This is a genomic window from Stenomitos rutilans (assembly GCF_059505485.1).
Window position 1 is genome coordinate 1 of sequence record NZ_JCACKR010000053.1, and the last position, 56,181, is coordinate 56,181.

At 50.7% G+C, this 56,181-nt stretch carries 55 protein-coding genes, 1 other RNA gene and 1 pseudogene (1 of these 57 only partly in view); 25 read left to right on the forward strand and 32 right to left on the reverse strand.

Annotation, left to right across the window (positions count from 1 at the left end):
• Nucleotides 1-347 precede the first annotated feature (347 nt).
• Nucleotides 348-965, reverse strand: a complete 618-nt coding sequence (locus AC5JLP_RS08990) for a molybdenum cofactor guanylyltransferase (RefSeq protein ID WP_496067596.1) — start codon at nt 963-965, stop codon at nt 348-350.
• An 87-nt stretch (nt 966-1,052) separates the two neighbouring features.
• Between AC5JLP_RS08990 and AC5JLP_RS08995 the strand changes: the two genes are divergently transcribed.
• Nucleotides 1,053-1,523, forward strand: a complete 471-nt coding sequence (locus AC5JLP_RS08995; protein ID WP_496067597.1) for a hypothetical protein — start codon at nt 1,053-1,055, stop codon at nt 1,521-1,523.
• 471 nt (nt 1,524-1,994) lie between these two features.
• On the opposite strand, the gene AC5JLP_RS09000 is transcribed toward AC5JLP_RS08995, so the two are convergent.
• Together AC5JLP_RS09000 and AC5JLP_RS09005 are read right to left on the reverse strand one after the other, a co-directional pair.
• Entirely contained in the window at nt 1,995-3,188 is a 1,194-nt protein-coding gene (locus AC5JLP_RS09000) for a GNAT family N-acetyltransferase (RefSeq protein ID WP_496067598.1), read from the reverse strand.
• Between the two features lie 278 nt (nt 3,189-3,466).
• A complete protein-coding gene (locus AC5JLP_RS09005) occupies nt 3,467-4,189 on the reverse strand; it encodes a RibD family protein (protein ID WP_496067599.1) in 723 nt (240 codons plus the stop codon).
• 180 nt (nt 4,190-4,369) lie between these two features.
• Here AC5JLP_RS09005 and AC5JLP_RS09010 point away from each other — a divergent pair, with 180 nt between their 5' ends.
• The gene (locus AC5JLP_RS09010; protein WP_496067600.1) at nt 4,370-6,424 is read left to right on the forward strand and encodes an ATP-binding protein; all 2,055 of its coding nucleotides are present in this window, start codon (nt 4,370-4,372) and stop codon (nt 6,422-6,424) included.
• A 78-nt stretch (nt 6,425-6,502) separates the two neighbouring features.
• Here the strand turns inward: AC5JLP_RS09010 and rnc are convergent, their stop codons facing one another.
• The 7 genes from rnc to AC5JLP_RS09045 all read right to left on the reverse strand — a co-directional run bounded on the left by rnc (nt 6,503) and on the right by AC5JLP_RS09045 (nt 12,218).
• Nucleotides 6,503-7,219, reverse strand: a complete 717-nt coding sequence (gene rnc / locus AC5JLP_RS09015; protein ID WP_496067601.1) for a ribonuclease III — start codon at nt 7,217-7,219, stop codon at nt 6,503-6,505.
• 138 nt (nt 7,220-7,357) lie between these two features.
• Nucleotides 7,358-7,969: a hypothetical protein gene (locus tag AC5JLP_RS09020; RefSeq protein ID WP_496067602.1), complete on the reverse strand. Its 612-nt coding sequence runs from the start codon at nt 7,967-7,969 to the stop codon at nt 7,358-7,360.
• A 275-nt stretch (nt 7,970-8,244) separates the two neighbouring features.
• Nucleotides 8,245-8,736, reverse strand: an RNA gene (gene rnpB / locus AC5JLP_RS09025) — RNase P RNA component class A.
• 124 nt (nt 8,737-8,860) lie between these two features.
• Nucleotides 8,861-9,577, reverse strand: a complete 717-nt coding sequence (locus tag AC5JLP_RS09030; RefSeq protein ID WP_496067603.1) for a hypothetical protein — start codon at nt 9,575-9,577, stop codon at nt 8,861-8,863.
• Complete coding sequence (gene corA / locus AC5JLP_RS09035; RefSeq protein WP_496067604.1) at nt 9,574-10,860, reverse strand: magnesium/cobalt transporter CorA; 1,287 nt, start codon at nt 10,858-10,860, stop codon at nt 9,574-9,576. The genes AC5JLP_RS09030 and corA overlap by 4 nt, the downstream gene beginning before the upstream one ends.
• Complete coding sequence (locus AC5JLP_RS09040; protein ID WP_496067605.1) at nt 10,820-10,963, reverse strand: hypothetical protein; 144 nt, start codon at nt 10,961-10,963, stop codon at nt 10,820-10,822. Before AC5JLP_RS09040 ends, corA begins: the two co-directional genes overlap by 41 nt.
• A gap of 10 nt (nt 10,964-10,973) precedes the next feature.
• Nucleotides 10,974-12,218: a DUF4912 domain-containing protein gene (locus tag AC5JLP_RS09045; protein ID WP_496067606.1), complete on the reverse strand. Its 1,245-nt coding sequence runs from the start codon at nt 12,216-12,218 to the stop codon at nt 10,974-10,976.
• A gap of 544 nt (nt 12,219-12,762) precedes the next feature.
• Between AC5JLP_RS09045 and AC5JLP_RS09050 the strand changes: the two genes are divergently transcribed.
• On the forward strand, nt 12,763-13,500 hold the full coding sequence (locus tag AC5JLP_RS09050; RefSeq protein WP_496067607.1) for an LmeA family phospholipid-binding protein: 738 nt from the start codon (nt 12,763-12,765) through the stop codon (nt 13,498-13,500).
• A 114-nt stretch (nt 13,501-13,614) separates the two neighbouring features.
• Here the strand turns inward: AC5JLP_RS09050 and AC5JLP_RS09055 are convergent, their stop codons facing one another.
• The gene (locus tag AC5JLP_RS09055; protein ID WP_496067608.1) at nt 13,615-14,250 is read right to left on the reverse strand and encodes a TetR/AcrR family transcriptional regulator; all 636 of its coding nucleotides are present in this window, start codon (nt 14,248-14,250) and stop codon (nt 13,615-13,617) included.
• Between the two features lie 325 nt (nt 14,251-14,575).
• Between AC5JLP_RS09055 and AC5JLP_RS09060 the strand changes: the two genes are divergently transcribed.
• Nucleotides 14,576-15,073: a hypothetical protein gene (locus tag AC5JLP_RS09060; protein ID WP_496067609.1), complete on the forward strand. Its 498-nt coding sequence runs from the start codon at nt 14,576-14,578 to the stop codon at nt 15,071-15,073.
• Between the two features lie 205 nt (nt 15,074-15,278).
• On the opposite strand, the gene AC5JLP_RS09065 is transcribed toward AC5JLP_RS09060, so the two are convergent.
• Together AC5JLP_RS09065 and cbiT are read right to left on the reverse strand one after the other, a co-directional pair.
• Complete coding sequence (locus tag AC5JLP_RS09065; protein WP_496067610.1) at nt 15,279-16,148, reverse strand: phosphatidate cytidylyltransferase; 870 nt, start codon at nt 16,146-16,148, stop codon at nt 15,279-15,281.
• A 451-nt stretch (nt 16,149-16,599) separates the two neighbouring features.
• Nucleotides 16,600-17,202 (reverse strand): precorrin-6Y C5,15-methyltransferase subunit CbiT, encoded by a 603-nt coding sequence (cbiT, locus tag AC5JLP_RS09070; RefSeq protein WP_496067611.1) that lies wholly within the window; start codon nt 17,200-17,202, stop codon nt 16,600-16,602.
• 174 nt (nt 17,203-17,376) lie between these two features.
• On the opposite strand from cbiT, the gene AC5JLP_RS09075 reads away from it, so the two are divergent.
• Complete coding sequence (locus AC5JLP_RS09075) at nt 17,377-17,541, forward strand: hypothetical protein (protein ID WP_496067612.1); 165 nt, start codon at nt 17,377-17,379, stop codon at nt 17,539-17,541.
• A gap of 1 nt (nt 17,542) precedes the next feature.
• On the opposite strand, the gene AC5JLP_RS09080 is transcribed toward AC5JLP_RS09075, so the two are convergent.
• On the reverse strand, nt 17,543-19,039 hold the full coding sequence (locus AC5JLP_RS09080) for an aminotransferase class I/II-fold pyridoxal phosphate-dependent enzyme (RefSeq protein WP_496067613.1): 1,497 nt from the start codon (nt 19,037-19,039) through the stop codon (nt 17,543-17,545).
• Nucleotides 18,985-19,158, reverse strand: a complete 174-nt coding sequence (locus AC5JLP_RS09085; protein ID WP_496067614.1) for a hypothetical protein — start codon at nt 19,156-19,158, stop codon at nt 18,985-18,987. Before AC5JLP_RS09085 ends, AC5JLP_RS09080 begins: the two co-directional genes overlap by 55 nt.
• 97 nt (nt 19,159-19,255) lie before the next feature.
• Between AC5JLP_RS09085 and AC5JLP_RS09090 the strand changes: the two genes are divergently transcribed.
• From AC5JLP_RS09090 to AC5JLP_RS09100, 3 genes are all read left to right on the forward strand, one after another.
• Nucleotides 19,256-19,468, forward strand: a complete 213-nt coding sequence (locus AC5JLP_RS09090) for a hypothetical protein (RefSeq protein WP_496067615.1) — start codon at nt 19,256-19,258, stop codon at nt 19,466-19,468.
• A gap of 140 nt (nt 19,469-19,608) precedes the next feature.
• Nucleotides 19,609-20,700 carry a redox-regulated ATPase YchF gene (gene ychF / locus AC5JLP_RS09095; protein WP_496067616.1) on the forward strand — a complete coding sequence of 364 codons (1,092 nt, stop codon included), beginning with the start codon at nt 19,609-19,611 and terminating at the stop codon, nt 20,698-20,700.
• Between the two features lie 381 nt (nt 20,701-21,081).
• Complete coding sequence (locus tag AC5JLP_RS09100) at nt 21,082-22,890, forward strand: two-component system response regulator (protein WP_496067617.1); 1,809 nt, start codon at nt 21,082-21,084, stop codon at nt 22,888-22,890.
• 155 nt (nt 22,891-23,045) lie between these two features.
• Here AC5JLP_RS09100 and AC5JLP_RS09105 read toward each other — a convergent pair whose 3' ends face one another.
• Complete coding sequence (locus tag AC5JLP_RS09105; RefSeq protein WP_496067618.1) at nt 23,046-23,192, reverse strand: hypothetical protein; 147 nt, start codon at nt 23,190-23,192, stop codon at nt 23,046-23,048.
• 555 nt (nt 23,193-23,747) lie between these two features.
• On the opposite strand from AC5JLP_RS09105, the gene AC5JLP_RS09110 reads away from it, so the two are divergent.
• The 3 genes from AC5JLP_RS09110 to AC5JLP_RS09120 all read left to right on the forward strand — a co-directional run bounded on the left by AC5JLP_RS09110 (nt 23,748) and on the right by AC5JLP_RS09120 (nt 28,639).
• Nucleotides 23,748-25,037: an inorganic phosphate transporter gene (locus tag AC5JLP_RS09110; RefSeq protein ID WP_496067619.1), complete on the forward strand. Its 1,290-nt coding sequence runs from the start codon at nt 23,748-23,750 to the stop codon at nt 25,035-25,037.
• A gap of 388 nt (nt 25,038-25,425) precedes the next feature.
• Entirely contained in the window at nt 25,426-27,351 is a 1,926-nt protein-coding gene (locus tag AC5JLP_RS09115) for a DMT family transporter (RefSeq protein WP_496067620.1), read from the forward strand.
• A gap of 616 nt (nt 27,352-27,967) precedes the next feature.
• Nucleotides 27,968-28,639 (forward strand): PadR family transcriptional regulator, encoded by a 672-nt coding sequence (locus AC5JLP_RS09120; RefSeq protein ID WP_496067621.1) that lies wholly within the window; start codon nt 27,968-27,970, stop codon nt 28,637-28,639.
• A gap of 27 nt (nt 28,640-28,666) precedes the next feature.
• Here AC5JLP_RS09120 and AC5JLP_RS09125 read toward each other — a convergent pair whose 3' ends face one another.
• Nucleotides 28,667-29,071, reverse strand: coding sequence for a hypothetical protein (locus AC5JLP_RS09125; protein ID WP_496067622.1), 405 nt, complete (start codon nt 29,069-29,071; stop codon nt 28,667-28,669).
• 36 nt (nt 29,072-29,107) lie between these two features.
• On the opposite strand from AC5JLP_RS09125, the gene AC5JLP_RS09130 reads away from it, so the two are divergent.
• From AC5JLP_RS09130 to AC5JLP_RS09155, 6 genes are all read left to right on the forward strand, one after another.
• Entirely contained in the window at nt 29,108-30,940 is a 1,833-nt protein-coding gene (locus AC5JLP_RS09130) for an NAD(P)H-quinone oxidoreductase subunit F (protein ID WP_496067623.1), read from the forward strand.
• A gap of 71 nt (nt 30,941-31,011) precedes the next feature.
• Nucleotides 31,012-32,544 (forward strand): NADH-quinone oxidoreductase subunit M, encoded by a 1,533-nt coding sequence (locus AC5JLP_RS09135; RefSeq protein ID WP_496067624.1) that lies wholly within the window; start codon nt 31,012-31,014, stop codon nt 32,542-32,544.
• 393 nt (nt 32,545-32,937) lie between these two features.
• Entirely contained in the window at nt 32,938-34,230 is a 1,293-nt protein-coding gene (locus AC5JLP_RS09140; RefSeq protein WP_496067625.1) for a CO2 hydration protein, read from the forward strand.
• Between the two features lie 111 nt (nt 34,231-34,341).
• A complete protein-coding gene (locus tag AC5JLP_RS09145; RefSeq protein WP_496067626.1) occupies nt 34,342-34,743 on the forward strand; it encodes a fasciclin domain-containing protein in 402 nt (133 codons plus the stop codon).
• A 91-nt stretch (nt 34,744-34,834) separates the two neighbouring features.
• Nucleotides 34,835-35,014: a hypothetical protein gene (locus AC5JLP_RS09150; RefSeq protein WP_496067627.1), complete on the forward strand. Its 180-nt coding sequence runs from the start codon at nt 34,835-34,837 to the stop codon at nt 35,012-35,014.
• A gap of 48 nt (nt 35,015-35,062) precedes the next feature.
• A complete protein-coding gene (locus tag AC5JLP_RS09155) occupies nt 35,063-36,472 on the forward strand; it encodes an LCP family protein (RefSeq protein ID WP_496067628.1) in 1,410 nt (469 codons plus the stop codon).
• A 165-nt stretch (nt 36,473-36,637) separates the two neighbouring features.
• Here the strand turns inward: AC5JLP_RS09155 and AC5JLP_RS09160 are convergent, their stop codons facing one another.
• From AC5JLP_RS09160 to ndhC, 3 genes are all read right to left on the reverse strand, one after another.
• Nucleotides 36,638-37,126 carry an NAD(P)H-quinone oxidoreductase subunit J gene (locus tag AC5JLP_RS09160; RefSeq protein WP_496067681.1) on the reverse strand — a complete coding sequence of 163 codons (489 nt, stop codon included), beginning with the start codon at nt 37,124-37,126 and terminating at the stop codon, nt 36,638-36,640.
• A gap of 64 nt (nt 37,127-37,190) precedes the next feature.
• On the reverse strand, nt 37,191-37,934 hold the full coding sequence (locus AC5JLP_RS09165) for an NADH dehydrogenase subunit K (protein WP_496067629.1): 744 nt from the start codon (nt 37,932-37,934) through the stop codon (nt 37,191-37,193).
• Complete coding sequence (gene ndhC, locus AC5JLP_RS09170; RefSeq protein WP_496067630.1) at nt 37,925-38,287, reverse strand: photosynthetic/respiratory NAD(P)H-quinone oxidoreductase subunit C; 363 nt, start codon at nt 38,285-38,287, stop codon at nt 37,925-37,927. Before ndhC ends, AC5JLP_RS09165 begins: the two co-directional genes overlap by 10 nt.
• Before the next feature lie 336 nt (nt 38,288-38,623).
• Between ndhC and AC5JLP_RS09175 the strand changes: the two genes are divergently transcribed.
• The 6 genes from AC5JLP_RS09175 to AC5JLP_RS09200 all read left to right on the forward strand — a co-directional run bounded on the left by AC5JLP_RS09175 (nt 38,624) and on the right by AC5JLP_RS09200 (nt 41,012).
• Entirely contained in the window at nt 38,624-38,959 is a 336-nt protein-coding gene (locus AC5JLP_RS09175; RefSeq protein ID WP_496067631.1) for a rubredoxin, read from the forward strand.
• Between the two features lie 117 nt (nt 38,960-39,076).
• A complete protein-coding gene (locus AC5JLP_RS09180; RefSeq protein WP_496067632.1) occupies nt 39,077-40,108 on the forward strand; it encodes a photosynthesis system II assembly factor Ycf48 in 1,032 nt (343 codons plus the stop codon).
• Between the two features lie 181 nt (nt 40,109-40,289).
• Nucleotides 40,290-40,538 (forward strand): cytochrome b559 subunit alpha, encoded by a 249-nt coding sequence (gene psbE, locus AC5JLP_RS09185; protein WP_496067633.1) that lies wholly within the window; start codon nt 40,290-40,292, stop codon nt 40,536-40,538.
• A gap of 20 nt (nt 40,539-40,558) precedes the next feature.
• Nucleotides 40,559-40,693, forward strand: a complete 135-nt coding sequence (gene psbF / locus AC5JLP_RS09190) for a cytochrome b559 subunit beta (protein WP_106258966.1) — start codon at nt 40,559-40,561, stop codon at nt 40,691-40,693.
• A 9-nt stretch (nt 40,694-40,702) separates the two neighbouring features.
• Nucleotides 40,703-40,825: a photosystem II reaction center protein PsbL gene (gene psbL / locus AC5JLP_RS09195; RefSeq protein ID WP_496067634.1), complete on the forward strand. Its 123-nt coding sequence runs from the start codon at nt 40,703-40,705 to the stop codon at nt 40,823-40,825.
• Between the two features lie 67 nt (nt 40,826-40,892).
• Entirely contained in the window at nt 40,893-41,012 is a 120-nt protein-coding gene (locus AC5JLP_RS09200) for a photosystem II reaction center protein J (protein ID WP_496067635.1), read from the forward strand.
• A 187-nt stretch (nt 41,013-41,199) separates the two neighbouring features.
• On the opposite strand, the gene AC5JLP_RS09205 is transcribed toward AC5JLP_RS09200, so the two are convergent.
• From AC5JLP_RS09205 to AC5JLP_RS09220, 4 genes are all read right to left on the reverse strand, one after another.
• Nucleotides 41,200-41,328: a photosystem I reaction center subunit VIII gene (locus AC5JLP_RS09205; RefSeq protein ID WP_445927140.1), complete on the reverse strand. Its 129-nt coding sequence runs from the start codon at nt 41,326-41,328 to the stop codon at nt 41,200-41,202.
• A gap of 131 nt (nt 41,329-41,459) precedes the next feature.
• On the reverse strand, nt 41,460-43,946 hold the full coding sequence (locus AC5JLP_RS09210) for a hypothetical protein (RefSeq protein ID WP_496067636.1): 2,487 nt from the start codon (nt 43,944-43,946) through the stop codon (nt 41,460-41,462).
• A gap of 259 nt (nt 43,947-44,205) precedes the next feature.
• A complete protein-coding gene (locus tag AC5JLP_RS09215) occupies nt 44,206-44,502 on the reverse strand; it encodes a hypothetical protein (RefSeq protein ID WP_496067637.1) in 297 nt (98 codons plus the stop codon).
• A gap of 89 nt (nt 44,503-44,591) precedes the next feature.
• Nucleotides 44,592-45,584, reverse strand: coding sequence for a hypothetical protein (locus tag AC5JLP_RS09220; protein WP_496067638.1), 993 nt, complete (start codon nt 45,582-45,584; stop codon nt 44,592-44,594).
• A gap of 735 nt (nt 45,585-46,319) precedes the next feature.
• Between AC5JLP_RS09220 and AC5JLP_RS09225 the strand changes: the two genes are divergently transcribed.
• Nucleotides 46,320-46,703 carry a hypothetical protein gene (locus tag AC5JLP_RS09225; protein WP_496067639.1) on the forward strand — a complete coding sequence of 128 codons (384 nt, stop codon included), beginning with the start codon at nt 46,320-46,322 and terminating at the stop codon, nt 46,701-46,703.
• An 84-nt stretch (nt 46,704-46,787) separates the two neighbouring features.
• Here the strand turns inward: AC5JLP_RS09225 and hpnH are convergent, their stop codons facing one another.
• The 7 genes and pseudogenes from hpnH to AC5JLP_RS09260 form a co-directional block, all read right to left on the reverse strand.
• The gene (gene hpnH, locus AC5JLP_RS09230) at nt 46,788-47,810 is read right to left on the reverse strand and encodes an adenosyl-hopene transferase HpnH (RefSeq protein ID WP_496067640.1); all 1,023 of its coding nucleotides are present in this window, start codon (nt 47,808-47,810) and stop codon (nt 46,788-46,790) included.
• A gap of 92 nt (nt 47,811-47,902) precedes the next feature.
• Nucleotides 47,903-48,919 (reverse strand): hopanoid-associated sugar epimerase, encoded by a 1,017-nt coding sequence (gene hpnA, locus AC5JLP_RS09235; protein WP_496067641.1) that lies wholly within the window; start codon nt 48,917-48,919, stop codon nt 47,903-47,905.
• 92 nt (nt 48,920-49,011) lie between these two features.
• A complete protein-coding gene (locus AC5JLP_RS09240) occupies nt 49,012-49,125 on the reverse strand; it encodes a hypothetical protein (RefSeq protein WP_496067682.1) in 114 nt (37 codons plus the stop codon).
• Between the two features lie 66 nt (nt 49,126-49,191).
• A complete protein-coding gene (locus tag AC5JLP_RS09245; RefSeq protein ID WP_496067642.1) occupies nt 49,192-49,434 on the reverse strand; it encodes a DUF6887 family protein in 243 nt (80 codons plus the stop codon).
• Nucleotides 49,434-49,574, reverse strand: a pseudogene (locus tag AC5JLP_RS09250) (DUF6888 family protein); the annotation flags it as partial. The gene AC5JLP_RS09245 and the pseudogene AC5JLP_RS09250, both read right to left, overlap by 1 nt.
• 97 nt (nt 49,575-49,671) lie before the next feature.
• Nucleotides 49,672-52,371 (reverse strand): efflux RND transporter permease subunit, encoded by a 2,700-nt coding sequence (locus tag AC5JLP_RS09255; protein ID WP_496067643.1) that lies wholly within the window; start codon nt 52,369-52,371, stop codon nt 49,672-49,674.
• 162 nt (nt 52,372-52,533) lie between these two features.
• Nucleotides 52,534-54,792: a DUF4912 domain-containing protein gene (locus AC5JLP_RS09260; protein ID WP_496067644.1), complete on the reverse strand. Its 2,259-nt coding sequence runs from the start codon at nt 54,790-54,792 to the stop codon at nt 52,534-52,536.
• A gap of 337 nt (nt 54,793-55,129) precedes the next feature.
• Between AC5JLP_RS09260 and AC5JLP_RS09265 the strand changes: the two genes are divergently transcribed.
• Nucleotides 55,130-55,795 (forward strand): 5'-methylthioadenosine/S-adenosylhomocysteine nucleosidase family protein, encoded by a 666-nt coding sequence (locus tag AC5JLP_RS09265; protein ID WP_496067645.1) that lies wholly within the window; start codon nt 55,130-55,132, stop codon nt 55,793-55,795.
• Nucleotides 55,796-55,807: 12 nt separating this feature from the next.
• On the opposite strand, the gene AC5JLP_RS09270 is transcribed toward AC5JLP_RS09265, so the two are convergent.
• Nucleotides 55,808-56,181, reverse strand: the 3' portion of a protein-coding gene (locus AC5JLP_RS09270; RefSeq protein ID WP_496067646.1) for a VOC family protein. It continues 55 nt past the right edge of the window; the window shows 374 of its 429 coding nt (coding positions 56-429); its start codon lies beyond the right edge, outside the window; it ends in the stop codon at nt 55,808-55,810.

Here is a 56,181-nt window from a genome sequence, read left to right on the forward strand (position 1 = left end):
GCGATCTGGTTTTTCATTCACCACTACAATGCATCCTTACCTCTTTAGCACTACCTTAAATTGAAGATGCGACATATTCTGTAAGGGCAAGGCAATGCCTTGCCCTTACGCAACGATTCATCTGTAGCGATTGTTGTTTAAATCGGTATTAGCTTCGTTGACAAATTCTTGGCTTCGTTGATAAATCGTGTCCGGGGGACTTCCCCCCGGCCCCCGCTTTTTGGGGGGCCTAACTTCCCCAAGCCCCCCGAACTGGAGTGTTGAAGGTGAAGCACAATCTGGTTGAGGGGGTTAGACACACGCATCTGCCTTTTCTCTTACCTCCTTGTTTCCCTTGTCCGCTTCACTTATCTCCTGTTATCCAATCTGCTCACGCAATTTGCTAAGTCTGCTGGCGTGTTGCAGTTGAAGAGCATTTGAGCATTGTCTAGCGGTAACTCTTTGACTGCTGCTTGGGAAAGCCAGTGCTGGAAAGAACGATCGCCTCGCGCGATCGCGGTCTGTAAACTTGCCAGACAACTGGTGCGGTAGAATCCGCAGAGAGGTTCCCAGCCTTTCTGTGAGCGAGGCAGAAGGGCGATCGCGGTGTCTGGCTTCTCTAGCTCTTTTGCCCACTGTTGCAGCACTTCACCTGACAAGTGGGGCATATCACACGCCAACAGCAGCACCCATTCTGGTTGTACGGTCTCTAAGGCTTGCGCAAACCCAAGTAAGGGACCATGTGGCTCGGTTGCATCTGTTACAGCACGCTCTTGCAGTAAACGACAGGATGGCGGCACGATCGCTCGGTATTGCTCAGGACGAAACGTAATCACAGAGACGATCGGCGTACATTGCAGCGCAACTTCACACACGCGCCGTAGCAAAGGAACGCCCTCGATCAACAGCAAAGCCTTGTCCTGTCCCATACGCCTGCTTTGCCCACCTGCAAGCACGATCGCGGCTAAAGATCCTATCAAGCTCATACAGCCTTCATCTTAAAAGCACTGCCAGAAATCTCAGCATAAAATCGAAGCGACGGCTCCAGCTGCACTCGTTGTAGACGGTGAACCATGCGGAAATTTTTGATTGTCCTACTGGGTCTGACAGCCAATTTCAACCTGGTCTTCTGGCTCATGCTCTTCAATAGCTACAGTCTATCAGGCACATTTTTAGGTTTCCCTGCCACCCCGGTCGTGGGTAGCGTCGCTGTCGTTTTACTATCTGCCTTGATTGTAAGAGTGAGGCCACTGCCCCGCTCCTTCTTTGAGGTCTACCGGACTACCGGACAAGCGCGATTATTACTTTTGCTCTTGTCAGTAGTGTCTTTGCCAATTGTGTTCTTTTTAGTCGCAGTATGGCTCATCTTTATCATTTTCTGTGCCCTTGTTTACGCAATGCTGTCAACTCTTTGGTCATCGATCGATTGGTATCAAGGCTTTTCTATTGCAGAAATGATATCAGTCATTGTTTTCACTTACACCACCTTAATCTTCTTTTTCGATTTAGGTTGTCTCTGTCTTCAATCAGGCAACTCTACCTAAGTCTGTTGAAAGAAGTGTTTATGTTTTGCAAGTGGGCAGCTTATCGATCGTACTTGCTTTCTTATTGAGCATACTGGTCGAATTCCGCTACGGTTTTAACGAACCGCTGTGTTCCAAGCGGTATCTATCTCCAAGTGGTCAACAATCGATTTTGGTTGAAGGCTATGTTAATCCTGAGGCTAGCCGTGCTTATTTTGATGGACTAATTTTTAGGAAAAACCTGGGAGAGTTTGGTTACCCACGCTTGGTCTGTACAGAGACTCTTACACTCAAATGGAGCGTTGATGAAAGGCAAGTTGATTGGAAGACACCGACAAGATGGAAGGGGTACTGGCGATTTTAAATGAACTCTTAATGTTAGTTGGCAATTTTACTAAACTACTCTCTGATGTCTTAATAACGCTTCAATAATCGTGTTGGCATTCAGTGCAAGAGCAAAAAAAGAACATGGCTGACCGCTTATAGCCCTCTCTACTTACACCCTGTTTCAGTTTCATCCTGCTTAAACGGCAAACCTTGATTGATGGCATCCATCTCACGTTGTTCCATATCATTTACCTGACCGATGTAAGAACGGAAAACTTGCATCAAGCGGGGATTATAGAAACGGTGAAGCGAATGGTTGGAAGTTGCCGGGAAGCCGCGTCGTTTTTTGTGTCGCCCACCCGCACCAGGATCGAAGGTTTTGATACCCTTTGAAATCGCCCACTCGATCGGCGTGTAGTAGCACGCATCAAAGTGGAGACAATCAATATCCTGGAATGATCCCCAGTAGCGCCCATACAAATTCGCCCCTTTCGTGAGGCAAAAGGACATGCCGATCGGTTGAGGATGCTTCTCGTCATAAGCTGCGACAAACAGCACGCGATCGCGGTAGCGGTCATAAAGCTGCTCAAAAAACTGAGGCGTGAGATACTTGCTCCCCCACCAGCCAAACTTGTCGCACGTATCACTGTAAAAGCGGTACATCAACGGAAACAACGCCTGGGGAATGTTATCTCCAGTCAAGGTACGAATCGTCAGTCCTGCTTTTTCAACGGCCTTGCGTTCTCGCTTGATATTGCGGCGCTGGTTGGCATTGAACGCACCCAAATAATCATCAAAAGTCTGATAGTCTTGATTTTGCCAAATAAAGCTATGGTGCAGCCAACTCAAAAAGCCGTGCTGTTCCATCATGACGCGCCACTCTGGGTCAGCGTACAGAAAATTGCAGCCCGAAATACTGTTGTGCATGCAAAACTGATCGATCGCGCTCACCATCAGTCCTGTCAATTCATCCTCATCTTCGCCAGGTGCTATCAAAAAGCGGTAGCCTTCCGCAGGCGTAAAAGGCGACATCCCCAGCAGCTTGGGGTAATACTCAACGCCTAAACGGGCTGCAACATCAGCCCACTGATGATCAAACACAAACTCGCCATAGCTATGCCCTTTCACATAAAGGGGAGCCGCCGCAATCAAGCTCCGGTTTCGCCAGATGGTTAAGTGATTGGGCAACCAGCCCGTCTCAGCAGTGGTGCTACCCGATGTTTCCATATTGTGCAGCCACTCCCACTCAAAGAAGGGCGTTTGCAGCGGCATTGCGAGAGCATCCCATTCTGCTTGGGGCACGTCAGCAAGGGAATCAATCCAGGCGATCGAGTAGCGAGGTTTCAGTTGTTCCACCATAGGAAGGCTTGAAAGACTTCATACAGCGTAATACATTGCTGAAGGAGTGCGGGGAGCAGGGGGAGCAGGGGGAGGTTTAAGTTCTAAGTTTTGAGTTTTGAGTTAAAGAGCGCTCAGCCATCAGCTATCAGTAGGCAGCGGGCAACTATCCAGCTTCCGTCTAAAAACCAACAACTAACAACTTCTTTTGCCTTCTGCCTTTAATTTGAGCGGTCAGCGATCAGCTTTCTTCTAACAACTTAACAACCAACAACCTCCTGCCTTCTGCCTCCTGCCTTCTACCTCCTCACTCTGTAGTGTAAAAACACTTCATCCTCGATCGCCCTCACCTCTAAAAGCTGTAGGCGAGGCGCTAAAACTGTCAGTAATCCTGAGCCATCGATCGGGGTGGGAGCGCGATCGCCACCCAACAGTAAGGGGCAAATGGTTAGATACAGTTCATCCACCAACTCTGCTTCTAGTAAGGACGCAACTAAAGTGCCGCCGCCCAGTACAGCCAAGTGATTTAGTCCATATGCCCCCAGCTGCTGTAAGGCGACAGGCCAGTCAATGGTGCCAGCGATCGTCTCTACCACGAGAATGCGCTCGAAGTATTCGTCTTCTTGCCACTGACCACGGCCTGCGGTTGTGGTTAGTAACCAGCGGGGCACAGGCTGTCGAAAAAAGGGAAGCTGGGGATCAAGTCGCGCCGATCGCGAGCAAATAAGCTGTACGGGTTGAAGCGGCTTGCCCTGCTGCTGTCGTTGCTTCAATAGCATAGGGTTGACGACCCGTAGCGTTGTGCCATACGCTCTCAGCGTTCCTGCACCAAGTAATACCCCATCCGCTTCTGCAACAAGTTGTTCTAAGTGGACCTTGTCGTGAGGAGAGCCAAACCGCGCGGCTGCACGGCTCACGTCTGCAATCTTGCCATCCGCACTCATCGCAAGAATGACGGTCGTTTGAGGGCGATCGCTCCGGCGATCAGGCACACTTGGTTTAATGTTTAAATCTGCGTCCAACTGGAATATTCGGTATAACCGTTGTAATAATTGTGGATAGTCCTTCTTTTGACGGCACTTATGCTGACTGTTAACTGCCGCGCATAGGATGGATGCATGAGGGCTAGGTACGATCCGGTTTTAATCTGCTCCGGTTGATCGTGGTTGCTATTGGGTATCGCACTTCAGTTTAAACGTCCTATGGCTAAACCAGGTCAGTCTTCGTTTCGCCGCATCCTCCTGTCGCGGATTTTGCTGCTGAGCATTCCCGTTTTGCTGCTGGGTGAGCTAGTGGCATACAAGAAAGTGCGCGACAGCATGTTGGCAACGGCCAGTCAAAACTTGACCGAAAGTGCAGTCAGAAAGGGCGAAAACATTCGTGATTTGATCGAAGTCATGCGATCGAGCCTCGTGAGTGCTAGCGAGGATTTTTCAACTAAGCTCGATCAAGCACAGGAACCCCAAGAATTTGTCACTCGCATCAATCGCTGGCTGCCGAAAGGCGTGCAATGCGTTCAGCTCATCAACGTGCAAACGGGTCAGGTGGATGGTAGCACCTGCGGTAATCAAGCCATCAGCCAGGTGCTTGATAACTTGTGGCCGAGCCAAAGCCAGGTGATGCGTGCGCCCCTGGCGGGCGTTCGTGTCTCACCCATTAACCAAACAAGGGCCGCTAAACCCTCAACGCCCTTACGACAACTCGACCTTGTTTTTAGTGCGCCTGTCTACGATTCCTTTGGTCGGTTGCGCTATGCCCTCAGTGTGCAATGGGCCGTTCATCGACAAGAGACTAGCCAGCCAGGCTCTCTCTCCGGCTATACCGTTGTCGTTGACGAGGATGGCACCATCCTGGCTCACCCCAAAGCTGATCGCATTGGTCGTAATATTCGACAAGAATCAGATGCCCCACGCCTACAAAATATTGTGAATAGCGCGATCGCAGGCAAAGAAGACTTTCTTCAATTTGTCTCTTTCAAAGACGACAATACAGATTGGTTAGCCGGGTATAACCGTGTGCAAATTTCTGCTGCTTCGGATGAAAGCCGCACCTGGGTTGTTCTAGCCGTCGCTCCCCTTGAGAATGCGCTCTCTGGACTAGAAGACATTAAGCAAGTACTGCTGATCCTTACTATGGGGCTACTGGGCGCAAACCTCTTAGCTACCATCTATATTTCTCGCGACCTGGCACGACCGCTAGAGCAACTCGGTAACTATGCCCTACAGATTTACCACCGCCAGCCGTCTGATCAAGCACCGAAAGACTTCAGGATCAAAGAAATCAACCAGCTTGCTGGCGCACTCGACATCATGGTCGAACGCCTTGAAGATCGAGCAGAAGAACTGGAAACCGCATGGCAAGAAGCACAGGCCGCTAACCAGATGAAGAGCGAATTCCTGGCGACAACCTCCCATGAGTTGAGAACGCCCCTCAATGCCATCTTCGGCTGCATTGGGTTGGTCAAAGATGGTTGCTGCGACAGCCGTGACGAAGAACTGGAACTGCTACAGCAAGCAGACGAATCCGCCAAGCACCTGCTCAACATCATTAATGACCTGCTCAACATCGCCAAAATTGAAGCCGGTCAGCTTGAACTGAGCCTTCAACCCGTCTCCATTCAAGATTTATGTCAAGAATGCTTGAAAATGGTGCAGCCAGCCGCTGAGAAGAAACGCCTCTCGCTTTCGATCGACGTAGAAAAGCACCTCAGCCGCGTCGCGCTTGACCAACTTCGCGTGCGTCAAATGGTGATTAACCTGCTGTCAAATGCAGTGAAATTCACGCCCGAAGGCGGCCACGTGAAATTAAGCGGTCGTATTGCCTATGGTCACCAGCTAGAGCAAGATGCGCGCCCCGATCGCAGCCCCGTCAATGCCAACACGCCATACCTTTGTCTGGAAGTGACCGATTCTGGGATTGGCATTCCACCAGAACGATGGCATCTCTTGTTCCGCCCGTTTCAGCAGGTCGATTCGTCACTCACCCGTCGGCATGAGGGGACTGGCCTGGGGTTAGCGCTCACAAAGCGCTTTGCCGAATTGCATGGTGGTACCGTCTCGTTTCAATCCACGATCGGGAAGGGCAGCACGTTCCGCATCTGGCTCCCCTCACAGGAAACGCAAGCCCCTGTAGAAGTCGCTAGCGCGATCAACCCGCCCTCCAGCAATGGTCACAATCGGGATCATGTAGGGGACGTCTTGCCACGTGATGCCTCTGAACCATCCATTACATCGGTTGGTTCTGCAACAAACGGCTAAGGCGATTCTCAGGGCAAGCAAGCGAGACTTTCGGTGGGATTTGATTCTGGATGCCAACTTACTGACACAACGCACCGATCAGGGTGGCTGTTCACTCACCACCGTAAACGCTACCTGCGCGGCGGCTTGCTCAGCGGCCTTAATTGATCGCCCACTTCCCTGGCCCAACCGCTTATTACGCAACCACACTTCCGCTGTAAAGCGTTGCGAGTCGTCCTGAGACTGCTCGGCTTGAATCACTCGGTACTCCGGCAGCATTTTGTAGTGCGCTTGGCTCCATTCCTGAAGCGCTGCCTTATAATTCTGCCGAGCTGGATCGCTCAGAATCTCAGTGACTAACTGCCGAAAGTGATGATCCAGGCAGGGCCGCACTAGTTCTAAGGTATGCGTACTTAAATAAAGCGCGGCCAGCACAGCCTCAAATGCATCCGCCAGACGTGATTCCTGACCGAGCTTGTCCTTCAGGGCACTGTCAGAAACCAGTAAGTATCGATCAAGCTGGTAGGTTGCTGCTAATTGCGCCAAAATGCGATCGCTCACCAGCACCGAACGCAGGGCTGCAAACTCTCCAACTGGAAGCTCCGGTAAAGTATCCAGCAAAAAAACAGCCGTCGCTAGTCGTACAACAGCATCCCCTACAAACTCAAGCTGCTCGTAATTCGCTGTTGCCGAGACGCTTGGATGGGTCAGCGCCAAGTCGAGCAGTTGCCATTGAATGGGCGCTTGCCCAGGGAGTCCTAATTTTTGCACCAGATTCTGAAGTTGCCTCTGGCGACGAGGGTACTGGAGTGTCATGCCTGACAGTGTATCAGGTCTTTTAAGGTCAGAACATTACGGCCAGCAGTGGACTGTCAAGAGTTTTTTTCGAGACGGAAATCCTTCCAAAACTCCTTCATCGCTCACCCAATCTGTGAACTCGATGTGAGCAAGCGGCTAATCTCGACTAGGCGTATTGTAAAGCGCTGTCCAAACGCTAGCATAGGTTTTAGCTGGCAGATGAGCGTTGGCATGCAGTGATCGTGGGACGAAGCGAGCAGCGTTAAATTTGTTCGGCTCATAGGAGGCGATAAGAGTCTTCTCCTCGACTGACTGCGGCCACGAGTAGTGCGATCGCACGGCCGCGACTGTAAACGGCATCACTCCAATTAATAAAGCCAGCACCTCGTCCGACAGCGCCATTAAAGCTGGCGCACCAAAAAACTCCTCAAAACTAGCAAAGAGCTTCTCGGCTCTTTGGGTTGCATCAGTATGTTCAGTAATTTTTTGTAGCCAGCGACTCCATTGAATGCGGCGGCTGTAAGCTGCTTGCCGCTGTTTAGACGTAACAACGGGCGTTAGCTCAGGAGCACCGATCGCAATCATACTCATACAAGCTTGCTCTACGGGGCTTCCCACAATGGCACCAGGCCCTGCAAATTCTGCATGATGCGCCTTACAGATAATTAAACCGCTGCGCTTATGCTCGCCCACTGCTAGTAGCTGTTGAGTACTCAACGCCGCTTCTAGTTCACTTGCTACTGAGATTTGGGAGGTCTGGTTACTCACACCCTTACCCTATAAACGCTGCCACCTAAGCCACTGCCACTTAACTCCTCAAGGCATCATTCAGTACGTCTGTCTTAGCAGGTACTCAACAACACATGCAGTGAAGTGAATCACTGGTGCCCTCATCCTAGTGCAGGTTCAAAAGGTCGTACAGCGGACTAAAGCCCCTTTGCTGAATCTATACATTTCTTTGTTAAATCAACAAAGTTAGATAAAACTAAGCCGCTAGCCCGTTTGGTGGGTGTGAGCTTGGGGAACTGTAAGGTTTGTGTAAATGAGGAGAGTCGGACGTAAGCCGGGTTCTGTTCTCTTAAACGCGATGCCTTTAGAAGGACAGTCTTTAAGAGGGCAGTTATCTATCTGGGACACTTGTTACCAAGCTCCTCAAGCGGACGGGCAGAGATGAGCGAACCCACCTTTGCATGGAACGGGTCAAAGACCAACCCTTGTTCCACAGCCTTGCTTCCAACCGGGGTTTACCGAGCCAGCACCTCTCGATGCTGCTGGTGCGCTCTTACCGCACCTTTGCACCCTTACCGCAGTAGTTTTGAGTTTTAAGTTTTGAGTTTTAAGTTCGTAATAGAAATTCGTCATTCAAAGCTCAGCACTCATAACTCATAACTTCTAAGCGGCGGTATCTTTCTGTGGCACTATCCTCACGGTCGCCCGCACTGGGCATTACCCAGCAAGTTTGGTCTTTCGGAAGCCCGGACTTTCCTCGAATCACAGCTTTTGACTGCAATCCGCAACTGCCTGCACCTACTCTCCTCTGTCTTAGTCTAGTGAGTTGAAGGATGGGGAGCAAGGATTGGGTTAAGTATTCGGGGTCAGGGGGCAACTGCTAAAAGGTTCAGCCATCAATGCTTTCCCCATTCCCCATCCCCCACTCCCCTATTTCGGATTCCACGGCAAGCCAGCCGTCCAGTGGAGCTTATGCATGACAAATTTGCAGAGGACGTAGACGCGATCGCCGCCAATTGGCTGGTTAGGGCCGACGATCCGAAACGCTAGGCCGAGAAAGAATTCCAAATCGGTGTAGCGCTTCATGAACTTATCATTTTTCTTGAGTGCGCCTGGGTCGATGAGTGGCTTGGTGATTTCTACTTCTAGATTGAGTGGTGAGGCTGCATCGAGTTTGTCGGCTTTGCGATCGCCTTTGCGTTGCAGTAGATCTTCGGCGGTGATGGCTTCTTTTAGCGTGGTGCTGGGGCCGATCGTGCTAGAGACTTGATTTTGAAAGAGATCAACGGTCGTACCAGGCATTAAGCGAGTAACGCGGCGCGATCGACCGTCTAAATCTGTGACGGCGCAGTAATCCCAATCAACATAAACTGAAATACCATGCGGTTTATCATCTACTTTTTCGTGGCTTGCTTTATTACTAATACTCACGGCTAGTTGCTTTAGCTTGTCAAACTCGTAACGGCTGTCAAATTTGACGCTAATACCGAGTAAATCCTGGAGCCGTTGTTCTTCTAGCTGTTGCTTTAAGAAATCGACGTCTAACTTAATCGTAAACTCATCGTTGAATGCATCAACAATGAGATACAGAAAGTAGATGATGCATAGCACATACGCTGTGAGAATGATGGGGTCGACGAGATTCATCGGTGGAGCAAGGATTTAAGTGATTTCTTAGAAGATTTATCTTGAGGCGCAGCCGTAGAAAGGCTTTCAAACCAGCCTCGCTTCCAGAAGAAGAAGATAAGGCTGAAAGCGGTTGTCAGCATGATAGCCCAACAGGCAACGTAACCCCAGTACCAGTTGAGTTCAGGCATATTGAACGGTGACTTATCGGCATTGAAGTTCATGCCATACACTCCAGCAATGAAGGTAAGCGGTATGAAAATGGATGAAATCACCGTAAGCAGTTTCATGATTTCATTCATTTTATTGCTAACGGATGATAAATAAACGTCCATCAAACTTGCAGCTAGCTCACGATAGGTTTCAACCATGTCTAACACTTGAATAGCATGGTCATAACAGTCTCGCAGATAGATGTGAACATCATGACTAATCAAATCGCTACCATCACGAATCAGCGCATTAATAGCATCGCGCTGAGGCCAGATGGCACGCCGTAAACCCAACAATTCGCGCTTTATGGAATGGATTTTTTCTAAAGTTTGATGGGAGGGATTTGAGACGACTTCATCTTCCAGTTCTTCAATTTTTTCGCCGTATTCTTCTAAGACTGGAAAGAACCCATCAATGATGGCATCTAAGAGTGCATAGGCCAAATAGTCGGCTCCGTGTTTGCGGATCGTACCTTTGTTGGTGCGGATGCGTTCACGAATGGGGCCAAAGCAGTCGTATTCTGGTTCTTCCTGCACAGTCAGCAAATAATGCCGACCCAAGACCAGACTCACCTGTTCACTAATAAAACCACTGCCAGACGCTTTGATGGTGACCATTCGCGCAATGATAAGCAACTGTTCGTCATATTCTTCAATTTTGGGGCGTTGGGGTACATTGACGATGTCTTCGAGCACTAGGGGATGGAGACTAAACACTTTCCCCAGTCGGCGTAGCACATCTTCACTACCCAGACCTTTAACATCAACCCAAGAAACTGATTCGGTGTCTAGAAAGGGAATGCAATCTTCAGGGGTTGCAACTTCCTGCCGCACGGCGTTGGCTTCGTCATAGTCGATCAACACAATGACGGGGGGAGAAGAATCTGACTCAATGTTAAGGGTTCCTGGCATGCTGCCGGGGATATCGGAGAAGTAGTCCATGTAGGAGTCATCGTCGAGTGCTTTGTTGTCCACTGGTGTCGTTTGTGGGAAGCGATGCTCGACCATGCAGAGGTACCTCGTTGCGTGCAGAATGACGATCTTTCCCAATTTAAGCAACTTTGTATGGCGATCGCTTACTGTTGTTGACATAATTGCGCTGCACAATCGCATCTTTAAGCCTGATGCCGTCATTAGAGACATAAAAAAGCCCCCGATCGCGCGATCGAGGGCAAGGGAGTAACAGGATTGTCAAACGGGTGTGCTTACACCAGCCATTCTTGGACGGCTTCTTCCTTGGTGTTTGTTCTACGTTCGGGCGTTTCGCGCGTAAATTTCATGTGAATCGCGCGGTTTTGTTCGCCATCGGCTGCCACTGCCAGAATGGGGTAGTCAATCAGTCCGTCCTGGAAGGACATTTGGAACCGGAAGGTGCCGTCAGAGTTGAGCTTGATGGGCCGACCGCCGATCGTCACCGTGGCATCTGGTTCTGTTGCACCGTAAACGATCAGTTCCGCATCGGCAACAAGCCAGAATTGACGAGGCCGAATCGGTGGCGCGGAAGCAGAGAACCCCACGCCTGACATGCCCACGCCTGACATCGTCAACCCGGAAGTAGTGGGTAGTGCCCACAAGCCAGCGCCCGATGGGAAGACATAGGAGCTAATGGCTTGTTCATGCACGGGCACCTGCTGCATGGAGCCATACAAAGACCCTACCACTCGTTGCGCTTCGGTTGTTTCCGCAAGGCTGAAAATTTGGTCGTAAATGGCGTTGCCTGTAGTTCCCATACCAGCGCCAGTTCTAGCTGCTCTATGGCTGGGCGGTACCAGTTCCAGGAAGGTTTTACCCGCTAGAGGCTCTTCCCAGGAGACGGTGATGAACTGATCATCAATCCAGTCGGAGGGGTAAACAGGAGGGACGCGGACTGGGGCAGACCGGGCCAGCACTAACCAGCGACCGTCTGCACAGCGGTAGCCAATGTCGACTACGTAGTCGCGATCGCTCACTGGAATAGGTAGATACCACTCCCGCGAAAGCTCGTCACCGGGGTACTCCTGAATGCTATGGGGTGACTGATACTCCAGATTAACATCTGTGACATCGTACAAGCGCAGGGCAATTTGCAGCCCACCCTGATGACGTAGCGCCTCTTTGTGCTCATTGGGGATGTCCCAATAGGTGTACGCCCACTGTGGATCGCGTGGCATGAGCACAATCCGGCTTTCGCCATAGCCTGCCGGAAGGTCTACCAACCCTTCATCAACGGCTGACAGAGAGCCACCAATGCGATCGTCCTGCCCAAGATCAAATTTTGCTGCTTCCACTTCTGCTTGAGCCTCCAAAGGTCGGGATGGGTTAGACGAGCCTTGACTACGTTGAATGTCTTGAATTGATGCGAGGAGCTGTTCTTTGCGCATACGGCTATAGCGAGAGACACCATATTCGCTGGCAACGCGGCGGAGTTGCCGCAGGGTCATATCTTCGAGCGGTGGGCGTTCTTTAGTCATAGTCATTCACGCTCCAATGTGTGGACTTGTTGATGGTCATCGCTATAGATAGTCATTTCTGTTTAGCAGTGATTTTTGATATGTCCTGAGAACCATACGACATTGCACGTGTGGGGATCGCAGCTAGGCTTATGTTGCGACAAAGTAAAATCTGGGTCAAGGGTTTTAAGCGTCAATTTTAGGCATATATACGGATTCTCAGGCCACGCGGGGATCGTAAAGTCATGGTTTTATGACATTTGCAGCGAAAAGGGGATCGCGACACCAGGAGGGGCTGATACCGTGATCCCCTTAACTCTAGGGTGTTGAATGTGGCCTTCTGGGCGATCGTCATGAGACCTAAAATGCAGAATTTTGGGTGTTTTGAGTGCTAGATAGGGGTGTGCATGTTGATGTCGGTATACTCGATAGGGATCGCCATAGCTGGGCCGCGTCGTTGCTGCTTGAGAGACGTTTCAAGGGCAACGCTTAAAACGGCCCGATGAGCTTTACTGTGCTGTGCTCCGGCTAGGGGGTTCGATGTTCGCGCAAGGCTTTAACGTTTATGTCCAATCAGAGCCGCTTGATTAGCAAAATCCTGTCGCCAGCGATCCGGCTATGGTTGCGATCGCAGTTGGAGCATGTAGACGACCTCCACCTTACGATTGAAGCGGGCGATCGTCAGCTTTTATCTGGCAACATCAAGCAGGTGTCGGTTTCAGCTCGCAAGGCTGTGTATCGAGGTTTACACCTCAGCCAGGTGTCGCTCGTGGGAGAGCAAATTTACACAAACTTTGCACAGGTACTGCGAGGTAAGCCCTTCCGGCTAACTCAGGCGTTTCCGATCATGGGTGATGTGCTGCTCTGCGAAGCGGATGTGAATGCTTCGTTGCAGGCACCTTTACTGGCGCAGGGTGTGATTGAGTTTTTGTTAACACTGCTCCAAGCAGACGGAGAACAGGACGATCCACTAACGGGCAAAACGCCGCAGGAAATTCATTTGCAGGATCCTCAAGTTGTTCTAGGCGATGGACTGATCACGTTAGCAGCAACGCTGTTATCAGCTAGTGGGCAACCGACCGCCGTTGCTATTCGCACGGGCTTCCGGTTGAGTGATGGTAATAAGCTACATCTTGATCGTCCCTACTGGTTGCCTCATGCGAAAGCTCGGCAAGGCATGCCCCTCCGGGATCTAGATGGGTTTGCGTTCGATCTCGGTTCAGAGGTTTCACTGCAAATACTGAGTCTGGAACCTGGGCAAATTCGTTGTCAGGGGCAGATTATGGTGACGCCGGAGGAGTAGGAGGATGGGGAATGGGGAATCGAGAGTCAGGGGAGGAATTTTGAGTTTTGTAGTAGTGCTATATGGTGAGTATGAGCGATTGAGCAGAGATTGAGTAAGTCCAACGACGTTTGCTTAGGGTTGTTCCGTTGGCTTAACAACGATCAAGTTGACCAAGGTTGCGATGAGTCGATCGCGCTCCATTGGCAAAATATCCTTGCCGTGCAGCATTTCTTGAACAATGAGAAAATGCACAATCGCGCCCACAAAAACGCGCGCCGTTGCTTCTGGGTCAGCCAGGTTTAGCTGGGGGCAATGGGTGAAATATTGACAAAGGCTTTTAAAGGCAGTCTGCTCAATGTTGCGGACAAACGCGCGCGCTAGTTCCGGGAAGCGACCCGATTCTCCCAGAATGACCCTCATAAAGTTAAGGAATTGTGGCTCCTGTGTCCCTACATCTAACGCTCGATTGGCAAACTCTGTGAGGACTGCTTGGGGTGGCATTTGCAGAATTTGAGCATCTGCCCCATCAAAAATCGTGCTGAACTTATGTTCGACGAGACGTTGAATGAGCGCGTTAAATAAGCTTTCTTTATCCTGAAAGTGGTTATATACAGTCGCTTTTGAAACCTTTGCGGCGATCGCCACGCGATCCATACTGGTTGCCGCGTACCCATGCGCTAAAAACTCTTGCATACCCCCTTTTAAAATCGCTTCCGTTTTCTCTGAAGAAAGGGAGCGATCGGCGCGTCCGGTCTTTGTTTGTTTCATGCCGTAGTGTCTTCCTAAAGGCTGAACATTGGATTTTAGCTTGACATCTTTATACTAGTCGGTCTAGTTTAGATTGACGTGGTTAAACTAGACCGACTAGTTTAGAAAATCAAAAGCATCCATCTCGTAGCCGCTAGCTCTAGTCAGTTTACGCTGATTGTCCGACTGCTAAGCGCTCCTAATTTGCAAGGGGTGTGGCTAAACAATGAGATGTAACGTGATTGAGCTATTTGCGTTCAAAACAATTAAATGATTGCAATTGAACGGCTGCGATGCTGACGATCGTTAATTGCTGCTTAACACTAAAGAGCTGAGGCGACAAGAAATGAACCATAAACGTACTGAGATTGTGTTAACGCTCTCACTGCTATTCCATCTCCAATGGTTTTTTGGCAATCTTTATGAAGAGATTTTGACGCCGAATAGCATTGTTGCCTCAGTGGAACAAATCAATGCGTACAATAGGTTTTTTGCCATTACAGAACCTTACTATTACTACATTCCATTGACGCAAATTGGCTTTTGCTTAATCGTGTTACTTGCATTGACTAAAACGAGCGTACCTTCTCGCCTCAAGACGTTACTACACCGCGCAGCATTTACCTCTGGGTCAGCCATCGCACTAACGGGTTATATTGTGACTCAATATAATCTGAAGCTGTTTTTTGGCAATGTCGATCGATTTGGAGAAAGACTTCATCTTTTATATTTGGAATGGGCAATTCTCAATGGGGTTCGTCTTTTATTACTAGGAATAACAATTTTCTTTCTCTATAAAGTCTATCGAGGTTTCTTGATCAAACAGTCCCATGATTGTGAATGAGAGGAACTTGGAAATTTGATAACAGTAACTTCGGCTAAATAAGGACTAGATTTCGGACAGATTTTGAGAAATTCAGGTCTTCAAAACGAGGGAATTTAAGCGTTGGGCGATTTTCTATTATGCTCGCACGCTAGAGATCTACGGCTCGCTTGGCTTAGCGCAAAAAGCCATATCAAGGGGCGAGATGGTGCAGAAGGTGCCCTGCTTACTGAGGCAGCAGTGGCAGGAGTAAAACCACAAAGTAGTATACTAATGGCGCTGTAAAGACATAGCTGTCGGCACGATCGAGAATGCCACCATGCCCCGGAATGAGTTGACCAGAATCTTTAACGCCAGCATCGCGCTTCATCATCGATTCGGTGAGATCGCCTAGCAAACTAGCAATACCAATCAGTAAGCCGAGCGCCGCTCCTGTAACAGGCCATCCTGACCAGCGAAGGTACCAGGAGCCGACGATCGCCACAACGATGCTGCCCGTAACTCCAAAGACCGCCCCTTCAACCGTCTTTTTGGGGCTGATGTTTGACAGTCGCGTGCGCCCAAAGATTTTGCCGAACACATACGCGCCAATATCGGCGGCCCAAATGCAGCCAAACGCCAGTAGCGTGCTGGTTAAGCCTTGCGGCATACTGTGCAAATCTGTCCAGCTCTGTGGCAAATAGCCGTCGAACGGTAAATTGCTGACTGCGGCTTGACCCAGCGATCGCAGCCTGACCCAATAGCTAGGCAGGTAACCGCCGTAAAACAAACCCAGAAGAGAGGTGGAAATATCGGCGATCGTGGCAAGCTTGGGCTGAAACAGGAGGTAAAAGCAAATAAACGTACCTGCAACTGGAAAGATCGCGTCTGCCAGCGTCGGCGAAACGGTTGAAATGAGCAGCAATGCCTGACTGACTACAAGCGTCGTTTTTGCAGCAGGTGCAATGCCTTTAGCATGCACCAGTTGAAAGTATTCCAACTGTCCCAAGTAAATGATGATGCCAAACCCGACCGTAAAGTACCAGCCTCCCAGCAAAATCATGCTAAGTGCCAGGATGATTGCGACTACTCCACTTGCAACACGGGGAAACGACATGAGACTAGTTTCGTTTGACCTACTTTCGATGGACAGTGGACTGGTTGAACGTTACAACACCATTGACGGGTACACCTTATAGCCATAAACCAGACTTCTATTGGAGCACACTTAGGCGATGAGCTTGAGTGAATGTTTAATTCACGCTCATCGCTTGATAAAAAATTGGAGCCTTGTTAAGGTCAACAGGTGCCAAGATGCAAACAGGTGGTTAGATTAGCGAAAGATTAAGAAGGTTAAGAATCCTTTGGAACACTTTAACTGAATCCAGGGTGTTCTCCTAGCAATTTTTGAGCACTTTGGGTTGCTAAACACAAAAAGCTGACACCGACCACTCGGTCAGACATCGACTATAGACAATCAACGATCGTGCAGCGGTAACCCTACAGGTAATAACGGCTTAACTAGCTTGATTTACCAACTTAATTTACTGAAACGCTCGATCACTTTTCTAGTCTAGTTTCTCTCCGCTCAAGACAAAAATTGGATCGATCGCCGCGAAGGTCTGATTCATGCCGCGCTTTTCCAAACGATTCACCGCTGACTGCACCACCTCAATGTTGCGCGCTTGCAGCGTCGCAAACCGCTCCGAAACCTGATAGAGACCTTCTAGCGTTGCAGCCGTCGCCACAACACGTCCCTGCGGCTGCAAATGCTGCCACACTTCATTGAGAATTGCTTGGATCGAGCGACCCCCCTCAATGCAAACGCGGTGCGGAGCCTGAGAGAGGTTGGTTAAACACTCTGGCGCACTGCCTTCAAGCACTTCCACGTTTGTGAGGCCAAAGCGATCGCAGTTTCGTCGAATCAGATTAGCAACGTCTTCATCCCGCTCGATCGCCGTAATCCTCCCCTGCGGACACAGCAAACCCGCTTCCACCGAGATGGTGCCTGTACCTGCGCCGATATCCCAGAGGATAGAATCTGACTTGAGCCTCAAAGCCGACAGAATGAGCAGTCGCACTTCGCGTGGACTCATAGGGATACCGGGCAACCGCTCGAATAAATCATCAGGAATGCCGGGAGTAACGTAAGACCAGAGGGGGGAAGACATGAGGGAAGGGATGAGGGATGAAGGCATATGCGTTCTTTAGCCTAAAGCGTGTTGAGAAGGAGTGGCACCCAAATCCTCGTGTTATTTGTTTAAAATTGTTGAAAGTCAGGGTGATCGTAATCTCACACCGTATAGGAATTTGTGTCTCAAGCCTAATCGATGCGCAGGTGGTTGATGCCTCTAGAGCCGCGACAGACTCATCATTTGTTAATGATTGAAGACAGCAGAGGGCAATGGGAATATACCCTGCCACCCAACAGCTACACCTTTGGCAGGTTTACTATGATTTCCCCGCATGACTTGATTTACCCAGATGATGAGGAAGGAACTCAGGAATAAGCTAAGAAAAAGTCGCTACTACATTTAGCGTCTTAAGGCTGGGATCGTTACACCCGCTAATAAAGCCACCGTTCGCGAGGATCGTTTGCAGATGCGCAATCGCCGCTTCCGCCACCACCTCTCCTGGCATCAACACTGGAATTCCTGGTGGGTAGGGACACACCAACTCAGCGCTAATGCGATTAGCAGCCTGGGCGATCGGAACAGTTTCAGTGTCAGCGAAAAAAGCAGCACGAGGAGTGCCGCTTGTTTCCACTCTGCGGTGAATTGAGTGTTGCTCTCTGCGCCTCTGCGTCTCTGCGGTGCCTCCTTGCCTGTCTGCTAACGTCTCAAAAGCCTGCACTAAATTTTCTACGTCTGCTTTGGTATTGCCCACACTCACAATAAACGTTAGATGTTGCAGCGAGGGTAGTTCTGCCGTGACTCCCAACTGCTCGTTTAGGATTTGGTCAGCCGTAAAACCATCGAGCCCCAGCCCTGTGACTGTAACCGTCAAACGGGTACGATCGAGCGCTTTAAACCCAACCGCTAGCCCTGCTTGCTCTGGTTTAAGCGTGGTTAGACCGGGAATTTGCTCAAGACGCGATCGTGCCTCGTCTGCCAGTTGCAGCGTGTGTTCCAGCAGTGAGTTTCCCTGCGTTGCCATTTGCTGACGTGCTGCATCCAAAGAAGCCAGCAAAAGGTAGCTAGGACTGGTGGACTGCACAAGCTGGAGTGCCTTGCTAAGGCGATCGCCCCTTACGCGATCGCCCCTGGTATGCAACATCGCCGCCTGAGTCATGGCAGACAGTACTTTGTGGGTCGATTGCACTGCCAAATCCGCCCCGGCTGCAAGTGCGGCGATCGGCAACTCTGGATGAAAGGCAAAATGTGCACCGTGTGCCTCATCCACCAGTAAGGGAATGTCGTGTTGATGAGCCAGTTGAGCGATCGCCGCAATATCACCACACACACCATAGTAGGTGGGGTAGACCATCAGCACCGCTTTGGCATCAGGATGCAGTGTCAGTGCATCAGCGACCGTTGCAGGTGTGATGCTATGAGCAAGATCCAGGGCTGAGTCGTAATCTGGCTGGATAAAAATCGGCACAGCGCCAGCAAAGATTAGCCCCGAAATAGCTGACTGATGAATATTGCGCGGTAGGATGATTTTGTCGCCTGGATTGCAGGTCGCCAAGATCGCAGCAATGACGCCTGCGGTTGATCCGTTGGTTAGAAACCAGGTGCGATCGGCTCCAAAGGCTTGTGCTGCTAACACTTCTGCTTCCTGAATCACGCCTTGCGGCGCAAACAAGTTATCCAACTCCGGCAATTCTGGTAAATCTGCTTGAAACACCTGCTGCCCCAGCAACGTGGCCAAAAGAGCCGAAACGCCTTGTCCATGCTTATGTCCTGGTGCGTAGAACGGGGCATGGGCCTTCTGAACACACGCCTGGAGCGCGTTTAGCAACGGTGCTTCGGTTTGCGAAGTGCGATCGCGATCGACATTCGATGACATGCAGCAGGTGCCCTTCTGTGTACTTTTCCTACCATCGCATGCCGATTGCCTCCCTGATAGTTAAAAGGAGCAAAAACAGATGCGATCGCGCTACTGCCAGTCATGAAAGCAATGGTCATGGCAGCATTCTCCCTCAAAGGGGATGCCCACTTAGGAAGATGATTTTGCTAGTGTCGCTTTCTACGGTAAAAGAGCTTTCTTACGCGAACTACTGCCATGATTTACACCCCCGACATCCCGGTACCAATGCCCGAACCCCCGTCTCCTGGCCCCGGTCCCATACCTGAACCCATTCCGGGGCCTGTACCTGAACCCATTCCGGGGCCTGTACCTGAACCCATTCCGGGGCCTGTCCCCGAACCCGTACCCGGAACGATTCCGCAAACCGTACCTGAAACGATTCCGCAAACCATTCCAGAGCCAGTTTAGCTGGGTTACAAGCATGGCTCAACATTTTAGATGAGCACGATCGAGCGGAAACAACCAGCCAAAACTTAGAATGAGAGTCAATGTCTGTTTCAGACAACTGAATCGATCGCGCTAAAACACTAATCTAGAAGCTAAAATTCATGCTGAGAGCTGGGATTGTTGGGCTGCCCAACGTGGGGAAATCGACCTTGTTTAATGCGTTGGTGGCAAACGCCAAGGCGCAAGCTGCCAACTTCCCCTTTTGTACAATCGAGCCAAATGTGGGTGTTGTTGCGGTGCCGGATGAACGGCTGCAAGTGCTGGCAAAGATTTCAAGCTCGGCAGAAATCGTGCCAACGCGAGTCGAGTTTGTAGACATTGCTGGGCTGGTGAAGGGAGCCAGCAAAGGCGAAGGTCTGGGCAACCAGTTTTTGGCGAACATTCGTGAGGTAGATGCGATCGTTCATGTTGTGCGCTGCTTCGACGACGACGATATCATTCACGTCTCCGGTTCAGTAGACCCTGCTCGCGATATTGATGTCATTAATTTAGAACTGGCATTGGCAGATTTGGGGCAGATCGAAAAGCGGATCGATCGCGCTCGCAAGCAGGCCCGTGGCAACAAAGACCTGCAAGTTGAAGTGGATGCACTCGAAAAGCTGATGGTTGTCCTCAACGAAGGTAAGCCTGCTCGTCACGTAAGCCTCAGTGAAGATGAAGAAGCTGCCATTAAAGCGCTGGGGCTATTGACGCGGAAGCCCATTATCTATGCCACTAACGTCTCAGAAGATGACCTGGCAACAGGTAATGCCTGGGTTGAAGAGGTGCGAACGATCGCCGCTGCCGAAAACGCGCAAGTCGTCATCATTTCAGCTCAGGTGGAATCGGAACTGGTGGACATTCCCGAAGACGATCGCGCCGACTTTCTAGAATCGCTGGGTGTACAGGAAGGGGGGCTAAAAGCGCTCATTCGCGCCACGTATGAACTGCTCGGACTTCGCACCTACTTCACCACGGGCCCCAAAGAAACACGCGCCTGGACGATTCACGCAGGGATGCTGGCTCCACAGGCCGCAGGTGTCATCCACACCGATTTTGAGCGTGGGTTTATTCGTGCTGAAACGGTTGCCTACAAAGACCTCACCGCCACTGGTTCTATGAGTGCGGCAAAAGAAAAAGGGTTGCTTCGCAGTGAAGGTAAGGAATACGTGGTACAGGAAGGCGATGTCTTGCTTTTTCGCTTTAATGTATAAATTAGTTGCTACCACGATCGCCTATGCTGCCCGATCTGATCTTGCTCTTTCGGTTTAACGTGTAAGTTAATTGTCATCAAGAGTGATGCTGCGTACGCCTGCCTCTGCCGAAGCGACTCCTACATTTATGGTCGCTAGCACCATCAGCCAAGCTATTAGTTGCCAATCCATGTCATGCCGCTATGCCCAAAAACCCTTTGGGCATACTAGCTAAAGGCAACAGAAATTAGTGCTTTATCCAGTTTGAACTGGGACGGAGGGAGAAATGATAGGCACGTATCACTTGGGGTTAAGGGTGCTTGCGTTTACGATCGCCGCAGTTGCTTAGTCGCCGTTCCAGACCAGTAGCCAAGCCGCTTCCAGAACAGACCATTAGTTGACATGACCAGAGCAGACATTCTTGTAGTTGATGACACCCCCCAGAATCTTCGCCTTCTTTCCAATATTTTGACGAAGGAGGGCTATCAAGTACGTCAAGCACTGAGCGGTAAGATGGCAATGACCGCAATCCAGGCTGTGCTGCCCGATCTCATTCTGCTGGATATTATGATGCCAGAGATGGATGGCTACACGTTTTGCCAAGCTTTGAAAGCAAAGGAAGAGACCGTTGCCATTCCAGTGATTTTTTTGAGTGCTCTCACCGATGGTTCTGATAAAGCAAAGGCATTTACAGTGGGGGGTGCAGACTACATTAGTAAACCCTTTCATCTGGAGGAAGTGATTGCGCGGGTGCAAAATCAACTGGCACTTTTGGCGGCTGAAACCAGAAATCAGCAGCTTAGCGCGCAGCTCGAAGAGCGGGTTAAAGAGCGAACCCATCAGCTTGAATTGGCAAACCGAGAACTTTACCGCGAAATTCTTGAGCGTAAGGTGCTTCAAACTCAGCTTTTGGAACTAGCTACGCATGATGCATTGACAGGGTTACCCAATCGTGCGTTGTTTATTGACCGCACGAAGCAAGCGCTGGATGCTATGAAAGCAAACGCAAATACTCAGTTTGCGGTGCTGTTTCTAGATTGCGATCGCTTCAAAGTGGTGAACGATTCTCTGGGGCACTTTGTCGGCGATCAGCTTCTAGTGGCGATCGCCCGTCGTCTAGCAGAAGCCTTGCAGCCCACAGCCCTGCTTGCCCGGTTAGGTGGCGATGAATTTACCGTGCTGCTGACAGGGGTTGCCGATGTGGCTAGTGTGATTCACACCGTTCAGCAAATGCTGGCTGCTTTTACACAACCGTTTCAGCTTGAAAGCCGTGAGGTTTTTATCACGGTTAGTATTGGTGTGGCGATCGGTCATGGCGAGTACAGCCAGCCAGAGCATATTTTGCGCGACGCTGATATGGCGATGTATCGTGCCAAGGCTTCTGGCAAAGAGCCTTATCAGATTTTTGATCCGGCTTTACACCAAAATGCGCTCAAGCGCTTACAGCTTGAAATTGATCTCCGCAAGGCGATTCATCAGCAAGAGCTAGTCGTCCACTATCAACCGATAGTAGCGATCGCCACTGGCAAAATTGTTGGGCTAGAGGCACTCGTGCGGTGGTTACACCCGCAACATGGTCTCATTTCGCCACTGGCGTTTATTCCCATTGCTGAAGAAACGGGCTTAATCACTCAAATTGGTCACTGGGTGCTCAAACAGTCCTGTCAGCAACTGCGCCAGTGGCAAAAGACAATCACCGATCTGCCCCTCACTATGAGCGTGAATCTATCGGCGCGCCAATTTGCCCAAATCGATTTAGTCGAGCAAATTGACCAAATTCTGGCTGAGACGCGACTGAGTCCTGAGCATCTCAAGCTGGAAATTACGGAAAGTCTCATTATGGAGAATGCTCAATCGGCAGCAACCATTCTGCAAGAACTACGCAAACGGCACATTCAGGTCAGTCTTGATGATTTTGGTACAGGCTATTCATCGCTCAGCTATCTACATTCCTTCCCAGTCGATACGCTCAAGATCGATCGCACATTTATCCAACAGATGGGTGAGCAGTCAGACGATTTAGGCTTAGTGCCTCTCATTATTAATATTGCTCACAAAATGGGCATGAATGTTGTTGCTGAAGGCATTGAAACCCAAAAACAACTCGATCATCTCAACGCTTTAAAGTGTGACTTTGGACAGGGATTTTTCTTTTTTAGACCAATGGACACAAATAAGATTGCCCCTCTTCTCTCTGGCAGCGGTGCTTAACTGGGTAGCTACAGTCTTTTCAAAACAGATATTGGGGGTAGCGTGTACTAGAGAGAAGGCTACATAGTGTCAGCGCATGAAACGATTGCCGCTCCTCATTTTGCTTCGCTGGTTGGCCTCAAGCACTCCAGCTCTCAATATGGACAGGGCCTAAATTACGCGATCGACTTGAGCAACGCGATCCACATATCTGATGGTTGGCTATAGTAATCAATGACTTCAACTTGATAGCAGCGTGAAATCGATTCAAGCTGAAGGAGGATATAGTCGTTGGGTTTGATCCCCTTCCCTTGACCTGTCATGCATGCTCTTGCATTCGCATTATTAAATTCAAAATAGTAGTCTACGCCACACTGATACTTAGTGAAATCGTGGGTTATAGCTATTCTTGAAGCGTTATAGCTGGTTGATGAGAACACAGAATCCGAGTTTTCGGTTGGGTCTGTCTGCCCAGTCGAGGTGGAAAGCATAGCGTTCTCTGTGAGTAAAAGTGTGAAAATGCTTTAGAGATAGTCGCAAAGATACTTAAGTTTTACATCCATCACAGGTAACAAGGACGCGCTTCCATCTATCTACGCAAGCTCTTTAGAGTAAAAAATTGGTAATGTGCCAGTTTTGAAATCGCACAGCTTGTAACGCACCTGCCCCTCGGTAGGGCCGCGTTGATTTAGATGAAGCTTTGGTCAGTAGATGGGTGGGATTAAATCTAGTCAGATGTTAACAGCTAGTGGACGTTAACAGTTAGTTATTGAGCATATGTTACCAACTGTTAAGTCTGTTTCTATGATGAGTATTGTGGTTGAGCACAAAAACTCAGCACGTAAACGCTTAAGAAACACCTCAGTGGACGATCGCGCTTGTTTATTCTAATTTTCACGAGCTTTCTCGCTTTCTACCTTGCCTGGAATTTAGGGGCCAACGATGTTGCAAACTCGATGGGGACTTCGGTTGGCTCCAAAGCTGTGACGCTGGGTCAGGCGCTGATGATTGCCGCTGTGCTGGAATTCACTGGAGCGGTACTGTTTGGGCGGCAGGTGTCGGCATCCTTAGCCACGAAGCTGATCAATCCCGCCTTATTTGAAGCGATGCCAACCGTGTTGATGGTGGGGATGCTTTCTGTATTGCTAGCCTGCGGTGTGTGGTTGAATATTGCCACGTTGAAAGGTCTGCCGGTGTCATCCTCTCACGCCATCGTTGGCGCGATCGCTGGCTTTGCCTTCGTAGCGATGGGGCCACAAGCGGTTGATTGGCAATTTATTGGGGTGATTTCGGTCTCTTGGGTTGTGACTCCAGTAGTCAGTGCGGTAATCGCAGCCTTACTCTACAGCCAAATGAAGCGTTGGATTCTTGACCAAACGGATGTCCTCGCGCAACTTAGAGAGTGGATTCCCTGGTTAAGCGCTGCTCTTTTGAGTTCTTTTGGGGTGATTGTGCTGCCGAATGCGGTAGAAAGATTCATTGCCGTGCCGTTGCCATCGCACACGGTTGCTCTAGCGCTTGGGGCGATCGGTGCGATCGCGCTAACGATTTCGAGTTGGCATCAATTAGAGCAAAAAACGGTAGAAGTGCAAAGTAGTGGAGGTGCAGAGCAACAAGCATCCTCCCAACATATCTCAGCGGCAGAATCTCTTTTGGCTCGTTTCCAGGTCTTGAGCGCATGTTTTGTGGCGTTTGCTCATGGCTCAAATGATGTGGGCAATGCGGTGGCACCGTTAGCGGCGATCGCGTACATTCTTCGCACGGGCGACGTTCCCTTAGAAGGCTTTGAGGTGCCGCTATGGGTCTTGGCGCTGGGAGGGGTCGGCATTGTTGCAGGCTTGGCCGTATGGGGCAAAAAGGTGATTGCAACCATTGGGGAGGGCATCCTTCCACTCCAGCCCAGTAGTGGTTTTTGCGCTGAACTTGCAACGGGTATCACTGTTCTGGTCGCATCACGCTTAGGGTTGCCTGTTTCAACGTCTCACGCGCTGGTGGGTGGTGTTGTAGGGATCGGCTTAATCCAGGCAACGAACGCTATACGCTTCCAAACGCTGAGATCGATCGGGCTTGCCTGGTTGGTCACAGTGCCGTTAGTAGCTGCCTTTGGGGCCGCCATTTTTAGCCTTAGTCGTTGGTTTGTGCTTGATCAAAATGTCTTCTCGCTTTAGCGCTTTTAGCCTTCAGCCGTCAGCTTTCAGGCTGATTGCTGATCACTAAAGACGTTGCTGGTTTTTAGATGTTGGTTTTTAGAAGCAAACTGCCCTACCCCCTGCCCCCTTAACCTATTTACTTGATCAAGAACCGCTGTAAATTGCGGTTTATCATTTCGTCACATCTCGTTCTACCGTTTAAACTTTTTCGCAGTTAAGTCATCGTTTGTCCGAATGGCGAGTAACGTATAAAACGGGCGATTTGCATGATGAAGCATGAATTTAAGAAGCTAATGGGGAATTCTTATTGCTATACGCCGATCGATAAGTCTTGCACTTAAAATCGGCAGACTAGAGATTGGCAGACTAGAGGAAACCATTCATGGGGCAACCGGGCGATTCTCCAATGTCTGAAAGGCGCATGTTGCGATCAAATATACCTCCTGAATCATCAGAAACTGGGGCGCAAAGCGCTCAGGCAGTGGAGAGTATCTTGCATGCCGTGACGCAGGATCTTACTAGTCTCCAACAGGGAGTGATTGGGCAGCTTTCGCGGGACGTTGCCCGATTGCACGCTGAAAAAGTGCGGCTGATCGCTGATATTGAAAAGCTGCAAGCTTACCATCAAACATTGCAATCGCGACAGTTAGAAACACTCTCGCAGCAGCAAATTGCACAACAGCAGCTTTGGGCAAAACAACTGGCTCAAGTGCTGTCAAGTCATCTGCAAGCGCTCATGATTCAGCGGCTCAATCAGCTTGCCAGTACGCATCAGATGACAAGCACCGTGCAGCCGAATGTTGGCACCTCGTTGACCGCCGCTGATGGACACAGCGATCATGCACATCGCTTATTAGCGTCATTAGATTCCACGTTTAGTACAACCTTTAAAGCCCTACAGCAAGATCTCAATAGCTATCAAAGTTCGCTATCGCAGCAGCTTAATCGCATGCAAAGCTTGGAGCAGCAGGGCGAGGCGATTTTAGAAGCGTTGATTAACCGCCTACGAGAGCAACTTCAGGTGGAAGCCAATCGACCAGTTGTGCCGCATCTACCGCATGAGAACGGGTATCCCAGAGAGCATGGTTATGCGACAGAGGGCCATTACCCTGGAGACAGTGGCTACTCTTCTGCGCCAACAAGCTACTCCTCTGGGCCAGCGAATGGTGGCGCTAGCCAGATTTATCCACCGCTACCCCCTCCACAAACTTCAATAGGGCAATCCTCCTATCCAGCATCTAATCAGTTTCATACAGCACCAGTTGCGAAGCCGATTCCACTGGAGGCTCCGGGTGCCCCCCTTCCTTTACCTGCTGCTCCCCGAAAGGAGCTTTCTCACTTTCAAATCGGCTTGGTACTGGTGCTCATTTCGACGGCAGCACTGTCTATCCACAATGTTGTCGTGCGAATCATCGGTCGAGAGAGCATTATTTTGGGTTGGCTGGGCGGTGGCGTTAAGCTAGGTGGCTTCATTCAGTTGAGTCTGGGTAACTCTCTGCTCATTCTGTGGCTACGGATGCTGGTTGTGTTGCCGCTGATGATTCCTGTGGCTATGTTTTTGTATCCGCCTGTATGGCGAGACCTGAAGCGATTTTTGACGGCTCCCGATCGCCGACCGTTATTTAATGTGATTGGCAGTGGCGTGTTTCTCTTTTTGTCGCAGGTGCTGATTTATATCGCGATCGGACAGATTGGCGCGGGGCCAGCCGTCACAATTTTGTTTATGTACCCGATCGTGACTGTGCCATTGGCGTGGTTTCTCTTTGGCGATCGTCCCACGCCCCTACGCTGGATTGTGATGGTGACGATTCTGCTAGGTGTGATTTTTACCGCCTTACCAGGATTGACAGCCGCCAATGGCAGGATGTCAGGCAGTGGTGCGTTTATTGCGATCGCGTCAGGCATTGCGTTTGCCTTTTATCTGATTTGCATGCAGCTTGGCTTTAAGAAGCTTCATCCCATTCCGGTGACGTTGATTCAGTTTTCAACCATTTTTGTGTTATCAAGCGTCATTTTGACCTTTTCTCCACCGACGGATGTTCAAGTTGACCAACCCCTTGGTTTTGTTCTGGGTGGCATCCTGTTGGGTGGTTTGACCCTAATTGGCTATTTGACCAATAACTTTGGTGTGCGCTACATGGGGGCGGCGTTAGCATCCATCGTTGCCTCTAGTGGCCCTGTTGTAACAGCATTGTTGGCGTTTTTGCTCATCAACAACCCACTCCAATGGATACAAGTCTTTGGCATTCTTCTGGTGACATTGGGGGTTGGTGCCCTCAGCTTTGAACGGATGAAAAGCCAGCGGCAGGCACAAGCCAAAGCCGCAAGGTAGCTGTATCTGCGTGCAGAGCATCCCACTTCTACCCTAGGGCGCGTCATCAATTAAGCTCAGAAAGCTTGCGTATCAGCCTTATTGCGCCCGTTCTAACAAACAAGGCTAGGGGCTGGAACCCCTGCTGTAAGTCATATGTACGAATAATTGATGACAGCCCCTAGTGGTCTGTCAAGCTTAAAATTGTGGGTGGTCAAATCTTACAAGTGATTGTCAGCAGAGTTTACGGAAGCTATTCACGCACAAAATCAAAACTGACAAACCACTAGTACAGCGCATCAAAAGTTTTGCAACGTCGGTTGAAAGAGTACTGAGTGCTGAGGACTGAGTAACGCTCAAGCGTGTTGCATCATTTCTGTTTCGGAACATTAGTTCTGATTATGCTATCTCTTGCTCACGTCACGTTTGGGGCGTGACAATTTCTGTGCAGTTCTACGGAGCGTAAGACGGCAAGCCCTTTTGTAAGAGCACGGCAATGTCTGTCTTTGGCGCACGATCGTGCTTAGCCTTAGCAACCACGATCGTGCACCAAAGGCAGCACAGCAAAAAAATAACGATATGTCGCGATATATTCCGATATATCGTATAGTAGAGATAGTTATTTAGAGAAACAACAATGTTTAGACTTTTTCATCCGTATGTATGGGCACTGGCATCGGCAGACGCGCCCGAAGAACCATCTGTTTGCTCGTGGTTTCAGCATGGCAATCCGTTTGGTCATGATGCGTTTGGTGGTGGGAGATTCAACGGTGGCAAGTTCGGTGGCTGGGGGCGTGATCGTCCCGGCAGACATCCCAGAGGTGAGGGTGGCGGCGGCTGGGGCGATGAACGTCGTACCCGTCGCGGTGACATCAAATTCATTCTGCTGGAATTGCTTGCTGAACGTCCTCGACACGGCTACGACTTGATTAAAGAACTGGAAACGCGCTATGGCGGCTTCCGTCGTCTCAGTCCCGGTTCGGTCTACCCAACGCTGCAAATGTTAGAGGATGGCGGGTATCTCACCAGCGAAACGACTGGTGGCAAGCGGGTGTATACCATTACAGAAGAAGGGACACAACTGCTGGCAGAGCGGAATCAACAGGCTGCTGGCTCTCCGTGGGATGCTTTCAACAACGTGATGGCAGGCAAGCCACAGGAATTTATTGACCTACGCAACGCGGCGACAGAGTTAGCGGGGGCTGTTATGCAGGTGGCGCGTAGTGGTGATGCGGCACGGATGCAACGGGTGCGCGATCGACTTGACCAGATGAAGCGAGAAATCTACGCGATTCTAGCTGAGGAGTGAGGGAGAGAAGGCAAAAGGTAATAGGACTTACGCAAAAGCGATCATCTTTCGCCCCCTAGCCCCCAATGCTGGGGGAACCGAGCCAATTAAAGCCTCCAGCATTGGGGTTTTTGGGGCAAATGCGTAAGTCCTAGGTAAAAGGGTAAAAGGGTAAAAGGTAAGGAGAGCAGGGCCGTTTTGAGTTCGCTTTAACCCCTGCCCCTGCCTTGAACTTTTAGCCTTTACCCCTTGCTCCCCGTCCCCTATTTTTAAGAAGCTTAAGGTCAGCCTGTCAGAATCATAAGTTTTATTTATAAATAGAGCTAAACCTATAGGATTTATAAGAATCATTGCTTTTGAATGATGCGTTAATGCCGTATCATTCTGACTAGAGCAAACACAATTTGTTTCTAGAGCGCTCAGTTGCAACAAGCAACTGTAGTGAGCGTTCATATTTATCCAGCCTTTTGAAAAACTTGGGGTCGTTTTATGGACCAACTTCTACTCCAGAGTATCTGGTTGGTGCCTTGCTATGCCTTGGCGGGTGCTGCACTTTCTGTCCTTTGGTTTCCGTCGCTCGCTCGCCGTACAGGTCCCCGTCCTGCTGGCTATGCGAATGTTGTGATGACGCTTTTGGCGTTTTTGCATGGGCTGATAGCATTGCCAGCTACATGGCACCAGCCGCCACAACAATTCTTCTTTCCGTGGCTCAATGTTGCCAACCTTGATCTGACTCTACCTCTGGAAGCTTCTTCTCTAACTGTTGGTGCAACAGTGCTAATCACTGGCTTGAATCTGCTTGCACAGATTTACGCCATTGGTTACATGGAGATGGATTGGGGTTGGGCGCGGTTCTTCTCGCTTCTGGCGCTGTTTGAGGGCGGGATGTGCGCACTGGTGCTGTGCAATTCGCTGTTTTTTAGCTACATCATTCTAGAAATCCTGACGCTCGGAACCTATTTACTGGTAGGGCTGTGGTTTAACCAGTCGCTTGTAGTCACGGGTGCCCGCGATGCTTTTCTGACAAAGCGGGTTGGCGATTTGGTGTTGCTGATGGGGGTGATTGCGCTGCTGCCGTTAGCTGGCACCTGGAACTTTACCGAACTGGCAACGTGGGCACAGTCTGCGACTACTGACCCAACTGTGGTGACTCTGGTGGGGCTGGCGTTGATTGCGGGGCCAATGGGCAAATGCGCTCAATTTCCGCTGCACCTGTGGTTAGATGAAGCGATGGAAGGCCCCTTGCCCAGTACTATTTTGCGGAATTCAGTGGTGGTATCGACGGGAGCTTGGGTGCTGGTGAAGCTCACGCCTGTACTCGCGTTATCACCTGCCGTCATGACGACACTGGTATGGATTGGTGGGATTACCGCGATCGGTGGGTCGCTGATTGCGATCGCACAAGTTGATATTAAACGTACCTTGTCTTACTCGGTCAGCGCCTACATGGGATTGGTATTCATAGCGGTGGGCACGCAGCATACCGAAGCTGCGCTGTTGCTGGTGCTGACCCATGCGGTTGCGATCGCGCTGTTGGTGATGAGTGTTGGCTCTATCATCTGGAACAGCATCACGCAAGATGTTACTCAGTTGGGCGGTTTGTGGTCGCGTCGTCCGGTGTCGGGCATAGCCTTTTTGGTCGGGACTGCGGGTTTAATTGCTTTGCCGCCCTTTGGTAGCTTTTGGGCACTGCTGCAATTAGCGAATGGCTTATGGTCAACCCAACCCTGGCTAGTAGGGCTGGTACTCATTGTCAACGGACTGACGGCCTTTAGTCTGGTGCGTGTGTTTAGCCGCATCTTTGGCGGACAGGCTCAGCCGATGGCGCAGCGATCGCCCGAAATCCACTGGTCGATGGCGCTACCAATGACGATTCTGTTGGGCTTTGTGCTGCATCTACCGCTAGTGCTACAAGCCATGTCGTTGCTACCTGCCTGGGAAGCCTTGAACAAAGACGTTGCCCTACTGTTGCTGTGGTCCAGTGTTTTTGGCTGTAGTCTCGGTGCGGTTATCTACCTGAGCAATACGATTCCCAAGCCCGTCCAGTTTCCCTGGAAGCCTCTACAGGATTTACTTGCTTACGACTTTTATACTGCCCAGATCTACCGCATGAGCATTGTGTTTGGAGTCGATTTCGTCTCTCGGTTAACCTTCTGGTTCGATCGCTACGTGGTGGATGGCTTTATTAACCTCCTGGGCATCGCCACCCTCTTTAGCGGTCAAGGTCTGAAGTACAGCACACCAGGTCAAGCGCAATCCTATGCCCTGACGATCGTCATCGGTGCTGCGCTGATCGGCTGTTTGGTGATGTGGTCGCCATAAGTGATAAGCGGTCAGAAATCAGTCGTCAGCCTTCGCCAAACTAACTCAAAACTTAAAACTCCTCACCCCTTATGCTTAGTACCCTGATTTGGCTACCCACTGCTGGTGCGTTGTTGCTTTGTCTTTGCCCCGAATCGCGATCGCGGTTAGCGGCGTTAGCGATCGCCAGCCTTAACTTGCTCTGGACACTTTTTCTGATGGCCCAGTTCGATCTTAGTCAGGTCGGGTTTCAGATGCAGGAGTCGCTTTCCTGGCTCGAATCGTTAGGGTTAACCTACCGTTTGGGTGTCGATGGGCTATCGCTACCATTGGTCGCGCTGAATAGCTTGCTGATCTGGATTGTGATTTATGGGAGCAGCCAGAAAATGGAGCGATCGCGCTTATTCTACGCTCTCACGTTGCTGGTTTGTGGTGGCATTGCGGGCGCGTTTCTGGCACAAAACTTGCTCCTGTTTGTGTTGTTCTACGAGGTTGAACTGATTCCGCTTTACCTGATGATTGCTATCTGGGGTGGTTCCAAACGGGACTACGCCGCGATGAAGTTTCTCATCTATACAGCAGTTTCAGGTGTGCTGATTTTGGTTGGTTTCCTCGGCTTAACCTGGCTCAGTGGTGCGTCGAGCTTTGACTATGGGGCAATTAATACTCAAGACTTGCCGCTCAAGGCACAACTCGTTCTGCTCACGATTTTGCTTATTGGGTTTGCCATTAAAACGCCGCTGATTCCCTTACACACCTGGTTGCCCGATGCCTATGTGGAAGCATCACCGCCTGTGGCGATTTTGCTGGGTGGCATTTTGGCAAAGTTAGGTACCTATGGCATTGTGCGGTTTGGCTTGCAGTTGTTCCCAGATACCTGGTCGCTGGTATCACCAGGATTGGCGATCGCGGGTGTTGTCAGTGTGATGTATGGCTCATTGACCGCGATTTCTCAAAAAGATATCAAGCGCATGGTGGCCTATAGCTCGATCGGGCATATGGGGTATGTCCTGGTCGCCTGTGCTGCTGGAACACCGTTGAGTTTGCTGGGTGCCATTGGTCAAATGGTCAGCCACGGCTTGATTCTGGCAATTTTGTTCTATCTGGTGGGTGTCATTGAAGCGAAGGTGGGTACTCGCGAATTAGATAAGCTCAATGGTCTGCTGAATCCCATTCGCGGTTTGCCGTTAACAAGCGCTTTGCTCATTCTCGGCGGCATGGCAAGCGCTGGTATCCCCGGTATGGTTGGTTTCATCGCAGAATTTCTGGTCTTCCAGGGCAGTTTTCCAGTCTTCCCCATTCCCACGCTGCTGTGTGTCATCGCCAGTGGGCTAACGGCTGTTTACTTCGTGATTTTGCTCAACCGCACCTGTTTCGGCAAGCTAGATAACGCAACGGCCTACTATCCCAACGTCACATGGACAGAGCAAACACCCGCCCTGGTACTGATCGTAATCATTTTCTTTCTGGGGATACAGCCAACCTGGCTTCTGCGCTGGAGTGAACCGACCACAAACGCGATGGTGGCAGCGTTGCCCATCAGTAGCGGGCAGCAGGTGGCTATTGGCGATCGGTTGGGAGTCGAGAATCGGAAGTCGGGAATGGGGGGAAAGGCTAAAGGCTGAAGCATGCATAAGACAGAATCAGCGCTTGCAAGTTTAGACGTGCTGTGGCGAGTCCCAAACGCGACCTTCCGACCCAAAAGCTCGACGTTTCGACCACAGATCTCGACACTCCAAGTTCCAGACTCCAGCTTCCGAGTTCCAAGCTCGACACGCCGACCTTCAAGCTCCACCTTCCGAGTTCCAAGCTCGACACGCCGACCTTCAAGCTCCACCTTCCGAGTTCCAAGCTCCAGCTTCCGAGTTCCAGGCTCCATCTTCCGAGTTCTAAGCTCAACCTTTTGAGTTCTAAGCTCGGCCTTCCGGCCCAAAAGCTTGATGTTCCGAGTTTAGACCTCAGTATTCCACGCTTAAAACTCAAAACTTAAAACTCAAAACTCAAAACTCTCTCCACCCATGACCACTGCAACCCCTACCAAAACCATTCTCCCTCCCTCTCAGCACGAATTTGCTGATATTGTGCATCGCTTAGAAGCAGGTGGTGTGATGCTACCGGATACGCCCGAAAACTTGATGCAAATTATTGGCCTGTACAAGGCGTATGCAGTGCCGATGGATTTCTACTGGCGTGATTTGCTGTACATTGCGGAGCAAGAGTTTCTGAATCCGCTGCCGTTTTTCAAATACTTTTTGCCGAACGAGTATCTGGAATTGCACAACCATTACGCAGGCGATGATGCCGATTTGCGGATCTGGCGAGGCGAAGCGACGGCACATCCTGAACTGCTAGCGTTTATGGAGAAAGGGGAAACCATCAAAATGCCCCGACTGTTCCATCACCTCTGGCACGATCGCATCAATATGGAGTTTGCCGAGGAATGCATGCGATCGATGCTCTGGCATCGGGGTATGGGTGGTCAGTTTGATCCCTATCTGGATAGCGAAGAGTACAAAGCGAATGCTGATCGCGCCATTCGAGCGTACTTCAAATACAACCCGGCGATGTTGGGCTTGTACAAACTGTTTCCTGATCTGTTTTTGGAGCAGTGTCGGCAAATGTCGTACTACGCCAACCTGGGGCTGTTCTGGGAAGTGATGGCTCCCGTGTTCTTTGAAATGTCGGATTTGTACGATGAAGGCAAAATTGCCAGCGTTCCCGATGCCATGAACTTTCTGGTCAATGGTATTTTTGCGATCGCGGGTCGCCCCATCTACCACCATGTCTACATCCGGGGCGAGTGCTATGAAATTATTCCCAAAACGAAAGGCTTTATGTGGCTTTATGAAGCAGCCCTGCCCTATGTAGAAGCAGTCTTCTACCGCACGTCGCCATTCCGGGGCACCAAGTCCTACAACGCTCAAGCCAAGCAAGTGCCCGATGAGCAAAGGGACTTCCACTTTGGCATTCTTTACGCCGATGTCTTTCCGGTCGGCACAGCAGGCATTCCACCCACCCTGTTGATGCAGGATATGTTGCACTTCTTACCGCCCTATTTGGTGGACTATTACCGTCAGCACTGTCGTGGCGAAGATGACATGCTGATCCAACTGGGCGTTAGCTTCCAGCGATCGATGTACTGCGTTACCTCAGCCGTCATCCAGGCACTACGCACCGCCCTCCTGTATCCTCTCGACGACCCAAACCCTAAGCATCTCCAGGCGAACCGAGCGTTCTTTGAAGCCCAACTCGATCGCTTCAAACGCCCCGAAGCGCGAATCCGCAACATCCAGCACCAGGAATACAGGTAGAAGTGAGGAGTTCTGAGTTTTGAGTTAGCCTCCTCTGCTTCCTCTGCCTCCCCCGTTTCCCTTGCCTGCTCCACTTTTGCCTTCTCCTTCAGCCCTTATCCCCTTACTCCTATGCCAGACATCGTTGATATTGCAGTCAATGCTGATTCCTTTAAGACGCTTGTTACAGCGGTACAGGCGGCTGCATTAGTTGATGTGCTACGCAGCCCTGGCCCTTTTACTGTATTTGCGCCAACAGATGAAGCGTTTGCCAAACTGCCACCTGGCACTATACAGACGTTGGTGCAAAATATTCCTCAACTTTCCCGCATCCTGACCTATCACGTAGTTGCAGGAAAATTCATGCACGCTGACTTGCAAACTGTGGATTCGCTGACATCAGTTGAGGGTTCGCCAATTCGCATTAATACTACTGATGGCTTTGAGGTTAAAAATGCCACCGTTGTTGCGGCTGATATTGAAGCCGACAATGGCGTGATTCATGTGATTGATACGGTAATCTTAATGGGGTGACCGTGCGCGATCGCCTTGATGACGGCTTTTGTATAACAGGTGCCACACCGCACGACGGACGCTGATCGCTCCAATTTGTAATGGTTCGCATATGATTATTGAACCTTTGCAGCCGATCGGAGAAATTATTGCTACCATGCTGCTGCTAGGGTTGCATCAAAAGCGGCAAGCGCTGGGCAGACATCGCAACAGGGCCTCTAACGGTAGAGCTATCATTTTTGATATCTGCACAGTCCGTTTTCCTGAGCTATTCAGTCTACTGTTGCAATAATGTCGCCGTTTCAGCAGTCCTAATCGTTGTGTGGGGTAGAAGAAATCAGTGAACGGTTCAAATAAACGTCCTCCGCAGGCAGCGCGGAAACCAAAGGCAGTGCTGAGAAAGGTGCCAAAACAGAAAGGGCGGCACTGGCTCTGGTTGATGAGTGGGTTGGCAGGAGTGGCGTTGCTATCAGCTACCGCAGGCGCACTGTTGGCGATGTCATTCGCAAGTACGCCCCTCATGCAACGCAAGCTGAGTCCTGAACAGGCATCAGTCTTTTCTAAAAACGAAAGCATCTCGAAAAACAACAGTCTACAACTGCCTGAACTAACCCGCCCAGTAAATATTTTGGTGTTGGGTCTCAAAGTGCTGACGACCGACGTTCAAAACCCACCTGCTAATCTCAAAAAATTGCGCTATCAGGCATTGGTTAACTCCTTTGATGGGTTAACCGATACCATGCTGCTGCTACGGTTCAATCCTGAAGGGAAAAAATTGGTGGCACTTTCGATTCCGAGAGACACCCGCACAGCAGTACCAGGTTATGGCGTGACTAAAATTAATGAAGCCAACGTGGATGGTGGTCCGGCGCTGAGTGCCAAAGCAACCAGCGACTTGTTAGGCGGCGTTGGGGTTGATCGCTATGTGTCCATTAATGTGCAGGGGGTACAAGCCCTCGTCGATGCGCTCGGCGGCGTAACGGTTTTTGTACCCAAAGACATGAAATATAAGGATGAAAGCCAGCATCTGTATGTCAACCTGAAAGCAGGTCAGCAACACCTGAATGGCGATCAAGTCCTGCAACTCCTCCGCTTTCGCCATGACGAATATGGCGATATTGGCCGCATTCAGCGGCAGCAGATGGTGATGCGATCGCTCATGGAGCAGACTCTCAACCCTGCAACGCTGGTGCGTTTACCCAAAATTCTCTCGATCGTTCAGTCACATATCGACACTAACCTTAGTGTTGAAGAACTCGTGGCGTTAGTTGGCTTTGCGGCACGTACTAATCGCTCTCAGGTGCAGATGTTAATGGTACCAGGCAGCTTCAGTCAGCCGCATGAATTTAGTGGGGTGAGCTACTGGCTTCCGAGTGCACAGCGCATTCAAACCATGATGGCGCAGCACTTTGATTTTGGTACCGTATCGGCAACCGAGTCCTATGCGAATGCCGTAAGGATCGTTCTTCAAGACAGCACGCGTCAAACTAGTGCCACTCCAGCCATAGTGAGCAAACTCAAGCAGGGTGGCTATGGTAATGTCAGCGTTGCAGAGCCAAAGCGTGAGCCGCTCAACGTTACCCGCATCGTTGCGCAGCAAGGCGATGTCAAAAGTGCTGAAGCTGTCCGTCGATCGCTTGGGTTTGGTGAAGTGCGGATCGAAAGTACGGGCGATCTTGATTCCGACGTAACCATTCAAATCGGCCAAGATTGGGTAAAGAGTAAAGCCAAACAAGAATCAGGGAACTAACCGCATTTTGCCAAAATCTCGTTTGCCAAACCCTTGAAGGTTTAAACGTCGAAGCAAATCTGAGGTTTAATGCTTGGTCAACACCTCAGAGGTTGGCGTAAGTTCAGACTGAATCTTCAGCAGTGGTTCAATGCTGGTTCATAGACCACTGCTGAAGAGCACAGCTTAGTAGGCATCCTGCAATTCGTAAAAATCAGGCGAGATATAGTCCTTGCGGAGAGGCCAACCCACCCAATCTTCTGGCATCAAGATACGTTTCAGGTTCGGATGACCTTCATAAATGATGCCGTACATATCGTAGGATTCCCGCTCCTGCCAGTCCGCCGTCTTCCAAATCCAGTAAACCGATTGCACGCGAGGGTTTTCACGCGGCAAGAAGACTTTAATGCGGACTTCAGCTGGACGATCGGCGTTATCGCCCAGTTTGATCAAGTGATAAAAGCTCACAAATTGGTCGCCAGGCCCCATATCGTAGGCTCCCTGACATTGCAGATAGTTAAAGCCATAGGCGTAGAGTGCCGTAGCAAAGGGCACCAGAAACTCTGGCTCTACCTTCAGCATCTCTACACCAGATGCATCTGAGCCTAGAGATTCATGGTCAAACCCATTTTGTGTCAGCCATTTTGAAACGGTACCTGCTACTTCCGCTGGCACAGACTTTGCAGGCGGCGCAAGGGCAGCACCTTCATCGGCTTTTGGAGTTGCTCTAGACTCTTCTTCAGGCACGATCGCGTCCCTCCTTTTCGGCGGCCTTGAGTGCGGGTGGTACAGGGAGACCCATCGCCTCTCGTAACTCTATAGGTGGCGCTTCTCGTGTTTCTGACTGAAGGTACTGCCCTGTCAAAATTGGCTCCACCGCTTTCATGGTGTGGGTTGTACTGTAGTACCGATGGGTCTGACGCAGCACGCCACGCTCTTGAATCGACTCATTCGCAATTTTCTTTCGTAGCTTGATGATGGCATCGATAATGGCTTCCGGTCGTGGTGGGCAACCTGGTAGATAGACATCCACCGGAATGAGCTTATCGACCCCACGCACAGCCGTTGGTGAATCGACGCTAAACATGCCGCCTGTAATGGTGCAGGCTCCCATCGCAATCACATACTTAGGATCTGGCATTTGCTCATACAAACGCACCAGCGCTGGAGCCATTTTCATGGTGAGGGTGCCAGCCGTGATAATCAAATCCGCCTGCCGGGGAGACGATCGCGGTACCAGCCCAAAGCGGTCGAAGTCAAAGCGTGAGCCAATCAGCGCGGCAAACTCAATAAAGCAGCAAGCCGTGCCGTAAAGCATCGGCCACAAACTCGACAAGCGTGCCCAGTTGTAAAGGTCATCCACGGTCGTCAACACCACGTTCTCGGACAGATCGTGAGTCACTTGCGGATGCTCGATCGGATTTAAGATCACCTCGGACGCGCCGATGCCACCTTTCGTCGCCGCCTTTGGATTTATGACCATTCCAGTGCTCCTTTGCGCCACGCGTAAACAAGACCAATAATAAGGATGCCAACAAAAATCAGCGCTTCGATGAAGGCTAATAAGCCTAACTGGTTGAACGCCACTGCCCACGGGTAGAGGAACACCGTTTCTACGTCAAAAATGACATAGACCAAGGCAAACATGTAGTAGCGAATGTTGAACTGAATCCATGCACCACCGATCGGCTCCATGCCAGACTCATACGTTGTGCGACGCTCTGGGCCTCGGCGACTGGGACGCACTAGCTTAGACGCCGTTAGCGCTAAGAGCGGTACCAGGCTACAGACCATTAAAAAGCCAAGTAGATACTCATAACCACTGAGGACAAACACTAGCAATACCCCTCAGGCTGTTGGATGACCGGAAAAACGTTTACGTTACTTGCCTTCATATTATAGGGTCAGCGCTACCCAAGATGTATCGAAAAGCCCCGCTGGACTCTATAGATAAGCTGAAGAGAGGGAAGGTAAGAGGGATGGGCGGTCAGCGGTCAGCTATCAGCCTTTTCTGCCTTCTGCCTTTTGCCCTCTGCTCTCTGCCTTCCGCTCAACTTTTGCGATGTCAATATTCAGCGATTCCCACTCATGTCATAATCGTTTACAGAGATCTCAGAATTCTGGGATCTCAAAGCGTATTTTAATGTTGCCTTTATCCCTGGCACCAGAGCAATGAGTACAGATGCTGCTAAACCAACAGCTTTAGACCGTTACGAGTGTCAAACCTGTGGCTATATCTACGAACCACTGAAAGGAGACGATCGACGCCAGATTCCAGAGAGCACTCCCTTTGAGGCTGTGCCTGACGGCTGGCGCTGCCCTGTGTGTGGTGCAGCCAAAACACGTTTCTCCAATATTGGCGAAGTGGGTTCACCATCTGGGTTTAAGGAAAATTTGGGCTATGGGCTTGGAGTTAACACTTTAACACCCGGACAAAAGAATATTCTGATTTTTGGTGCCCTGGCTTTAGGGTTCCTATTTTTTATTAGTCTTTATGGCTTGCAGTGAGCTAGATGAGAAGGCGAGGCTTACGCCTCTGCTTAACCGTGACGCTGCAAATTCTGAGGAACAGCTTAGACATTCTTGACAAACAACTGCATGAGATTGAGTAGAGATTTGAGCGCAATGCATTTAGTTACAACTTTTCTGAGGCGGACGATCGGACAGTGGGTTGTCATCAGGCAGGCGATCGTGCTGTGTGCGATCGCGCTGCTGTGTTCAAGCTGCGGCGGCTATCTACCTTCGATTAGCGCCAGTCCCTGGCAACCCATCTCGGTACCCACCGAGGCCAATCTGTTGGATCTGAGCTTCATCAATGCTCAGCATGGTTGGTTGACAGGTACTAATTCCACCTTGTTGGAAACCACTGATGGCGGTAAAACCTGGGAACCCCGCAACCTGGATCTAGACCAGGCTTATCGTTTCAACTCGGTGAGCTTTTCTGGTGACGAAGGCTGGATTGCGGGTCAACCGTCGCTGTTGCTCCATACGACGGATGGCGGTCAGTCGTGGGCTAGAGTGCCTTTGAGCGCAAAGCTTCCTGGTTCTCCCAATACGGTTCTTGCCCTTGGCCCCAAAGCGGCTGAAATGACGACCGATATTGGAGCGATCTATCGCACAGCAGACGGGGGTAAAAACTGGAAGGCAATGGTCGAAGCGGCGGTTGGTGTCATCCGCAATATTTCGCGGGCACCGGATGGTCGCTACGTCGCGGTATCGTCTCGTGGTAACTTTTACTCTATCTGGGAGCCCGGACAAACCGCATGGGAACCTCACAATCGCAATAGCTCTCGACGACTCCAGAATATGGGTTTTGCCCCGGATGGTCGGCTTTGGATGATTGCGCGTGGTGGGCAGATTCAATTCCAGGTGCCAAACACACCCGATGAGTGGGAAAATGCGGTGAGTCCTGAGTTTTCTACCAGTTGGGGCTTGCTAGACCTGGCGTATCGCACTCCAGGTGAGGTTTGGGTTTCTGGTGGCAGCGGCAATCTCCTGCGCAGCCTGGACGGTGGCGAAACGTGGGAAAAAGATCGCTCGATCGAGAACGTTCCGTCTAACCTTTATAAGATTCTGTTCCTGGGTTCAGAACAGGGCTTTATTATCGGACAGAAAGGAACATTGCTACGGTACAGCGACACAGGAGCAGCGGCATAGTGAAGCGATCGTGGTTGGTTTGCACAAATGAACTACAAAGATCGAGCAGTGCCGAACTATTTTCAGTTGCTTGATCTTAAGTTGCTTTTACTTAATCTTAAAAAGTTGCTTGTGAGTGGTTCGGTGGTTTCGTATGATGAACATAAGTCAGCGTTTAATTGTTGTCAGTGGAGGAATCTAAATGGCTGGTACTACTGGAGAGCGCCCGTTTGGGGACATCGTTACAAGCATCCGTTACTGGGTGATTCATAGCATCACAATTCCAGCATTATTCATTGCCGGTTGGCTGTTTGTGCAGACAGGTTTGGCCTATGACGCGTTTGGTACCCCTCGTCCCAACGAATACTATCCAACGCAAGTGCAATCAGCACCGATTATTAAAGACCGCTTTGAAGCGAAACAAGAGATTGAAGAGTTTCTCGCCAAGTAATTTAAGGATGACTCACCGTTATGACTAGCAGAACCCCCAACGAACCCGTTACGTATCCTATTTTCACTGTGAGATGGCTAGCTGTGCATACGCTGGCTGTGCCGTCTGTTTTCTTTTTAGGCGCGATCGCCGCAATGCAGTTTATTCAACGATAGGGAATACTCATGGCAACCAGAAGTCCAAACCCCAACAAGCAGCCAGTCGAGCTAAACCGTACATCGCTTTACCTGGGCTTGCTGATGATTTTTACACTTGGCATTCTCTTTTCTAGCTATTTCTTTAACTAGTTCTTTTCAGCTTTCAGTTGGCTTCCCTTTGCATCAGATGAGCTTTTTCGTTTAAGAGGTGATTGTTGTGTCTAGTTCTGGAAGAATTCCGTTGTGGATTGTAGCGACGATCGCGGGCACGGGCGTGCTGGTCGTTCTGGGTCTTTTCTTTTATGGTGCTTATTCAGGTCTTGGTTCCTCCATGTAGACCCTGGATTAACGCGTTTAATACAGAGTCCAAGCCTGTTTGAAATCTGTGTCAAGAGCGTGCGGTTGACAAGCAAAAAGAGACCTCTTAACTAAGTTAGGAGGTCTCTTTTCAATGGTTTGCTACAGGTGGCCTGCTACAGGTCAATGTCTGCTGCAAGCAGTGGGGATCTTAAACAGCGATGCTCTTAAATACCGCTTGGATCTTCACGTTCGATATAGAGAAACAGTAGGCCAAAAACCACTGCGGGCAGGAGCCAGCAAACAACTGGGATGAGAATCCAGGGTAAGAACGAAGCTGCGTATGAACCTGTCATAACAAGTTTCCTATCTAAATTTAAGTGGTTCCAAAACTGACTTTACTGTGAAGCGGTGTCATGTTTCTGACTTCTAACCATTCTTAATATTCAGTGCTTCAGCACATTTAATACTTGAGAGAGGTCAAGCTCTAAGCATGAAAGTCGTCTAAAGAAACGTTTGGCAAATCAGGTGGCACCACAATTCGATCAACGGCGACTTTGTAGCTTTCGCGCTGGGTATGCATTTCAACCGCGATCGCCTCAAAACGAAGCTCCACACTTCCAAATGGTACTGTCAGTGGGGTCATTGCTTCTAACTCACCTAGTCCATTGGGGAGAAAATCGACAAGCCAACGGGGGCCATCCAGTAGTGAACGGGTTTGGCGATCGATGACCCAGAGCTTGACGTAAATGCGGGGCAGGAGATCAGGCAATTTGACCCGTATACTGATGGGCTTCCCAGCCGTTAATTCTCCCGTTGTCACTTCCAGAATTGGGGTTGGCACAGGGTCGTCTGCTGGCAAAAGCAAATGACTGGGTGGTGTGTCTAAAGGCTCTGGCTCAGTAGAGGCAACTGGCTTGCTGCGTCGTCGCTCGGTTGGCTGGGAATCGTCATCAATGACAATCTCCTCGCTGAGGGAACGGTCTTCCGCAAGCGCTGGTGACTGTGCTGGCGAAGACGAAGCTTGACCAGGCGCGATATTGGCTTTTAACAGCGCTGAAAGCTCAGCATCTGTCGCTAATGAAGTCAGGCGGGTGAGAAATCGATCCTGAAGCTTCAGTGATTGAAAGGACATTTGAGTAGGCGATGGCAAATCCAGCGGTACTTCTTCGGTAGCTGGATCGATATTGTCTACTGCAACGCTTGTGTTTACATCAGAGGATGCCGTCTCGCCTACCTCGTTAGTCAAAGCATCAGAACGTGCTTCCTCTGTAGCCTGAATGTTATCTGAAGCTATGTACTCCGCTTCAGCACTGTCTATCGGCACATCGACAGCGGCGCTAGCCGCCGACTCAACGGTTGGGGGCTCTGTGGAAACCTGCTCATTTGCTGATGAAGCATCGGTCGAAACTGTTGGTGACGCAACCAGCTTAAACGCAGGCAAGTCAGGTGCTTTGGCGCGGACTTGATTGGGAGCAGGTCGATAAATTTGAGGTGGCAACGGTTGCCCAGCCAGGGATGGAAAGCGGGGCGATCGCTCTACTGGTGACTCGACGATCGACTCACTCAAGAAGGATAGGTCGATCGCAGGAGTGGCTTGCTCTTTTAGACGAGACGATAGTTCTAGCGGCAAATCAATGCGCTCTTCATCTTCAATATCAGCCGTCAGGGCATCATTCAGCTTCGTCAGTTCGTTAACCAGCGCGCCAGGGTCAACCGTAATGGAAAACGCCTGGGTGACGAGTGCGATTGAGGTAGCCTCATTACCGATGAACGTGCCACAGAGCAAAACTTCTCCCAAGACGAGGTGGGTTGTAAATGCATCGGGTAGCGAGAAGAAAAAGGTGAAGGGACAGGGTAGGGGCTGCTGCTGAAGCGGTTGGCGATCGCTGACCAGAACCTGTAGGCTCTGAGGGTCACGCAGACAAAGCTGAATTTCTTGAGCGGTTACACCCAGCAGATCGAGTGCAACATCGCTTTCCCACGGGTCACTCAGCCCTTGCTCTCTGGTTGGCATAGGGGATGTAGCAGACGGGACTAAGCGCTGACCAGCAACAGACTCGGAGGTCGATACAATCGCCAACTGCCCAGAAAGCGTCATGACCTCTCCCCGTGCCGCCACAAACGCGGATTGGTCGAGCGTCAGCATAAACGTTTCATTGGCGGCGAGCGTGTAGCCTGTAGAAGATTGCTCCTCCCCTGACTCAGCCATCGAATCGCCTGATGATGTCGGTGCGACTGTGGCTGGTTCAGGCGTTGGCTGTGCTGTTTCATTGGAAGCCGCTGTTGGTGCATTGGCGATCGCAGTCAAATCAAAATCTTGCAGCACTTCATCAACCAACTGATCAGACATTTGCTCCGCAATTTGGAACAGCCGATCCATTGAAGCCGCAAGGATTTCAGCCACCTCTGGGGGTAAAGAGACTGGTTGACTAGCCGCTGTGGATGATGAGAGTGGCTCATCTGCTGCGGACGCGCCTACTATCGCGGCATGATTCATCACACCCGTATTGGGGTCTGCCTCGCTTTGCACTGGCTCTATACCTTGTGCCGTCGGTGTAGATGTGGCAGCAGGCTGAGCCGTAGGTGCCACCCAATCTGGCTCCCAGTCTTCTTCTAAGGAATGCGCGAGGACTTGCAGCTTTAACGCATACGGTTGCGCTCCTGCCATCAGGTCACTCATCAAGTCGGCGGGAGAGCAGCATAATTCCCACTGGCCTGACTCAAGGTGGGTAAAGGGAATGACCACCATCAAGCCATCGTGATTCGTTCGGCACGATCGTTTCTGGATGCGACGCTTAGGAGGTACGGCTTCGGTTGCCAGGTGCGCGATGCGGATGTCGATCGCGGCGTTTATATACCTTGAGCGAGCCACCACGCGGTAGCGACCCTCCAGGATTTCTACATCTGGCGAATCGAGTGGAAGCCAGGAGCGATCGCCCTCTTTCTGCAATAAAAATTCCCAGTGTTCCATCTCACACCCGCGCCGAAGCCCTGCTAGATTCGCTGTTTAACACTCATTGTCCAAAGTCACCGTCATCAAACAAACTGCCGTAAACGCTATATCTAGCGCTTAAGAATCATTTTACTTCCGTTTTAAGCTTCAGATAATACCTAAATATAGTGGACTGATCCAGAAAATTCACATTCTGTTTAAATCTGGCTTTCAGTGTAGCCCACGCATACACTTGCTCTGCCCCTGCCCCGCCAATTCATAGAGATGATCAGCCACTCTATAAACGAGCAAAGAATTTAGTCAATCGCACCATTGTAGAGAGAACAGATTGTATTTCTCCTGCCTCATTGACTTCTTCCCGCAACTGTTGCATTTTGGCAACATCCGCTGGTGTACAGGTAAGTTCGCTTTCCAAAATGCGGCAACGGATCTCTGAAAAAGTCATCATGGCTCTGTCCAGGTCATCTTTGAGCTGCACCTTGCCATCCAAATCGGCCTCCATATAACGAATATCCAACTCGTTCATCACAGCCGCCGCTGTTTGTAGAAAGAGGGTGTTGCTGTCGGTCATCATCAGGTTCCTACAGTGATTGTATTCTCAAGTCTTTTGGCGGTATACGGAGTATTGGGGGCGCGATAAAGCCGCATATTTTTGGATAGAGGTCATTTCTTCACCGAAAGCGATGCCTGCGCTTTGCGTCGATTGACGACAGCTGTATTCACTTGACCTAGCGCTAAGTTTGCTGCACCTTTCCACAATGGATCTTGGTTGATTTCGCCAATGACGCTGGTTGTTTTAACACGCAAAAAGCTTACATCTCGTCCGCTAATGCCTCCAGCGATGTTGAGAATACGAGGTACTAGCGCATTGATCGTGTTGAGATCAAGCTGATCGTAGCGGTTGATCAGGTTCCCTAGCTCTTTGCCCAGCACAGCCGCTTTGAGGCATTGGGTGAGAGTTGACTCTAGCAGTTTTTGCTCTTGTAGCTTCACCTGCTGCCATTCACCCATAATCTCGCCGACCTGATTTTCGATATCGCGTAGCTTGTCTCGTGAGGCTTGGGGGCTGGCATCAATCGAGCCGTGGTTTGCTTTGAGCTGTGTCTGAAGCGACTGGTAAGCCTGGCGTTGCTTGCGTAGTTTGACGACGATCGCATTGCGATAGCGGTAGAGAACGGGCGGGTTTTTGCTTACTGCATCGGCAAAGAGCGCCATCTGTACGGTCAGCGTTTTGGCATGTTCGGCTGATTGGCGGACTTCATCCACGGCAACCAGACTGCCCGCATCGAGTTTGTCAAAAATAGTGGCAAAGGTTTCGTATTGGTTCCGTAGATCAGCCGTAAAGGTGTTCCACTCTGGATCATCAGGTGGCTTGTAGGGATCGATCGCCAAATCAATCAAACTGGCATTAATGTCACTTTTGGAGTTCAAGATGCCCGTCACAAAGTCGCTTCGGATTTCAGACTGCGATCGCGGCGGCGGTTCCAACTCTTGCTTGCGCATGTCGTCGATCGCCTGGATCGCTGCCAGCGATTCGGACTTAAACTGCACAGCAGCACTCTGAATGGCGCGCGCCTTCTCCACATTGCAGCCTGTTAGCGAACTACTACCAATCAAGAGAAAACAGGCAAGCAAGGAACTCTGTAAGCGCTTCATCGAATGGTTGATCAGAAAAAACCGTTATGCCCTATCAAAAGCGATTTTGAGAGAAAAAGCCGCTTTCAGATAAAAGAATTTATATAGGACTGACGCAAACCTCCGAGGTTTTCACCTGGTTGGCTGACAAATCTTGCCGGGATCGTCCACCCCGTCCTGCACTCAAAGTGCGGGCTAACCGAAGGAACTCCTCTTTAGAGGACTGCAAGCATCTCGCCACACGTTTTAACGGGTTTCGCGTTGTTAGCTCGGCTTTTAAGCACGGGCAGGTGAGCAACAGCGTCATCAGCCTTTCAAGACTTCTGTTTAGTCAATCAGCGTGTTCACCAGGCATCAGGCGTCATCACTAAATGTCGTCGCTTAAACTGCCGAGGTTTCAATCAAAATGCATGAGTCCTATGCATATCAAAGTTTAGAAGCTCCATGTCAGTCTTTTCACGCCTGTCTCCTACTTTTTGACTCCCGAATTCTGCTGTAATTTGTATTGCCTGCATTCACACCACAGAACTATAACTTTTGTTGGAGGAAACATGCTGTGTCGAACGTTAGTCTTGACGATGTGCTGAGAGATGTTAATCGCTTGAAGTTACTGGTTTGAAGTAAAGAATAATACCAACGACCTCATCCATCTGTGCAGACGATTGCAATTCTCGTTGATTGTAATTGCCACCTTTGGAGCAAGTAAACACATCTCAGAACAGCGAAAGGTTAAGAACGCATTAATGGAGCAATGGCATGACACATTTGATTTCTAGAGCGATCGCTCGTTTTAACGCCTTACTGAATAGACTGCAACTAAAACAAGTTTTCGCAGCTGCTTTAGTTGGCTTTCTTCTATTAACCACCAACGTTGATCCTGGCAAGAATGATCAAGCCTTGCCTGCAAACCTTCGCGATCGCATTAACCAAAACGATGCTGATCGACCCAAAACAACCGGGCAATGGAATCGAGAATCCCGTGAAACAGAAGGCGATCTTGGTGAGCGCTTTAAGCGCATTGGTAAAGAATCAGCAGAAGCCTTTAAAGAATTTGGCTCAGGCTATGCGAAGGGTGCTGAGAAAACTGCTGACGATGTTTGGAGTGGTGCCGATCGTGCAGCTAGAGATCTTACTGATTAAAAGATCTGCTGTGCCATTTAGCGTCATGTCTTGGGCATGAATTTGTAGGGACGTTCCATGAAACGTCCCTACAAATATATTGGTTCAGTTTGCAACACCAAACACGCTGCCGATCGCCCGCATCATGTTTTGCGGCTGCATCGCATCGACAGCGGCGGTGGGTTCATAGCCGCAATGCACCATGCAGTCGGCGCATTGAGAATTGCCGCTAGAGTGCCCATATTGGCTCCAATCAGTGTTGTCCAGAAGTTCCTGGAACGTCTCATAATGCCCCTCGTTGAGCAGGTAGCAAGGCTTTTGCCAACCCAGTACGCTGTAGCTTGGCATTCCCCAGGGTGTGCATTCATAGTCTTTAACACCCGTGAGAAAGTCTAGGAACAGGGGATTGTGATTGAAGTTCCAGTTCTTTTGACCCGCCTTAAAGGGAGCCAGAATTTCGCGGAAGAGTGATTTCGTTTGTTCGCGCTTGAGGAAATGTTCCTGGTCAGGTGCCCACTCGTAGCTGTAGCCGGGGGACACCATCATGCCATCGGTGCCCAGCGTTTCAAGGAAATCGAAGAAGCTTTGCATCTCTTTTGGGTCAGTGCCATCAAAAATCGTGGTGTTGGTAGTGACCCGGAAGCCTTTCGCTTTCGCCGCTTTGATCGCTTTGACGGCAACATCAAACACGCCCTTGCGATCGACGCACTTGTCGTGATGTTCGCGCAAGCCATCCAAGTGGACGCTAAACGTCAGATAAGGCGAGGGCGTAAACTTATCCAGGCTCTTCTCCAGCAAAATGCCGTTGGTGCAGAGGTAAATAAATTTTTTGCGATCGACCAGACCCCGCACAATTTCGTCGATTTGGGGATGCAATAATGGTTCCCCACCAGGAATGGCAACCACAGGTGCCCCGCACTCTTCAACAGCAGCAAAGCACTGTTCAGGGGTCATATTCTGACGCAGAATGTCGGTGGGATGTTGAATTTTGCCACAACCAGGGCACGCTAGATTGCAACGAAACAGCGGTTCCAGCATTAAGGTCAGGGGATACTTTGTGCGTCCCTTCAGACGTTGAGAGACGATATACTTACCAACTTCGATCGCCTGCTGTAGAAGAATTGCCATACATTTTCACTCCTCAAAACGGGAACACGGATGAAGAAAGGCTCAAGTATGTAGCTTGCTTCTGCGAAGCAGTAGGCCAAAGGCTTAAATTTTTATCCTTGAGCCTTGAGCCTTTCCCCTTTGCCTTTCAACACGTAACCATTTTTTACAAACCACTCTATGCTATCGTGCAACGCCGTAGAAATGGGGGTTTGCGGTAGACCGAGTTCGCGTACGGCTTTAGCGGCATCGTAGTACATCGGCTGTTGCGACATCCGAACGCCATCTAGCGGTACAGATGGCGTTTTACCCAGCGGCGCGAGAATTTGCTCGTCAATCCATGCAACCGTGAGGGGAATCCAGGCCGGAATTGATCGCTGGGGCGCGGGTTGCCCTGTCAACTGGGCTAGCTGATCGAGCAGTTGCTTGAGCGTCAGGTTTTGATGGCCCAGAATATAGCGATCGCCCGTCTTCCCTTTCTGTAATGCCAGCAAATGTCCCCACGCGACATCCTGCACATGGACGAAGTTTAGTCCGGTATCCACATAAGCAGGCATCTGGCGACGGAGAAAGCGCAGGATAATGTCTCCTGTTGGTGTGGGCTTGATATCCCAGGGGCCGATCGGGCTACTGGGGTTAACAATCACAACATCCTGTCCTGCCTGCATCGCTTTGACTGCTTCCTGTTCGGCAAGATATTTTGATTTCTTGTAGTGACCAATTAATTTTTCAACCGGGCTTTGGTACATTTCGTTTACAGGTTTGCCGTCACTGCCCACGCCGATCGCTGCAACCGAACTGGTATAGACGGTGCGTTCTACCCCAACCTTCTGTGCGGCTGCCAAAATGTTACGGGTACCGACGACATTGTTTTGATACAGTGCCTCGCGATCGGTTTGCCACAGCGAGTAATGGGCTGCCGCGTGAAAGAGAAATTGACACCCTTTAATGTGTTGCCACAAGCCGGGATCATTCAAGTCACTTTGGACGATTTCGACATCCAGATTTTGCAGGTTGTCTAAGCGGCTGTGCGATCGCGCTAGTGCCTTCACCGCATATCCTTCTTGCAGCAGTAGGCGGACCAGATTCGCGCCAATAAACCCCGTTCCACCCGTAACAAATGCTTGCATTGAGTCTTTAGTGTAGTTGTGGCGGCTAACTCATTGAATAGATTGAGAAATTTAAGAGTCTTCCTGCTATTTTTTGCCTTTCAAATGCTCTGTTATAGCTGGGCGACATCATCTTCAGGCGCATATACCTGTGTAGTTGGATTCTCGCTATAGCGCTTGTTGATGTAGCTCTGGAGGGCTTTACCATCATTCCAGTGTGCTAAAATATAGGCTCAAAGTTTAAGTGTGTCATGTTTGAAAAGCCTGGTTTTCCGCTTATGTAGATCTCAAAATTATTCCATGCGTTCTACTGTATTGTTGTCTGCTTGGCTACTACCCAAAGCTTCTAATTTTTGTCGAATTGCTGCTTGAATCTTGGCATCAAAATCAGGATCGCTTGGTCTCGCAATGACTGTTTTCGGGCGCTGGCTAAACCTGTCCAAATACGCTTGAAAAGTATCTTGATCTTGGCGATTTGACAGAAAGTATCGTTTTAATTCAGCATCATTCATGGCATCAAGATTTACTTGACTCATCACAACACCTCCCCGTTTTGTATAATTTCAAACTCAAGCGTTTCATCGTATCCAGCCAAAACGTAGACATTGCGAGTATGATGATCAATGCAGATCAGATGAATCGGTTGCAACATGATAAACGTTAACTGATAGCTGACACGACATAAACTTTCTAATTAAGACACAGTAGGCATTTTGGATACTTGCTCCACCTGATGCTCATTTTAACAAACGCTTCAATCTCTCGTATTCGGCTCAAATGGATTTCCTCTTTAATCGAAGTTTGATGTCGTCCAGTAGTGCGTAGACGACGGGAACGACGATCAGGCTCAGGAGTGTAGAGGTGACGAGTCCGCCGATGATGGCGATCGCCATTGGTGCTCTGAGTTCGGCTCCGGCTCCCAAACCCAGTGCGATCGGCAGCATGCCAAGAATCGTGGCAGCGGTGGTCATCAAGATGGGGCGTAGGCGGACAGGAGCCGCTTTGAGGATGGCATCGGTACGAGAAACCCCGCTGCGGCGCAACTGATTGATGTAATCCACCAGCAGAATGGCGTTTTTGTTGACCAGACCCAGCAGAAACACGATGCCAATGACCGAAATCATGCCGAAGTCGCTCCGCGTGAGCAAGGATGCCAGCAACGCGCCCACGATCGACAATGGCAGCGAGAACGCAATCACCAGCGGGTCAGTCCAACTGCGGAAGAGCAGCAGCAGCACCGCGAGAATGCAGACGACCGAGAGGGTAAGCGTGGTGCCAAAGCTGCCAAAAATTTCGCCCACTCTAGCCGAATCGCCGCCCAGATCGAGCGTGATGGAGGCTGGCTTGACTTCATTGGCGATCGCCACGACACGATCGGTCGCGGCACCCAATGCCAAATTTTGCTCTAAGTTTGCGCTGACGTATGCCACACGACGAGCATTCCAGCGATCGATCTCGACAATTTTGTCACTGGTGTTAGCGTCACCTGTGGTGCTGATATCCGCAAAGCCAGGTAGTTTCTCAAGCCGCTGTTTAATGGTTTTTGCCGTCTGGCTTAACACCAGCGGATCATCGCCGATCAACGCAACCTGTAACGGCTTCTCACCACCCGTATCAATAAACTGAATATCTTCAACGCTTGTCGTCACCCCTTTGAGCACAGGCAAATTTTGTCGAAACTGGTCTTGTACCTCAGCCGTGTGGATAGTGCGGTCTTTGCGGAGCTTGACGTAAAGCGTGCCTTTGTTGGGCTGTTGCCGAGTGCCCACAGTCGTAAAAACGGCTTCCACCTGAGGCGACTTCAGCACAAAGGCTTCGAGCTTCTTCGCCGTGTCGAGCGATTCGGTAAGGGGGTTGATAGGAGGTGCCTGTTGCGCTGTTAAGTCGGCACGATTGATACCTGCGGGAAGCGTCGTTGGAGGGGCACCAGTACCCTGAGCCTGAGCCGCTTGAGCCAGTGCCGCCTGGGGTAGAGGAGCGGTGTACGTGATGTTAAATTCGCCCCGATCGAGCTTGGGAATAAACCCCTTCGGAATGATGGGAATGAGCGCCACACCTGCTGCAAAGCTAAGCAATGCCGCGCCAATCACAATGCCCCGATGGTTGAGTGACCATTGCAGCAAACTCCAATAACTGCGGACAAACCCTGACCAACGCTGTGTCGTGGGCTGATGCTGTTGTGGTCGCAGCCAGTAAACCGCCAGCAAGGGCGACAATGTGCGGGCCACCAGCAGCGAAATGATGACAGCGGCTGAAACGGTGATACCAAAGGGGCGAAAAAACTGACCAATCACCCCTTCCATCAGGCCAACGGGCAGAAAAACTGCCGCGATCGTCAAAGTTGCCGCCGTCACCGTGAGGCCGATCTCGTTCGTGGCGTTGATGGCAGCCTGTCGAGGCGATGTGTTTTCTTCATCCAGGTGGCGGGCGATGTTTTCCACATCCACGATCGCGTCGTCAACAATAATCCCCACCACTAGGGCCAGCGCTAACAGCGTGATGGTTTCCAGGTTGAACCCAAAGCTTGCCATCACAATGAAAGTGCCGAGCAGGGAGGTGGGAATCGCCAGTGCCGAGATCAGCGTGGCCTTCCAGTTCCACAAGAAAGGAAAGATGACGATCACCGAGAGCGCGGTTGCCAGCACCAGAGCATCCAGCGTGGAATCTGTTGCTTCACGGATGTACTCTGCCTGCGTTTCTGCCAGGTTGATCTGTACCTCTAAGACCTGCGATCGCACCTTTTCAACAGACTGCTCAATGGCTTTTACCACCTCCAGTGTATTGGCATTGCTACGCTTGATGACCTCAAAGGCTAAGGCATCTCGACCGCTAAACCGTACCGCAGAGGTGCCTGCATCCAGGATCACCTGTTCGGCTGTGTTTGGCTTTGATGCAGGTGTTTTGACCGTTGCCCCACCGGGAATGCCCAGCAGGTTGACCTTGAGGACACCAGGTACTTGTGCGATCGTGGGTAGAATCCGTTCTTGAGTCAACGTCGTCAACTGCGATAAGGACTGTTGCTTGCTTTCAACGACGTAGCTGGCAACCGCAGACTCATTCAAATTAACAGGAGTGAGCTTATACGTGCTGTTATTCGCCAACTTGAGCGGTTTAAGCGTGGCATCAACGCGCTTCACCGATTGTTCTAAATTGGTGCCGACCTCAAACGACAGGCTGACGATCGCCCGTCCTGGATAGGTCGAAGAGCGCACACCATTCAAGCCTTCTTTTTCTAGCCCCTTCAGTGCCTGTTCGAGGGGGGCTGTGAGTTTAGTTTCAGTCTCTTGAGCGGTCGCCAGTTCTGCCGACGCATTCACCACCACCACGGGAAAGGTAATATCCGGAAACAGGGCATACTTAAGCGAACTGAATGCCATTATCCCCGCAATGGAAACAGCAAGCCAAAAGCCCAGCGTCAGCCAGGGGTACTCGATCGCTAGCTTAGAAATGTTAAAACGCTCTCGCAAAGACATTGCGGTAGTAGGTCCAACCCTTAATGATCTATTAGCCATCCTACCGTTTCACACTCTAAACGACTGCTTTGAGCGATCGTTGGCATCAAGAGCACTCAAAGCAGAGCCAAAGTGTAAAATACGGGCTTTAACGGCTCGTTTAACGGTGCGTGGAACACTTTCTTAAGCGCCAGGAACCCGTGTGGGGATCGATCGTGCCAGGCTTAAAAAGCGTCCATCCAACGTGGTGTAGCCAAGTTCAGCCACATAGTCAACATTGCTGACGGGAATGGGTACGAGCTGCTCTTGCTCCCATTCGTTGCAGAGAAACTGCTGCATACTGTAGCCAGAAGCGGTTTCGGTACCCATCACGTCATAGATTCGCAGTACTAATTGCTGCCCACCCTGATGCTTCAGAGCATCCTTGTCTGTTTGAAGCACCTTCCAATGGATGTAGGCACTTTGACGGTCACGAGGCACCAGAAAAATCTCATGGCTTGTTGCCTGATGGTCTCCTGCCAAACTGTCTTCAGTGGCGCGATCGTGGCGCTGATCCCTTGCCGCTTCGTGTGAAAAGAAGGACGTGGACGTGGTGCCAGGATCGCCTTTTGACCGACCAACCACGTCTAAGTAGGCGTAAGCGTCTGCGGTCTTGGGTGGCATCAGGCTAATGTGATTCGCTTCGGCGCTAAAAGGCTGATAGGTGCGATCGTCCGCAAGCATCGTGCGAGTACCTGCATCGCCTTCTGGTGCGGTATCTTCTGCCACGCCACCGTCTACCAAAGGGGCACCGTCGGTTGTCTTTCCCTCATCCCGTAGCACGGGCGATGGTTCACTCACAGGCGTTGGTTCATCTGTTGCGATCGATGGCTGTGGCGCTAGGCAGGCAGGCACATGTACGGCCTCCGAGCGAGCAACCGAAAGCCAGCGGCCATCTTCGGCAACGTATCCGAGTTCAGTCAGATAATCACGATCGTCTGTCCGAATGGGAAGGTGTCGATCGTGCGCCTCAGTATCGCAATCAAATTCCTGCAAACTAACGGGCGGTTGGTGGTCAAGATCGACCCCCGTCACCTCGTAGAGCCGTAGCACAAGTTTACGAGCGCCCTGCTGCTGTAGCGCCTCTTTTTCATCCGTGGGCATTTCCCAGTAAACGTAGGCGTTTGTGCAATCGCGGGGTACCAGAGTAATGCGACTACGACCCGTCGATTGGGTCCCCAGCAGAGGTGGGACAATCTCAGGCACGGGCACGATTGTTTCTTCCAGTGGTGCATCCGGTTCCATCGACTCAGGCAGCGGTTCTTCTGGCTCAAACTGCCCCTCACGGTCTTTCAGCAGCCACCAGAACAGTCCTCCCAAAAGCGGTAGTGCCAGCAACCACCACCAGGGCCTTGCGCTGACTAGTGACGTCTCTGGTGCGTTAGAAGGCGCGGGAGAAGCGGCCTGGGGTACCGCAGTGGCACTGGGCTTTGGGGCTGGAGCACTGGGAACTGAGACTTTGGGCGTTGGGGACGCAACTTCAGGATTAGCGGCTAGGAGAGCGGTTGACTCTTTCCGAGCGGTCTCAATAGTTTTGCGGCTGGTAGGGGCAGACGCGAAGCCCAGAAATGCCTGTGCCGATGGATTGGGCTGGGGGCCTTTGTAAACGTAGATGAGTGGCTGAGAAAACGGATACTTGGGGTTACTCGGTAAGGTTTTGTGCATGGTGAGCACGCGCACATCGCCCCGCCCTTCAAGCTGATCGGCGATCGCATACCCAATACCATCGGTGCCTAGCGCCTGTATTACCTGGCTGGTGCTGTCTTGAGCTACCTGCCGCGCCGTTTTTCCTGTAACAAAGCGGGCTTGCTTAAACACGGGGTAGTTGCGAAAGGCTTGGCGCGTGTCGCTACTGTCTGGGCGATCGATAAACCGAATGGCACCGCGAGCACCGCCCAGTTGCGACCAATCCTTAATTTCACCCCGAAAAATTTTGGCAAATTGCTCAAACGTCAAATCACCCTTAAACGGGTTCTGCGTCCCCACAATGATCGCAATTTTATGCCGTGACACGGGCACGGGGACGAGTCCCTGCGCTTTTTCCTGCTCTGTGAGCGATCGACCAATGGCTGCCAGATCAGCATTGCCATCCAGCACGTCTTTAATCGCTGGCCCTGTTCCCTGCGTATTCAGTACAACATCTGTGCCAACAAATTGCTGCTCAAAGCGCCGCTTCAGCACTTGATTAATCGTCTCCATCCCGCTGGAGCCACCAATCCGAATGACGGTGCCTACAGGTACACTGGTCGGTAGCGGAAAAGCACTGGCACCTAACACCGGAGCCAGCACGGGGTTAACGAGCCATGCCGCAATGAGCGGTCTGGCAGTGACGCCTCCGATCGTAGCTACCAGCAAAACAGAGAAGGAGACCATTGCAGTCTTTTGGTTACGCAACCGGGTCATATCAATAGCCCTGATATGTCAGTATCGATCTCACACACATATGGCGATCCTATTTGATTTGTGAACATGATGCTGGATAGCTTTCAGCTTTCAGCTTTAAATTCTAGGCTGACCGCTGACCGCTGACGCTACTTGGGTTGAACACAGCATGCTTTTCACGAATGCTTTTAGGACTGCATAGCATCATCACAGGTCAGCAACAGCATCATCACAAGTCAGGACTAATCCTACAGCGTTTTGAAATGATTGTTTCATGCCGTAAAACTGAAAGCTGAAAGCTGACCGCTAAAAGCTAACCCAAACCAACATTCACCCATCAAATTGGAACGCCAGACCTGTGATTGACACCATTCTCGTCCCGCAAGGAGCAGAATATCAAGCTGTGCGTCGGGGCGTGGGACGTACCCAGCTTCCTACTGTAATCCCTATTCCCGTTGGGCCAGCACCCCTCAGCCGCTATCTCAAAACCTGGCAGCAGACAAACACGATCGCAGGTAAGAAGCTATTAATCATGGGACTCTGCGGTAGCCTTGGGCCACAGCACGCGATCGCTGACGTGGTGCTTTATCGGGACTGTATTAACCGCACTAAACCGGGTGGTGCCCTACCCTGTGATGCGGCGTTGCTGGCATGGCTACAGCAAAAAATACCGACGGCGGCTGTAGTCAGCGCACTGACGAGCGATCGCCTTGTCTCATATGCTCAGGAAAAGCACCAGCTTGCCCAACAGTACTCGGCAACCGTAGTTGATATGGAAGGGTTTGCTGCGCTCGACGTGTTGCATCAAGCAGGCGCAAGCGTTGCCATGCTGCGAGTAGTTAGCGATAACGCACAGCACGATCTACCCGATCTGGCGCAGGCCATCGGCTCTGATGGCACTCTGCACGCATTACCGCTTGCGTGGGGCATGATGCGACAGCCGATCGCCGCGATCCGTCTCATTCGTGGCTCCCTGCGCGGGTTGAAAGCACTGACCGCGATCGCCAGACGGGTAAGTCAATGAGGGCAACGCTCGTCACGAAGGCAGAATCACCTGATCAGCATCGTCAAACGCCCAAAAGGGATTCCAAGCGACTTCCCAGAGGTGCCCATCCGGATCGGCAAAATAGCCGCTATAGCCACCCCAAAAGACATCTTGTGCTGGTTTTACGATCCGTTCGCCCAACTGCTCAACGAGTTGGAGCACCTCATCCACTTCTTCTTTCCGTTTGGTGTTGTAGGCCAACGTGATCCCTGAGAAGCCAGTTCCCACAGGCTCAACCGTTGCGTCCTCTGCCAAACTTGTACGTGAATACAGCGACAGCACGACCCCACCCAGTTGGAAAAATGCGATCTCTTCCTGGCTCGCACTCGACGGCTTCCAACCCAGCCCGTCGCGGTAAAACTGGA

What these genes read in the sequence shown, in the direction of transcription:
- psbF (WP_106258966.1), top strand. Translation starts at nt 40,559, where the DNA reads ATGACTAGCAGAACCCCCAACGAACCCGTTACGTATCCTATTTTCACT.
- AC5JLP_RS09080 (WP_496067613.1), bottom strand. Translation starts at nt 19,039, where the DNA reads ATGTCATCGAATGTCGATCGCGATCGCACTTCGCAAACCGAAGCACCG.
- hpnA (WP_496067641.1), bottom strand. Translation starts at nt 48,919, where the DNA reads ATGCAAGCATTTGTTACGGGTGGAACGGGGTTTATTGGCGCGAATCTG.
- AC5JLP_RS09215 (WP_496067637.1), bottom strand. Translation starts at nt 44,502, where the DNA reads ATGATGACCGACAGCAACACCCTCTTTCTACAAACAGCGGCGGCTGTG.
- AC5JLP_RS09245 (WP_496067642.1), bottom strand. Translation starts at nt 49,434, where the DNA reads ATGAGTCAAGTAAATCTTGATGCCATGAATGATGCTGAATTAAAACGA.
- AC5JLP_RS08995 (WP_496067597.1), top strand. Translation starts at nt 1,053, where the DNA reads ATGCGGAAATTTTTGATTGTCCTACTGGGTCTGACAGCCAATTTCAAC.
- AC5JLP_RS09145 (WP_496067626.1), top strand. Translation starts at nt 34,342, where the DNA reads ATGCCAGACATCGTTGATATTGCAGTCAATGCTGATTCCTTTAAGACG.
- AC5JLP_RS09065 (WP_496067610.1), bottom strand. Translation starts at nt 16,148, where the DNA reads ATGTCGTTTCCCCGTGTTGCAAGTGGAGTAGTCGCAATCATCCTGGCA.
- AC5JLP_RS09205 (WP_445927140.1), bottom strand. Translation starts at nt 41,328, where the DNA reads ATGACAGGTTCATACGCAGCTTCGTTCTTACCCTGGATTCTCATCCCA.
- AC5JLP_RS09000 (WP_496067598.1), bottom strand. Translation starts at nt 3,188, where the DNA reads ATGGTGGAACAACTGAAACCTCGCTACTCGATCGCCTGGATTGATTCC.
- rnc (WP_496067601.1), bottom strand. Translation starts at nt 7,219, where the DNA reads ATGACACTCCAGTACCCTCGTCGCCAGAGGCAACTTCAGAATCTGGTG.
- AC5JLP_RS09115 (WP_496067620.1), top strand. Translation starts at nt 25,426, where the DNA reads ATGTCTGAAAGGCGCATGTTGCGATCAAATATACCTCCTGAATCATCA.
- hpnH (WP_496067640.1), bottom strand. Translation starts at nt 47,810, where the DNA reads ATGGCAATTCTTCTACAGCAGGCGATCGAAGTTGGTAAGTATATCGTC.
- AC5JLP_RS09130 (WP_496067623.1), top strand. Translation starts at nt 29,108, where the DNA reads ATGGACCAACTTCTACTCCAGAGTATCTGGTTGGTGCCTTGCTATGCC.
- AC5JLP_RS09180 (WP_496067632.1), top strand. Translation starts at nt 39,077, where the DNA reads ATGCATTTAGTTACAACTTTTCTGAGGCGGACGATCGGACAGTGGGTT.
- AC5JLP_RS09060 (WP_496067609.1), top strand. Translation starts at nt 14,576, where the DNA reads ATGAACCATAAACGTACTGAGATTGTGTTAACGCTCTCACTGCTATTC.
- AC5JLP_RS09105 (WP_496067618.1), bottom strand. Translation starts at nt 23,192, where the DNA reads ATGACAGGTCAAGGGAAGGGGATCAAACCCAACGACTATATCCTCCTT.
- AC5JLP_RS09260 (WP_496067644.1), bottom strand. Translation starts at nt 54,792, where the DNA reads ATGACCCGGTTGCGTAACCAAAAGACTGCAATGGTCTCCTTCTCTGTT.
- AC5JLP_RS09225 (WP_496067639.1), top strand. Translation starts at nt 46,320, where the DNA reads ATGACACATTTGATTTCTAGAGCGATCGCTCGTTTTAACGCCTTACTG.
- AC5JLP_RS09165 (WP_496067629.1), bottom strand. Translation starts at nt 37,934, where the DNA reads ATGGTCATAAATCCAAAGGCGGCGACGAAAGGTGGCATCGGCGCGTCC.
- psbL (WP_496067634.1), top strand. Translation starts at nt 40,703, where the DNA reads ATGGCAACCAGAAGTCCAAACCCCAACAAGCAGCCAGTCGAGCTAAAC.
- corA (WP_496067604.1), bottom strand. Translation starts at nt 10,860, where the DNA reads ATGTCAACAACAGTAAGCGATCGCCATACAAAGTTGCTTAAATTGGGA.
- AC5JLP_RS09100 (WP_496067617.1), top strand. Translation starts at nt 21,082, where the DNA reads ATGACCAGAGCAGACATTCTTGTAGTTGATGACACCCCCCAGAATCTT.
- AC5JLP_RS09085 (WP_496067614.1), bottom strand. Translation starts at nt 19,158, where the DNA reads ATGACCATTGCTTTCATGACTGGCAGTAGCGCGATCGCATCTGTTTTT.
- AC5JLP_RS09055 (WP_496067608.1), bottom strand. Translation starts at nt 14,250, where the DNA reads ATGAAACAAACAAAGACCGGACGCGCCGATCGCTCCCTTTCTTCAGAG.
- AC5JLP_RS09255 (WP_496067643.1), bottom strand. Translation starts at nt 52,371, where the DNA reads ATGTCTTTGCGAGAGCGTTTTAACATTTCTAAGCTAGCGATCGAGTAC.
- AC5JLP_RS09210 (WP_496067636.1), bottom strand. Translation starts at nt 43,946, where the DNA reads ATGGAACACTGGGAATTTTTATTGCAGAAAGAGGGCGATCGCTCCTGG.
- AC5JLP_RS09125 (WP_496067622.1), bottom strand. Translation starts at nt 29,071, where the DNA reads ATGAACGCTCACTACAGTTGCTTGTTGCAACTGAGCGCTCTAGAAACA.
- AC5JLP_RS09090 (WP_496067615.1), top strand. Translation starts at nt 19,256, where the DNA reads ATGATTTACACCCCCGACATCCCGGTACCAATGCCCGAACCCCCGTCT.
- AC5JLP_RS09045 (WP_496067606.1), bottom strand. Translation starts at nt 12,218, where the DNA reads ATGACTAAAGAACGCCCACCGCTCGAAGATATGACCCTGCGGCAACTC.
- AC5JLP_RS08990 (WP_496067596.1), bottom strand. Translation starts at nt 965, where the DNA reads ATGAGCTTGATAGGATCTTTAGCCGCGATCGTGCTTGCAGGTGGGCAA.
- AC5JLP_RS09135 (WP_496067624.1), top strand. Translation starts at nt 31,012, where the DNA reads ATGCTTAGTACCCTGATTTGGCTACCCACTGCTGGTGCGTTGTTGCTT.
- AC5JLP_RS09075 (WP_496067612.1), top strand. Translation starts at nt 17,377, where the DNA reads ATGCCTCTAGAGCCGCGACAGACTCATCATTTGTTAATGATTGAAGAC.
- cbiT (WP_496067611.1), bottom strand. Translation starts at nt 17,202, where the DNA reads ATGTCTTCCCCCCTCTGGTCTTACGTTACTCCCGGCATTCCTGATGAT.
- AC5JLP_RS09120 (WP_496067621.1), top strand. Translation starts at nt 27,968, where the DNA reads ATGTTTAGACTTTTTCATCCGTATGTATGGGCACTGGCATCGGCAGAC.
- AC5JLP_RS09140 (WP_496067625.1), top strand. Translation starts at nt 32,938, where the DNA reads ATGACCACTGCAACCCCTACCAAAACCATTCTCCCTCCCTCTCAGCAC.
- ychF (WP_496067616.1), top strand. Translation starts at nt 19,609, where the DNA reads ATGCTGAGAGCTGGGATTGTTGGGCTGCCCAACGTGGGGAAATCGACC.
- AC5JLP_RS09030 (WP_496067603.1), bottom strand. Translation starts at nt 9,577, where the DNA reads ATGAATCTCGTCGACCCCATCATTCTCACAGCGTATGTGCTATGCATC.
- AC5JLP_RS09150 (WP_496067627.1), top strand. Translation starts at nt 34,835, where the DNA reads ATGATTATTGAACCTTTGCAGCCGATCGGAGAAATTATTGCTACCATG.
- psbE (WP_496067633.1), top strand. Translation starts at nt 40,290, where the DNA reads ATGGCTGGTACTACTGGAGAGCGCCCGTTTGGGGACATCGTTACAAGC.
- AC5JLP_RS09220 (WP_496067638.1), bottom strand. Translation starts at nt 45,584, where the DNA reads ATGAAGCGCTTACAGAGTTCCTTGCTTGCCTGTTTTCTCTTGATTGGT.
- AC5JLP_RS09175 (WP_496067631.1), top strand. Translation starts at nt 38,624, where the DNA reads ATGAGTACAGATGCTGCTAAACCAACAGCTTTAGACCGTTACGAGTGT.
- AC5JLP_RS09010 (WP_496067600.1), top strand. Translation starts at nt 4,370, where the DNA reads ATGGCTAAACCAGGTCAGTCTTCGTTTCGCCGCATCCTCCTGTCGCGG.
- AC5JLP_RS09050 (WP_496067607.1), top strand. Translation starts at nt 12,763, where the DNA reads ATGTCCAATCAGAGCCGCTTGATTAGCAAAATCCTGTCGCCAGCGATC.